This window comes from Nocardiopsis sp. NPDC058789 (assembly GCF_042745575.1).
Classification (GTDB): Bacteria; Actinomycetota; Actinomycetes; order Streptosporangiales; family Streptosporangiaceae; genus Nocardiopsis; species Nocardiopsis eucommiae.
Map to the genome: position 1 here is coordinate 1 of NZ_JBHYOW010000016.1, position 56,455 is coordinate 56,455.

Below are 56,455 nucleotides of genomic sequence, written 5' to 3' on the forward strand. Positions count from 1 at the left end.
CTCTTTTTTGTTGCCTGGGTTTGTGCGTTTGTGAATGTTGGTGTGGGCAGCCCTGTGTGGGCGCAGGCGTGGGTTCTCCCGGTATTGAGGTTAGGTGCTTGGGGTGGGGGCTGTCAGGGGCGGCCACGCAGCCTGTGGACAACCGAAGCCCCCTGGACAACCACGAGACCCCCGGGCGCGGAATGGGCCTCGGGGGTCTTCGATGGTGCGGGTGGAGGGAGTGGAGGGATGGGCCGCGCACCCCGGCGGCCTGACCGGCTCCTCGACCTCCAGGGCCTGGAGTGAATGCCGCGGGGCGAGCCGCCACCGCGCGGGAGCGGGGGCTCGGAACTTGGGTCGGGGATCAGAACACGGGGCCTGGGACAGGTGGGGACCCCCTGGGTCCGAGGGGGTCTGCACCGTGCTCCTGGAGGTCAGTCCTCGTCGGCTTCTGGTGCGTCGATGAGCTGCCGCAGCAGCGCAACGAAGTCGTCCTCGCTCATCCCAGACCAGTCCACGTGCTCGTTCATGTTCAGCGGTCTCCCCCAACTTCTCCGTCCGTAAGCCTCTGTGTGGCGTATTGGTTCGGGAAGTCTGGGTTAACGGCGAGTTGGCGCAGGTGGGAGAGGTGACCGGAAGAGGACGCCACAGGGGAAGAGGAGAGGACACCGCGAGTGGACCGCGGAACCGGAGGAGGTCCGCACGTGCGGGACCCGCACCTGATCGGTACCGCACCTCGTCAGGCCGAACGTCGGTCGGTACGGCACCCCGTCAGTCCCGCACTCGATCAGACCCGCTGCTGGAGGGCCCCACGGCACTCGGGGCAACGGCAGCGCTTGTTGTAGCCGGTGACACTGCCGTGGGGGAGGGACGGGTCCCGCTGGCTGGTGAGCGTGGCGTCGAGCTGCTCACCGAAGGGCTTGAGGACTCGCGCCGTCGAGAAGACCTGCTTGGGGCTGATGTCCAGCTCCTTGGCGGCGTCGTCGATGTGCTTACCCATGCGGAGTTTCGCGATCAGGCGTGACCGTGTGCTCGGAGGCATCTGGGCCTCCGCGTTCGCGATCAACTGCTCTGCGTCGTCAAGCGGGTAGCTCATGGGTTTCCTCTATGTGTGCGGGTACGCCCTCAAGCATCGTACGCGCTATCCAACTGTGGGTTCGTGTGTGGTGGATGTGGCTACTTATCGTAACAAACGGGAAGTTTTGGCTTTGCGGACCGCCTCGTAATGCATCGAATCGGTCGCTCTTTTCTAGAAACACATTGCTAGATGCTAGGTGTCGTGTTTCGCTGATAGACCCGACACTCTGCGTCATTGGATCAGTGCTATGACGAGCCCCACTGTTCGCCGGCGGAGGCTGTCCGCCGAACTTCGACGTCGCCGTGTCCAGGCGGGCATGACCCTCAACGACGTGGCCGAGGAGCTGGAGTGGTCTCCGGCCAAGCTGGGCCACATCGAGACCGGGATCCGCAAGTGGCCCTCGGTCATGGAGATCTCCGCGCTGCTGCGCCTGTACGGCGTCACCGGAGGCCAGCGGGAGGCCGTTCTGACGCTGGTGCGTGAGTCGCGTCTGCGTCCGTGGTGGACGGAGTACGAGGACGTGCTCTCCTCCGCGTACGTGGGCAACGAGGCCGGTGCCGTCTCGTTGCGGTCCTACGCGGGGATCCTGGTGCCGGACCTGTTGCAGAGCCCCGACTACACGGCGGCCCTGGCTCGGCGGCTGGGGCACGGGGAGCACGCTGCCGAGCGGATGGTCGCGGCCTACCTCAAACGTCAGGAGATCCTCGACTCAGGGTCCCTGGGGCACTACCACGCGGTCGTCGAGGAGGACGCCCTGCAACGTGTCTCCGGTGACCTGGGTCTGCTGCGGGGACAGACGAGGCGGATCGTCGAGCTGGCCACCGGGTCCGAGCACGTGACGGTCCAGCTGCTGCCGACGTCCGCCGGTCCCCACCCGGGGTTGGCCGGGCCGTTCTCCATCCTGGAGTTCGAGGAGGACGAGGCCGACCTCGCGTACGTCGAGGCGACCCAGGGCGGAGGGATCGTCGAGTCCGAGGACGCGCTCCGGTCGTGTCGGCGGGTGTGGGACGAACTCACCCGAATCGCCGCCTCGCCGGAGGCCACGGTGGGGATTCTGGGGCGGATGGCCCTGCTGACCTGACCGTACGGAACCCCCTCAGTGCGGATCAGAGGAAGAAGACGGTGTGAATCGGTCCACCATGGCAGGGACCGCCCGCCATGGCTTGCTAGTCTGCTAGGTGACAACCTCATAAAGTTGCCCACGGGGCCCCGCTCATGCGGGAGCCCGTGCGTACGACCGGTTTTCCAACAGAGAAAGGGTCCGGACAGTGAAGAAGATCATCGTTCTGGCGCTGGTGGCCCTCGGGGCTTTCGCCGTCTACCGCAAGATCCAGGCGGACCGCGCCGAGCTCGACCTGTGGACGGAAGCCACCGCGGCCAGCGAGAGCTGATCCGAGAGCTTTCCATGTGACACGAAGACGTGGGTGGGCCGACGACCCGTGGTGCGACCCACGGCTTTGTGCTGCGTAGCCCCAGGGTCCGGGTCCTCCCGGCGTGACCGGGGCTCCGATGCGGGTATGCTCTCCAGGTGACCTGGGTTCCCGGGTCCGATGGGGCCATAGCTCAGCTGGCAGAGCGCCGGTTTTGCATACCGGAGGTCAGGGGTTCGACTCCCCTTGGCTCCACCCTTGAAGCGGTCCTGTGCTCTGCACAGGGCCGCTTCGTCGTGTCGGGAACCCATGTGGTGCCGAAATCACGCTGCCGGGACCGCTGGCACCATTCATCGGATTGGTCGGGGAGTCCCAGAAGGGGCGCACGAAATACCCTTCCAAGTTACTAAACGGTAGTTCTGTATGCGTTCGTGTGGGAGTGAATTGGGGGTCCTGTGTGGTTGCCCGGCCCGTCTGTCCGGGGGGTCCGCATAGCCCGATCGGGTGGGGTCGGTGACAGCCTGTCCTGTTGCGGCATCCCTGTCGCAGTGGGGTGAGTCGCACGTGGGATGGTGCGAAGTCGCAGGTCATCACGGTTTTGAAGGAATGGTCTGAGAGTGACCTTTCATTGTGGTTGCACGGGGGTGCCCGTATCACATGTGGTGACTCTCCGTGTGTGTATGATGACACTTCCTGGAGAGGCAATGGTCCTAGTGGGCCATATGAGAAATAGGCCTCTTGGGGCCTGTTGGTGAACTCCGGCAATCCGTAGTTTCGACACCAACGACAACGAGAAACACAGTGCGCCGAAACGAGAGACCCCCGAAGGTGAGTGAGCCGTGCGGCCCCCCGCCCGGCCTCGTACACCGTCCTCGTACCGGCCCACTGTTCCTCGTCCACCGGCGGCCGTGCCGCCCGGTGGGTTTCGATCACCACACATGCTGATCTTGGGAGTGGGGCAACATGTGGAACGAGAAGATGGCGGCCCGAGCCAAGTGCCGTGAGATCGACCCGGACGCCCTGTTCGTTCAGGGCGCCGCGCAGAACCGCGCGAAGCTCATCTGCCGGGGTTGCCCGGTGCGTACCCAGTGCCTTGCCGAGGCGTTGGACAGTCGGATCGAGTTCGGTGTCTGGGGAGGCATGACCGAACGCGAGCGTCGTGCGCTGCTGCGTCGACGCAAGGACGTGACCAGCTGGTTCGACCTGCTCACCAGCGCCGAGCGGCGCTACGAGGAGGAGCGGACCGAGCAGGAGCCCGCGCGGACCGGGGTGCACGCCACCGCGCGACAGTGAGCTGAGACCCGTCTGGGAGGGGAGCCCGGACGGATGACGGTGTGGGGCGCGGCGTTCCGACCAAAGTCGATGCCCGCATCCTCCCCCAGGGGGAGGAGCGGATCAGGGGAGGATCAGGGACGCCCCCCATACCCGCACCGCGTGTGATGCCGCATCATGGAGGGGGCGCGGTCATCGTCGTACGGCCGTGCTCGTCGGAGCACACTGGGAGTGGGGATGGCCGTGCAGAACCCTCAGAGACGGAATCCGTGGGAGCCGGCCGTGCCGGAGCCGCAGATCCGGCTGACCCACGCCGACCGCGACGCCGTGGCCGAGGTGCTCCGTGAGGCCTACTCGCAGGGGCAGCTGGACGAGGACGAGTTCGGTGACCGGCTCGACCGGGCCATGCGGGCCAAGATCAGCGGAGACCTGGTGCCGCTCACGTCCGACCTGGGGGTCAGTGTCTCGCCGGGTGGTGCCGGGCAGGCGCCCAGGACCGAGGGCGGGCGGACGGATCGCAAGCTGACCACCGAGAACCCGATGGAGAAGGTCGGGGCGGCCGCCGGACACCTGTCCGCGTTCTTCCTTCCCTTCCTCGCCCCGCTGGTCCTGCTGCTGGTCGGCGGCGAGCTGTCGCCCTACCTGCGGCGGCAGGCCATGGAAGCACTCAACTTCCAGCTCTTCTGCCTGGTGAGCGCGATCGTGAGCGTCCTGCTCGTGTGGCTGGTGCTTCCGGCCCTGGTCCTCGTCGGCGTCTTCCTCGGCTGGTTCATCCTGCCGATCATCGCCGCCGCCGGAGTCCTGATGGGCCGGGACTGGCGGTACCCGCTGGTCTACCGCCTGATCAAGGAGAACTGAGGCCGCGTCGAAGCCTCGACGCGGCTCTCAGGACACACCGGTCGGCGGGCCCCTCTCGGAGGGGCTCCGCCCTCACCGGGAGGGGATGTCGGGTCCGGGACGTCAGTCGTCCTTGGCGGCGCGTACGGTCTCCTTCGCCTTGGCCTTGGTGGCCTTGGCGGTGTCCGTCGCCTTCTCCTCCAGGTGCTCGCGGGTCTCACGGACCTGCTCGCGGGCCTGGTCCAGGTGCTCCTGCCACTCGGCGTCCTGCGAGGCCTGGCGCATGCGGATGAGCGAGTACACGATCACGCCGCCGACCACGGCGGCGCCACCGATCAGGACCCCCCGGGGAACGCGACGGTTCCCGCGCCGGAGCAGGCGCAGCCCACGGCGGCTCGGCTTCGGGTCGATCCGCTGCGCGGCCGTGGTCAGCAGCCCGGCCACCCGGGGCGCCACGGTGTCCTCGACTCGCTGCGCGGCCGTCTCCAGCCGGGGAGCGGTCCATCCACGCGCCTGGAGGAGTCTGAGGGCTGCCTGGTCCCGCGCCTGGTCGGCGTAGGGGCCGAACCGGTCGGCCTGCTCCTTGGCCAGGTCCTGTAGGCGGGCGAGACTCGCCTCGGCCTCCTTGCGGGCCTTGCGACGCTTGGCAGTGATGGGCACGTCGTCAGCTCCTTCGATCGATCTCAGGGTTCGTTGCCACCCGGCGGTGCCGACGTGTGCGGCCCACTCGGGCTTCCCGTCGTCCTTCCCCGTTATCCGGGTGTTATCTCAACATACGTCCTCTGCGTCTGTGATCTACGTTTCGACACCGTCGAGCGTGGATCGGGTTCAGGCGAAACGCGGTGGACGGACGGGTAACGTGAGCACGTAAATCTCGCTCGATCGAAAGGCACTGAGGTGTCGGACTCCACGGGTCAGCCCACCGCGCGGCTGAACACCTCCAAGGGAACCATCGTCGTCAAGCTCTTCGAGGAGCAGGCGCCGGACACGGTCGCCAACTTCATCGGGCTGGCCGACGGTTCCAAGCAGTGGATGGACCCCACCACGGGCAAGCCCTCCAACAGCAGCCTCTACGACGGCACGATCTTCCACCGTGTCATCGACGGCTTCATGATCCAGGGCGGGGACCCGCTCGGCAACGGCCGCGGCGGCCCCGGCTACAAGTTCGGGGACGAGTTCCACCCCGACCTGACCTTCGACCGCCCCTTCCTGCTGGCCATGGCCAACGCGGGTCCGGGCACCAACGGCTCGCAGTTCTTCATCACCGTCGGTGAGCCGTACTGGCTCAACGGCCGTCACACCATCTTCGGCGAGGTCGTCGAGGGCAGTGACGTCGTCACCGCGATCACCAAGGTCGACACCGACGCGCAGGACCGTCCCCGCGAGGACGTGGTGATCAACAGCGTCGAGATCACCCGCTAGCTCGGCACCACAGTGGTGAGACCCAGAGGAGTGACGACCCACCCATGACCGCGTACCCCCCTCCGCCAGGAACCCCGTCCGAGTCCGGCTCCGAGCCGGGAACGCCCCGTACCTGCTACCGACACTCCGGTCGGGAGACCGGCGTCAGCTGCACCCGGTGCTCGCGGCCGATCTGCCCGGACTGCATGGTCGAGGCGTCGGTGGGGTTCCAGTGCCCCGAGTGCGTGGCGGAGGGAAACCGGAGGGTGCGCTCGGCGCGGACCACCTTCGGCGGCAGGATCGTCCAGAAGCCGTACGTGACCTGGACGATCCTGGCCCTGATGGCGGTGGGCTTCCTCGCCCAGCTGGGTACCTCCGACCCGGTCGGCCAGGCCGGGCGGTCGCCGCTGGTCGTCGAGTTCGGGATGCACGGCTTCGCCGCGATCCTGCAACACGAGTGGTACCGGCTGATCACCGCGGCCTTCCTGCACGGCGGTGTGATGCACCTGCTGTTCAACGGGTACGCGATGTACCTCCTGGGGCAGCAGCTGGAGCGCTGGCTCGGGCACGGCCGGTTCCTCGCGCTGTGGGTGGCGGGGGCCCTGGCCGGGTCCGTGACGAGTGCGCTCTTCGTGCCCGGCCAGCTCTCGGTGGGCGCCTCCGGCGCGATCTTCGCCCTCTTCGGGGCGGTGTTCGTGCTCGGCCGGCGCCTGCGGCTGGACATGCGGATGATCCTGGTCCTGCTGGCGCTCAACCTGGGCATCACGTTCCTGGTCCCCGGCATCTCCTGGACGGCGCACATCGGCGGTCTCGTGGCGGGCCTGGCCCTCGGGGCGGTCTTCGCCTACCTGCCGACCCGCAAGGGGAGGGAGGACCGGCGGACCCTGACGCACGGGCTTCTCGTGGCGGCCTTCGTGGCCCTGCTGTTCGTGCTGTTGTTCCTGGCGCCCCGGCTCTGGTTCGCCGTGCTGCCCGTCTGAGCCGTACGGAGGCCCCCGGAGCGTGTGCTCCGGGGGCCTTTCCGTTGCCGCGTGAAGGCCTGCTTCCGGGCATGCGAACAGAGCTACCCACAGCCTGTGGATAACCCTGTGGAAAACCTGATCAAGGCTGGTCGAACGCCCACGGGGGGACGTTGGTGCCGTTGTCGGACCCCGCTCGGGTCAGGGGGCGCCGCGCACGTGCGCGGCGGGGGCGGTCAGTGCCAGCGCGTGGACAGGATGACGGCCACGATGATCCCGCTGAAGCCGATCAGCAGGTTCCAGTTGTGCCAGTCCTGCATGTAGGGCACCTGGGAACCCGCGATGTAGTAGACCGCGATCCAGAGAATGCCCAGGATGAAGAAGCCCAGCATCGTCGGCACGAGCCAACGCGGACTGACCTTCGGCTTCTCTTTGGAAGGAGGCGGCGTGTAGACAGCCTTCTTCTTGCGGTCGCTGCGGGACTTGGGCACGGTCGTTGCTCCAAGGTTGTGCGGAGGTTCGGAACGCACTCAGTCTACGCGTCGGGTGGGGCGCGCGTCACTGGAGGAAAGGTTCCAATACCCCAACGGCCCCAGGGGTCCTGGCACGCACACGACGGCGGGCGGGGCTCCCGTGAGCACCCGCCCGCCGTCGTGATCGTCCTGGGTCGTGTCCGGCCTTCGCCGGTGTGGGCCTAGCCCCTGCGGAAGACGAAGTCGTCCGTCCCCGGCGGCGGCCAGCCCGGGAAGCTCGGTTCGCCCGGTTCCTCCGGGTCGGTCGGCTCCTCCGGGTCGGTGGGCTGCTCCGGCTCCGTGGGCTCGGCCGGGGCCACGGCGAGCGTGACGGTCACCGAGGTGCCGGTGTTCACCGACTGCCCCGCGGCGGGCGACTGGTTGATGACGGTGCCCTCCGGGGCGTCGCCGTTCTCCTGCTCCTGGAAGTCGCCGCTGAGCCCCGCCGAGCTGAGCGCGTTCTCCGCCTGCTCACGGGTCATCCTCTGGAGGTCGGGTACCCCCACCTGGTCGGGGCCGGAGGAGATGATCAACGTGATCTCGTCCGCGGGGTCGGCGTCCGTGCCGGAACCGGGCTCGGTGCCCACCGCGTAGCCCTCGGCCACGGACTCGTTCGCCCTGCGGTCCGTGGTGACGTTCTCGAAACCCACGTCGTTGAGCGTGGAGATCGCGTCGGACTCCGACTGGTTCTCCACGTTCGGGACCTCCAGCTCACCGGGGCCCGAGGAGACGTAGATGACGATGGAGGTGGTGGCCTCGATCTCCGAACCGGCCGTCGGGTCGGTCTCGATGACCGTCCCCTCCTCGACCTCGTCGTCGGACCTCTCCTCGGAGCGGTGGTTCTCGAACCCCTCCTCGGTGAGCTGGGCCTCGGCCTCGGGCAGCGTGCTCCCGGCCAGCTCGGGCACGGCCAACGTCTCGACGTCGTCACCGCCGCCCTGGTTCATCAGGAAGAAGACGAGGATGATCGAGGCGATCACGCCCAGTCCCAGCAGCGTCCACAGGATCGCCTTGCCCGCGCCGCCCTTCTTCTCGTCCCGGTAGTCGTCGTAGTCATCGTCGTAGTCGTCGTACCCGCGGTCGTCGGCGGGCGGCAGCGCCGTGGTCGCCCCGGCCGCGGCCATCGCCATGGTGCCCGCCTGGGTGGGCATCCCGGCCAGGCCCCGCTGGATGTCCGCGCGCATCTCGGCGGCGTTCTGGTACCGCTCCTCGCGGTCCTTGGTCATCGCGCGGAGGGTGACGTCCTCCAGCCACTCCGGGATCTGCCCGTCCACCTCGGACGGCGGCACCGGGTCCTCGCGGACGTGCTGGTAGGCGATCGAGACCGGGGAGTCGCCAGTGAACGGCGGACGGTTGGTCAGCAGCTCGTAGAGCACACAGCCGGTGGAGTAGATGTCGCTGCGCGGATCCACCCGCTCACCGCGAGCCTGCTCGGGGGAGAGGTACTGCGCGGTGCCGATGACCTGCGAGGTCTGGGTCATCGTCGCCTGGTTGTCGTCCATCGACCGGGCGATGCCGAAGTCCATCACCTTGACTTCGGCGTTCTTGGTCAGCATCACGTTGGCGGGCTTGATGTCCCGGTGGACGATCCCGTTGTCGTGGCTGTACTCCAGAGCCTTGAGGATGCCGTCCACCAGCTCAGCCGAACGCTCCGGCAGCAGCTTGCGGTCGTCGTCCAGGAGCTCCTTGAGCGTGCGACCGTCGACGAACTCCATGACGATGTACGGGATGGAGACCCCGTCGATCATGTCCTCGCCGGTGTCGTACACCGCGATGATCGCCGGGTGGTTCAGGGACGCCGCGGACTGCGCCTCCCTGCGGAACCGCGCCTGGAAGACGTGGTCGCGTGCCAGGTCGTGCCGGAGCGTCTTGATGGCGACGAGCCGGTCGAGCCGGAGGTCGCGTGCGCGGTGTACCTCGGCCATGCCGCCGCGCCCGACCACCGTGTCGAGTTCGTAGCGGCCACCGAGGAGCCGGGGCTGGGACATGTCGTGCACTCATCCTCGTGTCATCCGGAAGCCGCCCGCGGGCCGCCGCCTACCCTGATCGTCTCTGGCTCATTACCTGTTCACGGAGCGTTGCCGGGGTTGTCCTGGCCGGGATTGGGAGGATTGTCGCCACCCTCGGGAGGCGTCTCCGGGTCCGTGCCGCCCGGGTCCTCGGTTCCGGGCTCCTCCTCGGACCCGTCGTTCTCGTCGTCCTCGGGAACGGTCGGCTCCTCCTCGCCCTCGTCGGGTAGGGGGCTCTCCGTCTCCTCCCAGCCTCCGGGATCGGGGGTCCAGTGCGGTGTGTCCTCCACCGGCGGCGGAGCCTCGATCTCCTCGTCCGGGTCGTCGTCCTCGCTGGGGGTGGGGGACGGCGAGACCTCGGAGGTCGGGGGCTTCGTGCTGTCGTTGACGTTCTGGGTGTCGCGGTCCGGGCTGAACACGAACCCCGCCACGGCCGCGGCCACGATCAGGATGGTCGCCGCCACCGCGGCCAACACCACGGGGGTCCGGATGCGTCGCTCGTGACCCGAACCCTCGGCCAGACTAGCCGAGTCGCCTCCCTGAACAGGGGTTACGGCCGACTGTCCGGCGGTTCGCCGTACGGTTCCGGACGGTCCGGTACGCGGCCCGTCCGGGATGGAGCCGACCACCGCCGTCTGGGCCATGCCGTGGAAGCCCGTCGAGGGCGTGGGCGGTCCGGTGCCCGCGTTGGAGCGGATCACGGCGGCCAGGTGCGCGACCTCGCCCGCCGAGGAGGGACGGTCCTCCGGGTCCTTCTGCAACAACGAGAAGACCAGGTCGTCGATGTCGGCGGGGACGTACTCGGGGAGCTCGGGCGGGTCGTCGCGGGTGTGCGCGAGGGCCAGGGCCACGGGGCTGTCCCCGGTGAACGGAGGTGTTCCCGCCAGGCACTCGTAGGCCACCACGCCGAGCGCGTACAGGTCGGACGCGGCGCTCGCTGGCCGCCCCGACGCCTGCTCGGGTGAGATGTACTGCGCGGTGCCCATGACCATGCCGGTCTGCGTCAGGGTTACCGACGTGTCGCCCCGGGCGATGCCGAAGTCCGTCAGCTTGAGCTGGCCGTCCTCGGTCACCAGTAGGTTCCCGGGCTTGATGTCCCGGTGCACCACACCGCGCGCGTGCGCGGCGGCGAGCGCCTTGGCGGCCTGGCACACGAAGTCGAGGGTCTGGTCGGAGCTGAGCGGGCCCTGCTCTCGCAGGACCTGCGAGAGCGGCTCACTGACCACGAGTTCCATGATCAGGAACGCGCGGCCGTCCTCCTCGCCGTAGTCGAAGACCTGGGCGATCCCGGGGTGGGACAGGCCGGCGGTGATCCTGCCCTCCGTCCGGAAGCGCTCGCGTGCCGTCGGCTCGGCCATCTGGGCCGGGTGCAGCAGTTTCACCGCGACTGAACGGTTGAGCAGTGTGTCGGTCGCCCGCCACACGGTGCCCATACCGCCGGAGCCGATCTGCTCCTCCAGGCGGTAACGGTTGCTCAGAACGGCCCCGGCCAGTCCACCGGGGCCGTTCTGCGAAGACGGCTCGTAGGCGCTCACTACTGGACCACTGCCTCCATCATCTGGCGGGCGATCGGCGCGGCGAGCTCGCCACCGCTGCCGCCGCCGTGCTCGATCACCACGGCGACCGCGATCTGCGGGTCGTCGGCCGGCGCGAAGCCGATGAACCAGTTGTGGGTCCCGCTCTCCCCGCCGGTCTCGGCGGTACCGGTCTTTCCCGCCACGTCCATGCCGGAGATGGCTCCGTTGGTGCCGGACCCGTCCGGGCCGGTCACCAGGACCATCATGTCGGTGAGCGTGGACGCGGTGCTCGCGCTCATGGCCTGGCTGTAGACCTCGGGGCTGGTCTGGGTGACCACCGAACGGTCGGCGTCGCGCACCGAGTCGACCAGGTACGGATGCATGACCTCGCCGGAGTTGGCCACACCGGCGGCGACCATGGCCATCTGGAGCGGCGTCGCCTCGACGTTGGACTGCCCGATGCCCGCGCGGCCCAGGATGTTGCGGTCGTCCTCGACCGGCGCCAGGCTCGGCACGGCCTCCAGCGGCACCTCCAGGGGGTCGCGCTCGTCGGCCGTCCGGGAGAAGCCGAACGCGTGCGCCTGCTCCGCCAGGGCCTCGCCGCCCATCTCGATCGCCCAGTTGGCCATCGAGGTGTTGCAGGAGATCTGGATGGAGTGGGCCAGGGTGTCCGGCTGCCCGTTGTTGCAGGTGCCGCCGGGGGTCGCGTTGGGGAGCGGGTGCCCCAGCTCCAGGACGTTCGGGGCGTCCATGGTGCTGTCCGGGCCGGCGTCCAGGTGCTCGATGGCGGCGGCGGCCGTCACGATCTTGAACGTCGAACCCGGGGGGTAGCGCTCGCGCAGCGCCCGGTTGAGCAGCGGCTGGTTGGGGTCGTTCTCCAGGGCCACGTAGTTCTCGTTGGCCTCGGTGACGTCGGTGATGCTGGAGACGTCGTTGCCGTCGTAGGACGGGTAGGAGATCGAACCGAGGATGGCCCCGGTGGTCGGGTCCAGCGCGACGGCGGAGCCGTTCTTGCCCAGCGACTCGAAGCCCCGGAAACCGGCCTCCTGGACCGCGGGGTCGATGGTCAGCTCCACGCGCGCGCCCTCGGGCTCGCGGCCCGTGATGACGTCGCGGAAGTTGCGCACGGCGAGGCGGTCGTCGCTGCCGTCCAGCAGGGCGTTCTCGTAGTACTCGATCCCCGAGGCGCCGAACCGGCGGAAGGATCCCACGACCGGCGTGTACATGGTGCCGCCGGCGTACTCGCGCTGGTAGCGCGGCGGGTCGCCCTCCTCCGAGATGTTCGTGGAGGAGGCGACGTTCTCGTCACCGATGACGATCGGCCCGCGCTGCTCGCTGAGGCGCTCGGTGTACTGGCGGGCGTTCAGCGGGTCCTCGCGGATCGCCTCGGCCTGGAACCCCTGGATGTAGGTGAGCTGGAGCATCAGGGCGCCGAACAGGATCATCGAGAAGACGCTGAGGCGTCGGATGGGTGTGTTCATCGTCGGATCACCTGGGTGGCCCCCTCGTCCTGGATGGCCTGCGGCGCCGGGCGCCGCGCGTTGTCGCTCATCCGGAGCAACAGACCGATCATCAGCCAGCTGGCCATGAGGGCGGAACCGCCCGCGGCCATGAAGGGCGTGGTCATACCGGTCAGCGGAATGAGCCGGGTCAGGCCACCGAGCACCACGAACACCTGGAAGCACATGACGAAGGCCAGGCCGCTCGCGAGCATCTTGACGAAGAGCTCACGGGAGGCCAGGGCGATCCGCATGCCCCGCTCCACCAGGATGAAGATGACGGCGAGGATCGCCATGACGCCGGTCAGCCCCAGGTCCTCCGAGAGGGAGGCCAGGATGAAGTCGCTGTCCGCGGCGAAGATGTGGTGGGCCTGACCGCCGCCCATGCCGGTGCCGAACAGGCCCCCGTAGGCCATGCCGATCTGCCCCTGGACCAGCTGCATGCTGCCGCCCAGACGGTCGTAGACCTCCTGGTCGAACGCGTGGAACCAGATGTCGACGCGCTGGCGGAAGTGCCAGAAGAGCTGGAAGGCGAGCGCGGCCGCTCCCACGAACACGGTCAGGCCGATGATCACCCAGGAGGAGCGCTGCGTGGCGACGTACAGCATCGCCAGGAACGTGCCGAAGAGCAGCAGCGAGGTGCCGAGGTCCTTGGTGATGACCAGCAGGCCGATGGCGGCGACCCAGCCGACGACCATCGGCATGAAGTCGCGGGCGCGCGGCAGGTCCATGATCTTGAACCGGCCGATCTTCACCTGCTTCGCCGCCAACGACAGCACCTGCCGTTTGGTGACCAGGTAGGACGCCAGGAAGATCACCAGGGCGATCTTGGCGAACTCGGAGGGCTGGAGGGTGCGGCCCGCGATGCCGATCCACCGCCGGGCGCCGTACTCGGAGACGCCCAGACCCGGGACCATCGGCAGCGCGATGAGGATCAGGGCGGCCAGGGCGCTGATGTAGGTGTAGCGCTGGAGGACCCGCGGTTCCTTGAGGAAGAACAGCAGGAGCATGCACATGACCATGCCGACCGCGGTCCAGATCAGCTGCATGCCGACGCCGGCGTGCTCGATCTCGCCGGAGTCGGCGGCGTCCAGACGCCAGATCATCGCGACGCCGATGCCGTTGAGGAACAGCGCGCACGGAAGGATCAGGGGGTCGGCGTAGGGGGCGATGAAGCGCAGCGCCACGTGCGTGGCGAGCGCCAGGGCGCCGAAGATGAGGCCGTAGCCCCACATGGCTCCGGGGACCTGGCCGTTGAGGTTCAGACCGGACATCGCCATCGCACCCATGGTGATGACGATGGTGATGCCGATCAGGACCAGCTCCGCGTTGCGGCGCTGGACCGGGGGGAGTGCCGTGGGCGCCTCGGGCGCGGTGGTACTCACAGGGTCACCCCGATTCCCCGGTCTCGGTCCCCCTGTCGGCGCCGCCCGTCGTGGACTCGTTCGAGGCACCGCCGTCGGCGGCCTCCTCCAGGTCCCCGACGACGCGTGTGGCGTCGTCGCGGTCGTCCACCGTGATGGTGTTCCGGAGCAGCTCCTGGTCGGCGTCGGAGAGGGACGACACCTGGAGGTCGGTGGTCTCGACCTCGTCGGAGAGGCTGATGCCCGCGATGTCGGTGTCGATGCCCTGGTAGACGCTGACCGTCTCCCCGTTCGGAGACAGCCCCACGTAGAACTGGCTCTCCACGTACTGGCGGCCGAAGTAGTACCCGCCGCCCGCGACCAGGGCCACCACCACGACGAAGACCACGACGATCGGCCACCAGCTGCGGGTGCGGTACTCGGGTTCCGCGTCCCCGCCGCGCGAGGGCGGCGCGTCGTAGTCGTCGCGGGTGTCGTGGGGGCGCTCCTCGTGGGGTGCGCCGTAGGCCTGGCCGGGCTCCTGCTGCGGGAGGTCCTCGCGGACCGGGTCGAGTTCGGCGGTGTCGCCGCCGGTGCCGCGCAGTTCCTGGGCCCGTCTGGCCGGGCTGGTCTCGTTCGGCCCGGTCGACTCGTCGCGCTGGTCGGCCGCGCCCACCGTCTGGGAGGCGCCGGTCGGACCCTCGCGGTCGGTGTCCGTCTCGATGACGTCCGCGACGACCGCGGTGATGTTGTCCGGCCCGCCGCCGCGGATCGCCAGCTCGATGAGCTTCTTGGCGGCCCCGCGCGGGTCGGTCTCCGCGACGAGGGTCTCGTGGATGGTCTTCTTGCTCACCACACCGGACAGGCCGTCGGAGCAGAGCAGGTAGCGGTCGCCGACCTTCGCCTTGCTGATGGAGATGTCCGGGTCGACCGGGGTCTTGCCGTCCAGCGCGCGCAGGATCAGCGACCTCTGCGGGTGGGTGGCGACCTCCTCCTCGGTGATCTTGCCCTCGTCGACGAGGGTCTGCACCAGGGTGTGGTCGTGGGTGATCTGTTCGAAGCGCGGTCCGCGCAGCAGGTAGGCGCGCGAGTCACCGATGTGGATCAGGGCGACCTGCGAACCCGACCACAGCATGGCGGTCAGGGTCGTGCCCATGTTCTCGAGCTGCGGTTCCTGCCGGATGCGGATGGCCAGCGACTCGTTGGCGCGCTCGACCGCGCGCTGGAGGACCTCGGCCATCTCCTCGGCCCGGGGGTCGTCCTGGGTGTCGAGCTGGCGGATGGACGAGATGGCGATGGAGCTGGCCACCTCACCGCCCGCGTAACCGCCCATGCCGTCGGCTACCGCGAGGAGGTGTTGGCCGGCGTAGCCGGAGTCTTCGTTGCCTTCGCGGAGGCATCCAACGTCGGAGTACGCCGCGTATCGGAGAGCGATTGTCATTTGCGCAGTTCCAGGACGGTTTTGCCGATACGGATGGGCTGACCCACCGTGATGGGCTGGGGGCGGTTCAGCTTCTGCTGGCCGAGGTAGGTGCCGTTGGTGGAGTTCAGGTCCTCGACGAACCAGCGGCCGTTTTCGGAGTAGACGCGCGCGTGGCGGCCCGAGGCGTAGTCATCGGTGATGACCAGTGTCGAGTCAGGGGCGCGGCCGATGAGGATGGGCTGTGAGGCCAGGTCGACCGTGGTTCCCGTCAACGGGCCCTGGGTCACGGCCAGGACGGTGGGCTCGTTGCGGCGGGGACGCTGGGGTCGGGCCTGGGTCGACGACGGCGCGCGGCGCTGGGCCGGACGCGGTGCGGAGGGGCGAGGCTTCTTTCGAGCCTTCTTCTTCGACTGACCGAAGAGGTCCGTGCGGATGACGCCGACCGCCATGAGGACGAACAGCCAAAGCACCGCGAGGTACGCGATCTTGATCAATATGAGGGTCAAGTTGGACATCGAACTGCTCTTCAGCCCCTGTCGTGCTTCGGCCGGGGTGGCGGTCATCGGCGCCGCCACCGTTTCTGCCCCACCTTCGAGTCGGTGAGTCTGGGTCGCTGGTCCGCGGCCCAGCCGGCCGCGGACATTCTGTCCGATCGGTCAGGTCATCGCGGAGACTACCCTCCCGGCCGGAGTTCCGACACAGGTCCATACCAGGCCTGACTCGGACATCGCCCTTTCAGACGCCGAATCGGGGCGGTTGGTTGCGGTCCGGTTCGGCCAGATCGTCCGACTGCTCGGGGCCGGGCGGTCAGTCCCGGCGGAAGGTCATCGTGGTACGGCCCAGGCTGATCCGGGTCCCGTCCACCAGCCTGGCCTGCCTGACCTGCTGACCGTTGACGAAGGTCCCGTTCGTGGACCCCTTGTCCTCCAGGACGACCTCTTCGCCGTCGACCCGGATCTCCACGTGGTGACGAGAGACACCGTTGTCGACCAGGCGCAGGTCGCAGTCGGTGCCGCGGCCCAGCAGCGTGACCGGTGTGGTCAGTTCGAAGGACTGCTGCATGCCCTGGCTGGCGATGTTGCCCTCGGCGGTCGCGCCGCCGGGGGAGATCAGCAGTCGGGGGCGGCCGGTCTGGCGCGGTCCCCCGCCCGGACCCGGGTCGCCGACGGGCTGGCGGACCTCTCCGTCCTTGACCATCGTTCCGCGGACGACGCCCGAACGGATGCGGAAGCGCCCCGTCTTCAGACCCTCGTCCGACCTGAACTGGACCCGCACCGGACCGACGAACGAGTAGCCCTGTTCGGTCGCGTAGTCACGTGCCAGCTTGGACAGTTCCTGGCCGAGGCTGTCGGCGTAGACTTCCAGGCGCTCCTTGTCACTGGCCGAGAGCTCGACGATGAAGTCGTTCGGAACCAGTGTGCGTCCCTGGGCCACGATCGCGGCGCGCTCGTCCATCTCACGCTGGACCGCGCTCGCGACCTCGACCGGCTGGAGCTCAGACTTGAAGGCCATCGCGAAGGTGCCTTCGATCATGCCCTCAAGCCTGCGCTCGAAGCGTTGGAGCACTCCCACGAGGTACCTCCCTTGTACTCCACTCCGTATGTGTAGACGATCGTAACCGGGCCCGGGTGCCCCTGGTTTCAGGCGCACCCCCGTCAGGGCCCTCCGGGGGCCCGGATCCGGGTCCGCCACAAACGGTGTGCAACCCGCCTTCAAGCCGTGCTAGCCTTGTTCATGTCGCCAGGGGGAACAGGCAAAACGCCCGAATCACCTGGCAACACAACTTCATGCAGCACCACCAGCGCGGGTGGCGGAACGGTAGACGCGCACGGTTCAGGTCCGTGTGTCCGAAAGGATGTGAGGGTTCAAATCCCTCCTCGCGCACCCTGTGAGGGACGACCCCGGGAGCAAGCAGAGCTTGCGACCGGGGTCGTTCTCGTTCTGCCCCGCGGGAGGGGTCCCCACACCCCGGTGTTGTCCGGACGCCCCTGGTCACGGGCCGCGCTCGCGCTCGTGCGCATGCTTCCGGGATCGTCTTCGTCGCGCCTCGTGGGATCCCCGTGCCTCGGGGTGCTGCTCGGGACTGCCCTGGTCGGAGGCCGTTCTTCCTCCCGACGCCGTCGTCGTTCCGCCTCGTGAGGGCGCCCCCGCGTTCCCCGGGCGCCGCTCCGCCCCGGGGTCGTCCGGCCCCGCTCCCGCGTTCGTCGCTGTCGGCACTGCGTCGCGTCGTCCTCCGTTCCCCCGATTCCGTCGGAATCCCGGGCGTGGCGGGGCTTTCGGTTGGCGCGGGCGATGGGATTCGGATTGCCCCAAGCGGCCGTGGAGGGCCCACTAACGATCTTCGATCGTTAGGTCGGGGCCGGATACGGACACCGAAGGCGGCGACGTCCACGCGAATGGGACACTCCGGGCGTGGGAATCATCGAGAGACTTCATGAGATCGGGCGTCCGCTGGTCGCCGAGCAGCTCGCGCACCCGACGGTCGCCGGGATCGCCCGGGGCGACCTCGACGACCGGGCCTTCCGGTACTGGCTGGAGCAGGACCACCTGTACCTGCTGGACTACGCGCGGGCCTTCTCCCGGCTGGCCTGGCAGGCACCGGACGGACACCTCGCGGACCTGGTCGCGATCGCGCACAGCACCCTGACGGAGGAGCTGGAGCTGCACCGCTCCCTGTCCGGGGAGTTCGGCGCCGACCTCAGCACCAGGGAGAAGGGCGCCCCCTGCGAGGCGTACACGTCCTGGCTCCTGGACGCGGCGGCCGACTACCGGGACGGGCTGGCCGCCGTCTACCCCTGCATGTGGGGCTACAACACCCTGGGGCTCGAACTGGCTGAGGCCAGGCCCGAGGACCCCCGGTACCAGCGGTGGATCGACACCTACGCCGACCCGGCCTTCACGGACCTGACCAGGAGGTACGGGCGCATGCTGGAGGAGGCGGAGCCCGACCCCGCGAGGGCGGAGCGCTTCTTCCTGGAGGGCATGCGCCACGAGGTGGCCTTCTGGGACACCCCTCACACGTAGACGAGGAGGAGGGGCGGACCCGGGTCCGCCCCTCCTGAGCCCGGTTCCACGGTCTACGGGTTGAGGACCGAGTGGACCTCGTCGAAGCGCTCGATCTCGCAACCGTCACGCTTGTTGAACTCGGTGTCGATCTCGGTTCCGTTCACGTGCCCGGTGACACGGGCGACCTCGGGGCCGCCGATCTGCAACGTGCACATGGAGTCGCTGGTGTCGAGGGTGAAGGGTTCGGACCCGACCTCCTCGATCTCGGCGCAGGCCGCCTCGGGGTCGGGGTGGTCTCCGCCGACGGGGGCGCAGGTGAGCGTCCACTCGCCCTCCTCGAACCCCTCCTCCGGGGTCAGGGCGTCCTCGTCGGACAGGGAGCGTTCGATCACGAGTTCCACTTCGGCGGACTCGTCGGGGGTCGTCTCGGTGGGGGCGGTCTCGTCGGGGGCCGGTGCGTTCACCTCGGTGGGCTCGTTGCCGCAGGCCGTGAGGAGCAGGCCAAGAGCTGCGAGTGCGGCGAGGCGGGCCGGCAGGGCCGTTGCGAAGGTGTGCTTACGCATACTGGTTGGACGGAGGGCCCGGTTCCCGGGTTCCACCGATCTTCGATTTTCAGAACACGCCTGACACAGGGGGTCACCAACATGTTCGGTGAGCAGGTCGCCGAGGTCGTCGTCAACGATGTGCCCGAGGGCGCCTACCTTCTCGACGTCCGGGAGGACGACGAGTGGGGGGCCGGGCACGCGCCCGGCGCCGTGCACATCCCGTTGCGGACGCTGGGGGAGCGCGCGGGCGAGGTGCCCAAGGACCAGAGGGTCTACGTCGTCTGCCGGTCGGGCGGGCGCTCGGCCCAGGCGACGATGGCGCTCAACCAGGCCGGTTGGGACGCGGTCAACGTCGCCGGGGGCATGCGTGCCTGGCACCAGGCCGCGTTCGACATGGCGTCGGAGGGGGAAAGTGAGCCCACAGTGATCTAGCGGTAACGCTGTGACGTGGGAGTCGTCGAATTTGGTCGGATTGTGCGAAGCCCCGCCACGTGGGGCCCCACGAATGGCACTATGACGTCGTGAGTTCCGACCGCGCGCCCCTCAGTGCCGAAGCCGTGCTGTCGTCCTCGGCGGACGCGGTCATCGGTATCGACGACACGCTGCGGGTCACCGTCTGGAACCCCGCGGCCGAGCGGATGTTCGGCTGGCCCGCCGCCGAGGTGATCGGCGGCGAGCTGCCGATCGTCCCCAAGGAACTGCGTCCCGAGCACGGCGCGGTGCTGGAGCAGGTGCGCAACGGCACCCCGTTGACGATCTTCACCCGCCGCACGCGCAGGGACGGCACCGCCGTCGACGTGCGGGTCAGCACCGGCTGTGTGCGCGGCGGGAACGGTGAGCACGCCGGGTGGGTGCTGGTGCTCTACCCGGGCGAGAAGGAGGTCCAGGCGCAGGCCTCCGCCATGGAGCGCGCCCGCCTGGTCCGGCGGCTGACCGACGTGGTGGCGGACATCAACGCCGACCTCAGTCTGAAGTCGGTCCTGGACCGCATCATCAGCAGCCTCACCGAACTCACCGGCGCCGACGCGGGCGGCTTCGTCCTGCTCAACGAGAACCGGGTGGAGCTGGTCAGCCTCACCCACCTGTCGGAGGAGCTGCACGGGGTCAGCGCGCCCCTGGAGTCCAGCCTGTTCGGTGAGCTGCTGCGCAGCGGCAAGTCCGTGCTGCTGGCCAACAGCGCCACCCGCAGCCTGGACGACCTGGTCTGGGCCGACCTGCCCGGGCTGCACACCATCGCCCTGTGCGTGTCCAACGTGCAGGGCCGCCCCTACGGCGCCCTGTACGCGCTGTACAGCGAGCGCCGGGTGGGCCACGTGGAGCTGGAGCTCCTCGAACTCCTGGCCGAGCACGCCGGGGTGGCGATAGGGAACGCGATGGCCTACGAGGAGCTCAAGCTCCAGCGGGCCAGGGAACAGGCGGTGTCGGACTCCAGCGCCGACGGCATCGCGGTGCTGGACTCCACCGGCAAGGTCCGCAAGTGGAACCGGTCGGCGGCCGAGCTGACCGGCTACTCGTTCGAGGAGATGGAGGGACGGCATCCGCCGTTCCCGATACCGGCCGCGCACGGTGAGCCCGTCAAGCACAAGAACGAGGGCGGCCGCTGGCTGGAGATCCTCATGGCGCGTATCCCCGACACCCACGAGTGGGTGGTGGACTTCCGCGACATCACCGCGCAGAAGGCCCTGGAGGAGGAGCGGGAGTTCTTCCTGGCCAGCACGGGGCACGAGCTGCGCACCCCGGTCACGGTGATCCAGGGGTACGCGGCGCTGCTGTCCCGCAAGGGTGAGCGGCTGGGCCCGGAGGGCCGCCAGGAGGCGAGCGAGATCATCCTGGACCGTGCCCGCTCGCTGGCCAAGCTGGTGGAGCGGCTGCGGTTGGGGTCGGACGTGGCCAGCGGCGAGATGACCGTGGACCGGGTGCCGTTCGACCTCGTGGAGCTGCTGGGCCAGTCCGTGGCGGCCTTCCGCCCGCTGGCCGAGCGCCAGGAGCTGATCCTGGACTCCGGAGGGACCCTGTGGACCGTGGGGGACCCGCTGGTCACGGGGATGGTCATCGACCAGCTGTTGGAGAACTCGCTGAAGTTCTCCCCGAGCGGCGGAACCGTGCGGGTCACGGTGCAGGAGGACGAGGACGTCGTCACCATCCACGTGGACGACGAGGGCATCGGGATCGACCCCGGCGACGAGGAGCGCATCTTCGAGCGGTTCTTCCAGAGCGGCGAGCGGGGCGACCGCCGGGGGTACAGCGGGCTCGGGATCGGTCTGTACATCGTGCGCCAACTGGTGCGGGAGCAGGGCGGCGAGGTGACCGCGCACCGGATGGGGACCGGCACCCGCATGCGGGTCACGCTGCCCCGGCACCGGGGCGAGGACGCCGAGATCGGCGCCCTGGTGTCCGAAACACCGCAGGGCGGGGAGGAGCCTGAGGTGCTCCCCGCGCAGGCGTAGAACGGACACGCCGACACACGGAAAACCACAAAAACCTCAACGGACCCTCAAGCCCTGTCACATCGGAGGTGTACGCGGTCGCGGAGGGGTCCGTCCCCGTGGATTCGCCCACATGCTGGTTTCCCCTGCCGGGGATCGGGGCATTTCCACCCCTGGTGGAATTCGCTGGCACACTTCGGGCGAGTTCCGGGCCGACCGAGAAGTACGAACTCGCGGGGACGAAAGCTGTGTCAGGAGACAACGCCGCACACGACGACGGGGGCCACGGCGCGCCCCGGAAGGTCGAGCGAAGCGTCGTCCTTCCCTACGTTCCCGAGAGCGTCACCGGCGCGAGACGGGCACTCTGCGCCGACCTGCGCGCCCTGGGCGTCAGGGTGGACCGGATCGACGACGCGGCCCTGATCCTCAGCGAACTGGTCAGCAACGCCCTCAGGCACGCCAGCCCCCTGCCGGACGACACCGTGGGCGTGTGCTGGCGCGCGGACGCCGATCCGGAGGCCCCGGCCGCGCACTGGCTGGAGATCTCGGTGCGCGACGGCGGCTCCACCACCATGCCGCGGGTGTCCCGGCCCTCACTGTCCGGTCTGGGCGGACGCGGCCTGGGCATCGTGCAGTCCCTGGCGGGCCGCTGGGGCACCGAGATGGACGCCACCACGACCACGGTCTGGGCGGTGTTGGAGATCGACGTCGAACGGGCCGAGACCGCCGACGACCTTCCCGCCTCCTCGGAGGCGGGGCCCGTCCGCGCGTACGCGGCCGACGTCGTGGAACTCGACCTGGGAACGGTGGAGGGCCAGCCCGCCTGGAGTGTCCTGCCCTGAGTCGGTGTGTGCCGGTCTGATCCGCTTTGAGCTGGGCTTTTCGTGGTTCCGGGCGGAGGAACGTGACCGATGTAGCGAAACGCCGCCAACGAGGTGGCCTGGCCCTGGCGTGGACGCTACAGTCACGACTGTGGAGTTGAAGATATCAAGCCGATCTCAAGATGACGTCGCAGTGGTAACCGTGGGCGGTGAGATCGATCTGTACACGGCACCCCAGTTGCGCTCCGAGCTCGTCGAGTCCCTGGAGCTGGGGGCACGGCGCCTGGTCATCGACATGTCGAGGGCGGAGTTCTGCGACTCCACCGGGATCAGCGTCCTGCTCTCCGCGATGAAGCGCTCCCGTGACCGGGGCGGGGACCTGGAGCTCGTGGCGCCCAAGCCGGCGGTCATGAAGGTCCTCCAGGTCACCGGTCTGGACGAGGTCTTCGTGATCCACCCGGACATCGACGCGTCGCCGGTGGCCGCGGGAACCGGCACGGCGCAGTAGCCGGGTGAGCGTGGCACGAGGAGGGCCCCAGGGGCCCACGGACGCGGCGGTCGCCGTGGTGATCGCCGCCAAGAACGAGGACGACCGCATCGGCGCCACCGTCGAGGCGGCCCACACGCTGCCCGGGGTCGACCTGGTCGTGGTGGTCGACGACGGTTCCACCGACCGCACCGCGGACTTCGCCCTGCGAGCGGGGGCCCGGGTGCTCAGGCACGGCCGCAACCGCGGCAAGGGCGCGGCCATGCAGACCGGTGCCGAGGGTGTGCGTCGCGCGGAGGTCCGCGAGGCGGACGGAGGCACGACCCGTGTCCCGCGCCATCTGCTCTTCCTCGACGCCGACCTCGGGGAGACCGCCAAGGACGCGGCGCCCCTGGTCGAGCCGGTACTCGCGGGCACGGCGGACATGACGATCGCGCTGTTCCCCGCCACCCGGCTGCGCCTGGGCGGGCACGGTTTCGTGGTCCGCCTGGCACGGGAGGGCGTGCGCAGGTCGACCGGCTGGGAGCCCGAGCAGCCGCTGAACGGTCAGCGCTGCCTGAGCCGCGCCGCCTTCGAGGCGGCCCGGCCCCTGGCGCCGGGGTTCGGAGTGGAGACCGGGCTGACCATCGACGTCCTGCACGGGGGTTTCCGGGTCATGGAGGTCGAGGTCCCGCTGGAGCACCGCGCCACCGGCACGGACCTGCGGGCCCAGCTGCACCGGGCGCACCAGTTCGTCGACGTCGCCCGAGCCCTGACCGCCCGTGAGCTGCGGCCCGCGCTGCGCCGGACGTGGCGGGGCGTGACGGCGGGCAAGGGTGGCGGCGGGCGTGAACAGCCCCGAAAAACCGGGCACATTACTCGCAAAAATCGCCAAGAGTGACCCCACGGCTGCGATGCGTGGGGATACGCTCGCGCTGTGTTCACTACCACCATCGCTTCCATCGCACTGTTCGCCGGGCTGGCCGGGCTCGCCCTCGGTGTGTACGCGCTGTTCAGGACCGCTCAGGTCCGCGGTGAGTACCAGGTCCTGGCCCAACGAGCCCTCGCGGTCAACACCTCGGGGGCGGACCCACGCGCCGTCCGCGACGTGGCCGTCCTGCACTACGACGCCCTGGAGGAGATGTCGGGTGCCCGCTCCTTCTCTCTGGCCATGCTCAACAGCCACGGCGACGGCGTGGTCGTCACGTCCATCAACGGCCGCACCGAGACCCGCACCTACGCCAAGGCCATCACCCGGGGCGAGGCCGACCACCTGCTCAGCCCGGAGGAGTACCGGGTGATCCGGTCGGCACGCCTGGGCAACGGGATCGGGGCCACGCTGCCCGACCCCGCGTCGCCCTCGGGAGGTCCGGCGGCCGACGCGCCCGACGAGGGCACGGAGGCCCTGGTCACGGTGGTCCAGGGGCCCGAGGCGTCGGAGGACGAGGCCGAGGAGGACGCCGACCAGCCTCGGTCACCCGAGGGGACCCAGGTGCCCCCGGCGCCCCGACCGGAGAAGTGACCACCCCGGCCCACCGGCTGCGTATAGCCTGAACAGCATGCCCAACCGCTACGCCTACCTCGGCCCCGAGGGCACCTTCACCGAAGCCGCCCTGCGCGATCTGCGCCCCGAAGCCACCGACGAAGCCCGCGTCCCGTGTGACGGTGTGGCGGCGGTCTTCGACGCGGTCCGCGCCGGGGACGTCGACGGCGGGGTCGTCCCGCTGGAGAACTCCGTGGAGGGCGGGGTCACCGCGACCATCGCGGAGCTCATCAACGGCGAACCGCTGCTCATCACCGGCGAGACCGCCGTGCCCGTCGAGTTCGCCCTCTTCGTCCGGCCCGGGACCGCGCTGGAGGACGTCAAGCGGGTCGCCACGCATCCGCACGCCCTCGCGCAGTGCCGGGGCTGGCTCTCCCGTCACCTTCCCGACGCCGACACCCACACCGTCTCCTCCACGGCAGCCGCCGCGCGTGCCGTCGCGGAGCCGGGAGCCCCCTACGACGCAGCGATCTGCGCGGTCATCGCGGGGGAGCGGTACGGGCTGCACGCCCTGGCCACCGGGGTGGGCGACCGCTCCGACGCGGCCACGCGCTTCATCTACCTCTCCCGGGCCGGGGACCTCCCGGCGCCCACCGGCGCGGACCGGACCTCCCTGGTCGCCTTCATCTCCGACGACCAGCCCGGCGCGCTGATCGAGGTGCTCAACCAGTTCGCGGTGCGCGGCGTGAACCTCACCCGGCTGGAGTCGCGCCCCACCGGCGACGGCCTCGGCAACTACTGCTTCTGCATCGACGCCGAGGGCCACGTCTCCGAGGCCCGCGTGGGCGAGGCGCTCATGGGCATCCGCCGGGTCTGCCGCGACGTGCGCTTCCTGGGCAGCTATCCGCGCGGCGGCCGGGACACCGGGACGACCCCCGCGATGCGTCCCCGCCCGACCACCGACGCGGACTTCGCGGAGGCCGAACTCTGGCTCGCCCGGGTCCGCGCGGGCGAGACGGCCTAGGGCGTGTTTTTGTGGATGCTTTCGCCGGTGGCGGCGGAGCCGCCATCGATGCGAGCGGCCGCCAGGCCATCTCTCGCAAGACGAGGAGCGAAGGCCAGCCCGGGGTTGGCTGTCCGAGCTTCATCGGCGCAGCGAGAGGCAGCCTGGCCACGCGAGCGCGGAATGATCCAAAGAACACGGCCTAGCCAGGCGCGGTCAGGTGGCCTCCACGGGGGAGCCGGACCCCTCCTCGAAGAGCCACTCCTCGGCGGCGGCCCGGCGCAGCTCCAGATACAGGGCCAGCCTGAGCGCGGTGTCCTCCGGGCGCGCGTCGTCCAGGGCCTCCAGGGCATCGGAGAGTTCCTCGGTAGTCATCTCACCCAGCGGTTTCACGACTTCTCCCCCACGGTCGGCGTGCCGCTCGGGGGGCTCGCGCTCCCCGTTCGGTCCTTCGATGGAGAGACGGGGCCGGTGCCGCTTCATGACGTGACTGTCGGCAAAAGATGTGGGGCCGGGGTGGGGCGGGCGGTAACCTGCAAGACGTGATCGACCTTCGCGCACTTCGAGAAGACCCCGAACGACTTCGTGCATCGCAGCGGGCCCGCGGTGAGGACCCCGCCGTGGCCGACCGGCTGCTCGAACTGGACTCCAGTCGGCGCTCGGCGCTGACCCGGTTCGAGACCCTGCGCGCCGAGCAGAAGAGCGTGGGCAAGTCCGTCTCGAAGGCCTCTCCGGAGGAGCGCGAGGAACTCCTGGCCCGGGCCAAGGGCCTCTCGGTGGAGGTCAAGGAGGCCGAGGCCGAGGCCGGACGGCTCGGAGACGAGCTCGACGCCGTGCTGGCGCGCGTGCCCAACCTCGTCGAGGAGGGCGCCCCCGAGGGCGGCGTGGACGACTTCGTGGTACTGGAGACCGTGGGCGAGCCCCGCGCGTTCGACTTCACCCCGCGCGACCACCTGGAGCTGGGCGAGATGCTCGGCGCCATCGACATGGAGCGCGGCGCCAAGGTCTCCGGCTCCCGCTTCTACTTCCTCACCGGTGTGGGAGCCCAGCTGGAGCTGGCCCTGCTCAACATGGCGATGAACCAGGCCATCGGTGCCGGGTTCACCGCCATGATCCCGCCGGTGCTGGTCAAGCCCGAGACCATGGAGGGCACCGGGTTCCTCGGTGAGCACTCCGACGAGGTCTACCACCTGCCCGCGGACGACCAGTACCTGGTGGGCACCTCCGAGGTGGCGCTGGCCGGGTACCACGGCAGCGAGATCCTGCCCGCCGACGCACTCCCCAACCGGTACGTGGGCTGGTCGTCCTGCTTCCGCCGCGAGGCCGGTTCCTACGGCAAGGACACCCGGGGCATCATCCGGGTCCACCAGTTCAACAAGGTGGAGATGTTCGTCTACACCCGCCCGGAGCAGGCGCACGAGGAGCACGTGCGGCTCCTCGCCTGGGAGCGGGAGATGCTGGACAAGCTCGAACTGCCCTACCGCGTGGTCGACATCGCCGGCGGGGACCTGGGCACCAGCGCCGCCCGCAAGTACGACTGCGAGGCGTGGGTCCCCACCCAGGAGACCTACCGAGAGCTGACCTCCACCTCGAACTGCACCGAGTTCCAGGCCCGCCGCCTCAACGTGCGCTACCGGGACGAGGACGGCAAGCCGCGCTTCGCCGCCACCCTGAACGGCACGCTGGCCACCACCCGGTGGATCGTCGCGATCCTGGAGAACCACCAGCGCGCGGACGGTTCCGTGGTGGTGCCGGAGGCCCTGCGGCCGTTCCTGGGCAAGGACGTCCTCGAACCCGTCCAGGCTCCCAGGAGCAGGAAGTAGGCACTGACGACGGAGCCCGCCCCTCGCCTGAGGGGCGGGCTCCGTCGTGCGTGGTCCCACAGGGGAGCGGTCCGACTCGTGCCCGCCCTACAGGTAGGGGCCCGACCCCATGTGGGGGTGGTCCTCCTGCGGCTCGGCGCCGGGGCCGCCCTGGGCCTGGAGCCCGGACACACCCGGGGGAAGCGCCTTGCGCATATTCTCCAGCTGCGCCCGGGCCGCCATCTGCTGGGCGAACAGGGTGGTCTGGATGCCGTGGAACAGGCCCTCCAGCCATCCCACCAGCTGGGCCTGGGCGATCCTCAGCTCCGCGTCGCTGGGCGCGGCACCCTCCGCGAAGGGCAGGGTCAGCCGCTCCAGCTCCTCGATGAGCTCCGGGGCGAGCCCGTCCTCCAGCTCCTTGATCGAGGAGGTGTGGATCTCCTTCAGCCGGGCGCGGCTCGCCTCGTCGAGCGGGGCCGCCTTCACCTCGTCCAGGAGCTGACGGATCATGCTGCCGATCCGCATCACCTTGGCGGGCTGCTCCACCATGTCCGCGAGGGTGCGCGGCTCGTCGGAGCCGTCGTCGTCGCCGTTTCCGTGGCGGTCGTCGGTACCGACCACCAGGACCTGCGGTTCCTTCTGGTCGTCTGCGTTGCTCATCGATCCCCTAGTTCGGCTGTGTCCGGCACGCTGTCAACGGGTGAGAAGGATCTTGCCTGTGTGCGCGCTCGATTCCATCACGCGGTGCGCCTCCGCCGCGTCCTCGATGGACAGTGCGCGGTCCACGACGGGGCGGATGGTTCCCTCCTCTACCAACGGCCAGACCTGCTCCAGTACTCCCGAGACGATGGTCGCCTTCTCCTGGGCCGGACGGGAGCGCAGCGTGGTCGCCTGGACCGAGAGGCGTTTGACCAGCATGCGGCCGAGGTCGATCTCGGCGGCGCCCCCTCCCATCAGACCGATGATCACCAGGCGCCCGTTGGTGGCCAGCGAGCGCAGGTTCCCCTCCAGGTAGGAGCCGCCCATGATGTCCAGGATCAGGTCCGCGCCGCCCTCGGCCCGCAGGACCTCGGTGAAGTCCTGGGTCCGGTAGTTCACGGTGATCTCGGCGCCCAGGTCACGGCAGCGCGCGAGCTTCTCCTCGCTGCCCGCGGTGACCGCGACGCGGGCGCCCAGCGCCTTCGCGAACTGGACGGCGAACGTGCCGACCCCGCTGCCGCCGCCGTGGACGAGGACGGTCTGCCCGGCACGCAGGCCGCCGACCATCACGAGGTTGGACCACACGGTGCAGGCCACCTCGGGCAGCGCAGCCGCGTCGGTCAGGCTGACCCCGCGCGGTACCGGCAGGAGCTGGCCGACCGGGACCGCCACCCGTTCCGCGTATCCGCCGCCGGTCAGCAGGGCGCACACCCGGTCCCCGACGGACCAGCCGGTGCCGTCGGTGCCGGGTCCCAGCTCGGCGATGGTGCCCGAGCACTCCAGACCCGGGTACTCGGAGCCGCCCGGGGGAGGGGGGTAGAAGCCCTGGCGTTGGGACACGTCCGCGCGGTTGACCGCGGTGGCCGCCACGTCCACCAGGACCTCGCCCTCCCGGACGACGGGATCGGGGACCTCGGACCAGGCCAGGACCTCGGGGCCGCCCGGTTCGGTGATTCTGATCGCGTGCATGGGGCCGACAGTACCCAGACTCGGGACCGAAGGGGAGGAGGGTTCGGGGGATCACTCTGTTCACGGTGCCGGTGAGGATGCTTTTCTGGTGCAGCACGGGTATGAGAACCCCGAGGGCCCCACCCCCGCAACCCGGCGGGACCCTTCCTCCACAGACACACCCCTCGACGCAGGAGAGCCCCGGTGGCACAGCAGGAACAGAACGGGTCGGCAGCCGAGTCGGAGCCGCACGAGCGGTCGGGCTGGCACGGAACCGACGACTCGGCGGAGGTCGAGGAAGCACCGGGCTCGCCCGCGCCCACTCCCAGGGAGCAGTGGTTCGGCGGGTTCGAGGGGGCGGCCCCGCCCCCGCCGCCGTACGCGCGCCTGCCCGAGGACACGCCGCCGCCGACGCCTGGCACGGCCTTCCGGGCACCGGCGCCGGAGGACGACGTGCCGGACGAACCCGAGGAGGAGGCGGACGGCACGGTCCGGCTGTTCCCGGGTGCCCGCGACCGGAGGCCCCGGCCCTCCGGTCCGTGGCAGGAGGAACGCCGCCCCCAGCGACCCCAGCGCCTCGGGGGTCAGGCGGAGGAACGGGACCCGTTGGCGCCGCGCGGCACCCCCGGCGACTCCGACGTGCCCGAACCCGAGCAGCTGCCACCGCTGGAGGCCGAGCGCGCCGAACCGGTGGAGGCCGATCGGGCGGCACCGCTGGAGCAGGGGCCCTCGGGGTCCTGGGCCGGTCCCGCCCCGGCGGGGAACACGCGGCCCCCGCTGGGCCCTCCGGGGCTCTGGACGACCCCGGAACCCCCGTCCCCTCCGCCCTCCCTGACCGGTCCCCGCGACACCGGCCTTGGAAGCCAGCCCTGCAGTGGCAGCCAGGCCCCGGCACGCCCTCCGTCGCCCCCCACCGACCACGGGGAGACCTCCGACTCCCTCAGCGCGGCCACGCTCGTCCGCAACCGCCGCTACGGGCCCACGGGCGGCTGGCGCCGCGCCGTGCACAGCGCCAGCCTCGGCCTGATCAACCCGGGCGAGTCCCCCAGGGTGCTGCGCGAACGCGAGCTGGTGGCCCGCGCGAGCACACCGGTCGCCGCCGGGCACCACAGGGTGGCGGTCCTCAGCCTCAAGGGCGGGGTCGGCAAGACCACCACCACGGTCGCCCTGGGCGCCACCCTGGCCTCGCTGCGCGGGGACCGGGTCCTCGCCGTCGACGCCAACCCCGACCGGGGCACGCTCTCGGACAAGGTGCGCCTGGAGACCGCCGCCACCATCCGTGACCTGCTCAACGAACGCCACCTGGTGTCGCGGTACGCGGACATCCGGGGCTTCACCTCCCAGTCGCCCAGCCGCCTGGAGATCCTCGCCTCCGACCGCGACCCGGCGGTCTCGGAGGCGTTCAGCGACGCCGACTACCGCGAGGTGGCCCGGATCGTCGAGCACTTCTACTCCATCTGCATCACCGACTGCGGCACGGGGCTCCTGCACGCGGCCATGCGCGGGGTGCTCGGGCTGGCCGACCAGGTGGTGCTGGTGAGCTCGGCCTCCGTGGACGGGGCGCGCAGCGCCAGCGCCACCCTCGACTGGCTGGACGCCCACGGGCACGGGGGGCTGGTGCGCGGCGCCGCCGTGGTGCTGTCCATGGTGCGCTCGAACAGCAAGAGCAGCGTGGACCTCAACCGGCTGGAGGAGCACTTCGCGGGGCGCTGCCGGTCCGTGGTGCGGGTGCCCTGGGACGGGCACCTGGAGGAGGGCGCGGAGGTCGACCTGGAACAGCTCGCCCCCGCGACCAGGGACGCCTACCTGCAGCTGGCCGCGAACGTGGGGGAGGCCTTCGCGCGCTGAGAGGACGCGCGGGCCCGCCCTCGCCGGTTTCCCGGCACCCGGTCCCGACAATGGAGGTGAGGGGAAGAGGTGGACATGAACGCACAGGAACGCCCGCCAGCGGTCATCGCGGGGGTGGACGGCTCACCCATCGCCGGAGCGGCGCTGGCCTGGGCGGCGGACACCGCCGCCCGGTACGGGCGGCAGCTCAGGATCGTGCACGGCCTCGGCCTGCCCGCGGTGATGGGGACCCTCCCCTCGTCGGAGCGGTACCAGCCCGGCGACGAGGTCCGGGAGGCCGGGAACGCGCTGCTCTCCGAGAGCGCCGAGCACGTCCGTGCCTCCCACCCCGAGCTGGACGTGGCCACCGTGCTGGCCTCGGAGGACGCCCCGGAGGTCCTGCTCGACGAGGCCCGCCACGGTGACGTCATCGTCGTCGGCTCCCGAGGGCTGGGCGCGGTGCGGGCGATCATGCTCGGCTCCGTCAGCCTGCGCACCTCCTCCCACGCCCCCTGCCCGGTGGTGGTCGTCCCCGAGGCGGCCCCGGAGCCGAGGGGCAGACTCGTGGTGGGGGTGGACGGCTCGGAGTCCTCACGCAGGGCACTGCGCTTCGCCCTGGAGCACGCTCTGGCCACGGACGCGGAGGTGGTGGTGGTCAACAGCTGGGAGGTGCCGCTCCCGGAGGACCCCACCGACGGGCCGTCCCCGCACGAGGAGATGTTCGACCGCCAGTCCGAGGAGGTGGTCGCCGGGGTGCTCGCGGAGGTGATCGACGACCGGACCCAGGCCCTGGAGATCAGCGCGGTCCGGATGCAGGCCGACCCGGTGGACGCCCTGCTCGAGGCGGGGGAGGGCGCGGACCTGATCGTGGTGGGCTCCCGGGGGCGCGGCGGGGTCCGGGGGCTGGTCATGGGCTCCACCAGCCAGGGCGTCCTGAGCCGGGCGCACGGCCCGGTCGCGGTGCTGCCGCCGCACTCCGACGACTGACGGATTCCCTGTGCCGTTCACGTGTGTTCGTGCCCCACTCGGTGATGATGGTGAACAGAGGGAACTCTTCTCAAGGGGGAACCATGTCAAGCGAACGACAACGTCCCAGCAGGGTGGTCGTGGGCGCGGACGGATCGGACCACTCGCGGGCGGCCCTCGTATGGGCGGCCGCCGAGGCCGCGCGCCGTGACGTCGAACTGCACGTCGTGTACGCGCTGGGGATGCCGCTGATCGTGTCCGCCTACGGGGGACCGACCCGCTTCGAGCCCTCCGACGAGATCTCGGGGCAGGCCACCACGATCCTCTCCGAGGCGATCGAACTGGTCCGGAAGGACCACCCGTCCGTCCGGGTGGAGACGTTCACCGCCCTGGAGGAGCCGCCGCTGGCGTTGATCCGGGACAGTCACCCGCACGACCTCATCGTGCTGGGCACCCGTGGACTGGGAGCCTTCGCCTCGATGTTCGTCGGGTCCGTGAGCGTCCGGGTGTCCGCGCAGGCCCCGTGCCCCGTGGTCGTGGTCCCCACCGGCCCCAAGGGCAGGCCGGCCACCACGAAGCTGGACCGGATCGTCGTGGGTGTCGACGGGTCGAACCCCTCCCGGCGCGCCCTGGGACTGGCGGTGGACCTGGCCGCCGAGACCGACGGCGAGCTGGTCGTGGTCAACAGCTGGGAGGTCCCCTACCCGTACGACCCGATCGCGATGACGGCGGCCGGGCACCAGCCGCAGGAGAACATCTTCGAGCGGCAGTCCGAGGAGCTCGTGGCCGAACTCCTGGCCGAGGCCATGGACGAGCAGCGCGACGACGTGAACATCGAGGTCACCGTGGTGCGGACCCAGTCCGGCCCGGTCGACGCGATCCTGGAGGCCGCCGAGGGCGCCGACGCCATCGTGGTGGGTTCCCGTGGTCGGGGCACCATCCGGGGGCTGCTGCTGGGCTCGGTGAGCCAGGGCGTGCTGCACCACGCGAAGATCCCCGTCGTGGTGCTCCCCAAGCACGCCGACGAGGACTAGGGAGGGGCGGCCCAGGGGCCGCCCCCCTTTCTAGGTCGTGCTTTTTGGATCATTCCGCGCTCGCGTGGCCAGGCTGCCTCTCGCTGCGCCGATGAAGCTCGGACAGCCAACCCCGGGCTGGCCTTCGCTCATCGTCTTGCGAGAGATGGCCTGGCGGCCGCTCGCATCGATGGCGGCTCCGCCGCCACCGGCGAAAGCATCCACAAAACACTCCCTAGCTCTCCAGCTCCGACCTGCCGCGGGAGGCGCCGCTGGCCAGGACCCAGACACCGCTGACCACGAACGGCGCCAGCATGAAGAAGTAGGTGGTCCAGGACCCGCCCAGGCTGGGTACCAGCACGGCCAGGGCACCGGCCGTGAAGACCACCCCGAGGGTGACCCACAGGACCTTCTGTCTGCCTCTTCCGATCGTCCTCACCCCGTACTTCCGTGTGCGTCGCCGGTGTCGAACCGGTCACCCTCCGGCATACCGAACCAAAGGCCCGCCAAACCCTCCCGTGGCGATTCGTCGACAAAGCGACAGGTCCACGCGCGACCACCGAGCGGACAGGACCCCGCTCTGTGCCGACGGCGTCTCAGGTCCCGGTCGCGGAGGCAACTCGGTACCTCAGGTGGGCGTGGGTTTCTGGGATGAGGTTGAACTAGTGGATCAGCGACTGCAGACCCACGATCCACATCACTCCCCAGCCCTCGGACCACACGAAGAAGACACTGCACACGGCGGTGAAGACCAGAGCGGTAGTCGAGAACCTGATCAGCCACCAGTTCGCGGGCCCGAGCACGCGGGCCGCACGCTCACGTCGCTTCGCATTGCGCTGGGGTTTCATGGCCTCGCGTTGGAGCCTGTTGGCGTCGAGGTCGTGAGGGGCCCGATGGCGACCGGCCAAGCGGGGGTTCCTCTCCGGTCAGTGTGTGGATGCTCCTCAGGGGTGGAGCTCTGGGTTGACGCCAGCGTCCACCGCCGAACAACGCTGCGATGAGAGTCGGCCAAGACATCTCTCCAGTAGTCATGAAATACATACCCGCCCGTCTACAGAGAAAGCCGCCCCAGCCTCTGATCCCGGCGACGGCGAAGGGTATGGGGTTTGACCATGAAGCCCCGTTGATCAGAGAGAGTCTGACGACCTGTCGAAAAAGCAATCAAACGCTATTGACCTGCACTTACGTACCGAGGTGCCCCCAGTGCTTCCGGCCTCTTCTCGAAGTCATGTGCGATGGAACCGAGGGCGTTCCGGGGGTCTGACACCCGGAGAGAGGCCGCTTTGGCAACTCTGTGAGAGGGCAACCCACGGTGCCGGTCCCGCGTGGTTCTGGTGCAGTCGGCCGGTGGTCTCGCGCGTCCTGAGTCGCGCCAGGTTCCGTGTGGGCTCGCGGGGCCCATGGGGGCGCGAGCTCCTCGGTACTACCGGTGCGTGCCACGGGGTCGCTCACTGATGTTGCCATCGATCTTTGGGACGAAACCTTCTGACAGGGCCGAGTGGCCTGGGTCACTATAGTGTCCACGGGCATTTCTGGTCCCCGCTCGGTCTTGGACCTGTCCGAAAGGTGGCTTTGGTGTGTGGCCGTGCGCCCGGGGCCGGGCGTCAGCCCCGCAGCCCGAGCGGAGGTCGCTGGCCGCCGCGCCGTCGCCTTGATCCACTACAGCGCAATTCGGCAGACTGCAGCGGCGTAGTTAAATATTTTTCCACTTCATTAATCAATACACTAAAAAAATGAGACGCAAATGAGACCCGATGATTCGACTCTACTGAGAGTGGCATTACTTCGCTTTAATAGTTTGCGAATGTCTCCTGCGCCGGACGACCGTGAAGATTTAAGCGTGAGTGAGGTGATCGAGGAATGTCTAGAGAACGCAGAGATCTATTTCCCTAAGCACTTGAACTGGTCGAAAAAAAACTCTATTTCAAGGCTCAAATGGAGGCGGCGCGATCGAAAGCGTGTCAGCCGGGGCGTAATGAAGAGGTATGGAGAAGCATTCAGAGACTTTGAATCATCCTTGGCTGGCTGTGACTTCGTAAATAATTCACTTATAAACGCATACTGTGATAGGAGAGATCAAGACTCTGATCAACGTGTGCCCCCACTTCTTGGCACAGATTCCGTGGGAGGCTACCATCTAAGGGTTCTTCTTCTCTTGGGAATGCACGCGCGAAGCATACGGCTTGGCACAGAAATTCTTTTACTTATGAAAGAAGGCCACCCTGAGGCTGCAGCATCCCGAGCTCGAACGTTGTATGAGCTTACGGTAAAGATGATGATCATTTGCTCTGACAACCCTGACAGTGACTGGGAATTGGCAGAGCGATATTACGTATCCGCCCAGCTGGAGGAATACTCTAAGGGTGAGCTCTTCTCAGATAATATTAGTGGAGTAGAGGCAGAGTTGCGAGATGCAGCTTTAGCCCGTTGGGGAAAATACTTCTTTTCTGGTCAAAATAATTGGGCTGCTCCAGCGGTAGCAGGTGGCATTAGCGGCAAGATAACGTTTCGACAGATGGAGGAGGCAGTAGGGGCAGAAGAGATCAGGCATATATACCGAGAGTTTAACCATGCAGTTCACGCAGGTGCGAAGAGCGTTATTGAATCGACTGACTTCCGAAAAACTTATCTCAATAATTGCCGAGGTGAAGTAAATATTAAAATGACAGGCCGAGTTGGCCACTCAGTTGCTTTTTTTCTGAAAATAGGAACCATGGAAGTCTCTAGAAGGCTCACTTCAGATTTAGAGGAGTGGGACTGGGGGTTGTCGGTCATTCACTTTCTCCGAGAAATTAACAAGGCAAATAAAGGATTTTCTCAAGTGTACAAGTCCAAAGTCTGAATTTTCAACGTTGAAGTTCACTGCTGTTTGAGTGGACATCACATGAATGAGTCATCCCACTCCTGAGTCGACTCCACCAAAATTTCGATATCGGACGCTGGTTCCGCCGCACACACCACCGCATAGAGCGTCATTTTTTAGCCAAGCCGCAACTCTTACCCGAGCGCGCCCAGTCGCCGCCCGTTGTGGATACGTACCTATGGGCTTGGTGTCTAGAGAAACCGGAAGGCCAACGGCGCAGGCCTCGGCCATTCGGTCGGACACCTCATCGGGGGTTAGCCATTTAACGGCGGTGGTTTCGGGCGTCGGGTGCTCTTTGCCTCTAGGTGGTTTGCGGCGGAAAACCAAAGCGACGATTCCACGGTCCAGATTCTTGTTGACGCCGGTGATTCGCTCCACCCTAGCGTGGGCGCCAGATTCTTCCAGAACCTCGCGGACAATTCCCTCCTGCGGAGCCTCGTTCATTCCAGCTTCCCGCCCGGCAGATCCCAGTTGCCGTTGTCCCTGCGTTTGGTCACCAACATCCGTCCATCTTCGCGCATGACGGCTCCCGCGACGGACACGGAATGCGGCGGTGTTGACGCGGACTGCTTTTTATCGTTGTTCATCCGTCGCGGGCCCACATTCCGGTCTTGCTGGGTAAGAGGCTCTTCTCAGCTTGGCTGAGAGCAAGTTGCCAAGGGAAGGTATCGAACGCGCTGGTTTCGCTACCGGCTTCGTGAGGGACGAACGCCCTAGCCCGATCAACACTGATATTTCTTCGGCCCGGAGCTTCCTGGCGCTCTCTCGGAACGGCGCTCTGTTGGCGTAGGCCGAGTTCACGAACGGGAGGATCACAGTGGGCACGTCAATGTCAATCGCCTCGTTCACGACATCCAGGACGTAATTGTCGGCGATTCCGCTGGCCAACTTGTTGATGGTATTGAATGTGGCTAGGGCAATGATGATGGCATCAGCCTTCGGAGATCGGGGCTCGCCTGGCTCGCGGTGCGTGCTCCGTACAGGGCGGCCAATCTGCTTCTCCGGCCTCTCGACGTCGATGAAGGCTATTGCCGAGGGTGTAGCCGTCACCTGTACAGTCCATCCCTGATCCTAAGCCATCCCCGCCAACGTGCCGACTTCCGCAGCGGGTCCGGCCGTGCACACTACCACGTAAAGCGTCTTACCTTCCGCCACGGAATCAGGGACCGACCCTCTCCGCGAGTTCGCTCACATGGCCATACAGGTTCCCGATCGCTCGGCCGCGAATGTTGTTGATGAGCTGGCGGAAAACAGGACGGGCACTCAGCTCCTCGCTCGCCATGTCCTCCGCTGTGAGCAGCGCTTGGAAGGCGTTCTCTGTCTTGCCCACTGCTGATAAGCGCGGACTGCGTCGATGAACAGGATCACCTTGCGTTCCATGACCTCGATATTGCCCAGCTCAACATGGCGGGCGTAGTCGATGGCGCTGCCTGCATCCCCGATTTCAACCGCCGCGTTCACTCGGTGGAGCAACACGACGGTCCGAAGGCGGTCCACTAGTAGTTGAAATCACCGCCGAGACGTCCCCCTACTGCTCCAGCTTCGTTAAGCAGACTGAGCGCATGGCCACGGTTCTCGCGCTTGGCTGCCGAGACCGCACCGCTCAACAGAAGGGCCCCGTACACCGATAGGGATTCCGGGGTGGGCTCGTCCATGGCACGGTCCACCCGCTCGGCAGCGCTCGTTGCCAGTTCTCCGTCGCCGCTTTGTAGTGGCGCTCCCACATCAGCGCGCGGGTGAATGCCCTGGCGCTCGCACCCACCACCGCGGGGCTCTCGCTGTCTTCTACCGCGCGCATGCTGCGGTCCGCCGCTACGGTCAACCCACGCTCTTCACACTTGAGCAGCAGACTCGCCGCTACGTGGAACGCCTCCGCCCTGAGCGCATGCACCTGGGTGGGGCCATCGCCCTCCACACTAGTCACCGCGTCGTCCAGGCTGAGCAGCAGTTCGGGTGTCGCTTGGCGACCGGAGTGTAGTGGAACGCCTGGTATCCGGCCTTGGCCGTGTGCCCGCTTGGCGGGCTCACTGAGGCTCGTCGCCGGGGCGTGGTTCCCCTGCCGCGTCCTGCGTTCCGGGTCAGTGCTGCGGCGATCTCGTCCATGTCGAGTACGGACGTTGCTACGGCCTGGAACAGGGCGCTTCCGGGCAGTTCGGCGAATTCGCGACGGCGCACCTCCGAGTCCTTCCCGGAGTCTGAGCTCGTGTGCACGGTCCTCCCTAAGGAAAGCGGGGCTGCCGTGCTGCCGGTTCCGGTGAACTTGCTCGTGTTTTGCTGGACAAGACTGAACAGCATGCGCGACTGGTCCGGCATCGCAAAGTCACGGGCAATTCGTTCGAAGACCTCAAACGAAGTTACGGTCTTCTGCCCTCGGATGCCTCGCCCACCCAGCCCCGAGACACTCCGGTAGCGGCGGAGATCGCCATCTGGCTCACCCCGGCGTACTGCTGCGCGAACTGGAAAAGCGCCCGGACATCGCTCCTTCTGAGAAATTCTGCGGTGCTGTCGCGCTCCCATGCCCACGAGGGGATAGTGATCTGGCTCGTCGCGTCTCCCGGCATCGTGGCTCCTCGACACTCCGATGGAGGAGTGACGGCCAGTATCCACCTTTGTCATCCCTCTGGGGAATGGGTTTCGGGAAACCGAATCGGGCTTGTTGGTCCATGGACAGCCGCAGCGCGAACCCGTGCAGGTCCGTGCGCCCTCGTCGCCTGGTCCTCGTTCAAACCGCAGCCGATCGACGGCAGGTAGTCCGGACAGTTTGTGCGCGGACCGCTCAGGGGCAGGGCGTTCGGTGCGCTCCGAAGTATCCGGCACGGTAATGGCTTTGGCCTGCTGACCCGCCGTGCGCGTACCGGAGCCCACGCGGGTGGAGCTCTGGCCCGCTCCGGAGCCCATCGTGATACATGATGCCGGCCCCCGCGCCTACAACCTCCTCCTGCGCGGCGCCTGTGCGCACTCCGAGCGAGTCTGCCGCGCACGTCGAGTCGTGTGGGGCCCGCATGTGCTGGCACGGATCCCTCGACATCCCAGGCTTGTCGATGACTTGTCCGAACCGCGCGACCTGGTGCGCGCGGCCATCGCAGTCGGGGCGGTGCGGCGATGATCGTGGACGTACTCGGTACGGTGCTCGACTGAGAGTCGCTCATGGAGTGGGCGCGTGCCCAGGGACTGCGGGTGCGCGTGGCGTGCGAGGACTGGCAGTCCATGACCTACGAGCCCCTGTCCCGGCAGGCTGGCGGCACGTCGTTGGTACGACGGCACTGGTGGATGCTGTTCGCTGAGGTCTCGCGGCGACGCCTGCGCAAGTCCTACATGGTCGGTATGAGGTCGACTGAGCCCAGTGCGTCCACGCGCGATGCGTCGTGCCTCCGGTTCTCTCCGTTCGGACGATGTCGCCCGGCATGACGTGACCCTCGTGGCCGCCGTACTGGTGGAGGTCCAGCGGGGGAGAGCTGCCATGAGTGTTCCCGACGGTTGGGGGAGAACGCCGACCGGGGGTCTACCCACCCCTCGAACCCGGTCAAACCGGCCGTGGTCGCGGGACGAGGCTGCTGCTGGAACGACGAAGGCCGGTGGCCTGGTCCCTGGGGACCAGGCCACCGGCCTTCCGTTCTGCGGAGGGTATGGGATTTGAACCCATGAAGCCCCGTCAAGGACTTGGTGCTTTTCAAGAGCACTGCACTCGGCCGCTATGCGAACCCTCCCGGGGAGAGGAGCCCTCTCCGCCAGACATGGTAGCCCACGGCGGAGGCGGGTTCGCGGGAGTGCTCGGTGTCGTCCGGGGGTGGCGCTTCCGGGTTACTCGTGAGTAACCTTGGGGGTATGCAGAAAATGGACGCCGAGACGGCGGAGATGGTCAAGTCCGGGTTCCTGGCCGCGGTTCCCTTCGCGCGCACACTGGGTGTGACCTTCAGCGAACTGGACCACGGTCGCGCCGTCATGCGGTTGCCCGACGACGCCGACCACCACAACCACGTGGGCGGCCCGCACGCGGGCGCCATGTTCACCCTGGCCGAGTCGGCCTCGGGTGCCATCGTGATCGGCACCTTCGGCGACCAGCTGGAGCGCGCCGTTCCCCTGGCCGTCAGCGCCGAGATCACGTACCTCAAGCTCGCCATGGGCGACGTGACCGCCGAGGCCACGCTGGGCCGGTCGAGGGACGAGGTCGTCGCGGAGCTGGACGAGGGCAGGCGCCCGGAGTTCCCCGTGGAGATCGAACTGCGCACCGACGACGGCACCGTCACGGGCCGGATGACCGTGCTGTGGACGCTGCGTCCCAACCGCGAGTAGCCGCAGACTGTCGGTACCGCTGGGTACGTTGACCGGAGGCAACGACCGGGAGGCGCAGTGAGACTACGTGTGGACCGTGACGCGTTCGCGGAGGCGGTCGCGTGGACCGCCAGGGCCCTGCCGACGCGGCACGCGGTCCCCGTACTCGCCGGGATGCGCCTGGAGGTCTCCCCGGACGGGAGCTCCCTGCACCTGTCCGGCTTCGACTACGAGGTCTCCACCCGGGCCTCGGTGGAGGTCCTCGCGGAGGAGTCCGGGGCCGCGCTGGTGCCCGGGAGGCTGCTGGCGGAGATCGTCAACAACCTGCCCTCGGGCACGGTGCGGATCGAGACCGACGGTTCCCGGGTGCGCGTCAGCGCCGGTGCGGCCAGGTTCACCCTGATCACCATGCCGCTGGAGGACTACCCCAGCCTGCCCGGGATGCCCGGGCGGATCGGCTCCGTGCCGGCGGACGCGCTCACGGCGGCGGTCCGCCAGGTGACCCCGGCGGCCAGCAGGGACGACACCCTGCCGATGCTCACGGGTGCCTACCTGGACTTCACCGGCGACCGGTTGAGTGTGGTGGCCACGGACCGCTACCGCATCGCGGTCCGCGAACTCTGGTGGAAGCCGGAGGATCCGGGGATCGACGCCGATGCCCTGGTGCCCGCGCGCACCCTGGCCAACACGGTGCGGGGCCTGATCAACCAGAGCAACGTGGACGTCGCCCTCGGGGGCGAGGGCATGATCGGATTCGAGAACGGCGAGCGCGCGACCACCACCCGGCTGATCGACAGCGACTTCGTCAAGTACGCCTCCTGGTTCCCGACGGAGTTCTCGGCGCGGGCCGAGGTCCCCGTGGGGCCGCTGCTGGAAGCGGTCAAGCGGGTCGCCTTGGTGGCGGACCGAAACACGCCGCTCCGGCTCGCCTTCACGGAGGGTGAGGTTGTGCTGGAGGCCGGATCCGGGGACGACGCCCAGGCCGTGGAGGCCCTGGAGGTCGGCTACGAGGGTGCCCCGATCCGACTGGCGTTCCGGCCCGACTACCTGGCGGACGGGCTGACCGGGGTGGAGACCGACACCGCCCACCTGAACTTCACCGAGCCGACCAAACCCGCCGTGTTCACCGACGCGGCAGAGGAACCCTCGTTCCGCTACCTCGTTCAACCCCTCCGGGTTAGTTGACCAGGTGTTTTGCTGTTCTTGGGAAAGTTCTCCACAGGTTATCCACAGGCTGCTTCCTCAGCCTGTGGATAACCCCGGGTGATCGGCCCTCTCGGGGCTCGAACGGCCTCTCGAATCGGCCCGTATTTCCTGTGTGACATGGGAAAACGGGGCGCCTGTGGATTTCCTGCACAGCCTGTGGATAACTCGGGGTGAGGGGCTATTCGCCCTCGGCCAGAGTGGACGTCCGTCCGCTGGTCACCGGGGTGTCCAGCCCCAGCTCCGCCTGGCGCCCACGGCGGTATCCGGCGCGGTACCCGGCCGCGCTGTGGGTCCGCTCGGGGCGGTGTTTGCGCAACTGTGGGAATTGCTTGTGGAACTCTTCGTTCACCCGGTTCGGATCGTCCCGCAGAACCAACTCCGCGCCGCGAGCCGAACCGTTCTCACCGTTACCCTCAGTGACGCCGGACTCCGCGTCCTGAGCGGCCATTTCCTGGAGTCGCGTCCTGAACTCCCGAATGCGTTCGGCCACGGCCTGACCGTAGGCGCGCACGAACGACCGGTAGTAGCGCTTGCGTTCGGTCTCCAGTTCGGAGCGGGTGTAGTTGCGCAGTTCCCGGATGTCGGCCACGTGCGAGGAACTCATGAACCTGGCCGAGGCCTCCATCTGCATGGAGATCGACGGCATCAGCATCCGCAGCGCGTCCAGGGCACTGACCGTCCCCACCAGGATGATGGTCCGGTCGGTGTTCTCGGAGTTGTTCCCGCGCACCGCGGACTGGCATCCGTACGCGGCGGCGATGTCGGCCAGGGCTCTGACCCTGGCCTTGCCGTGGCCACCCACTCCGGGGACGGTGTAGTCCATACGGCTGATCGCGTCCGGTTCCTCGCCCCTCTCGGCGCGGGCCTCGGCCTCGGCGATCGCGTGGCGGGTCATCAGCTCGGCGGCCTTGGCGGTGAACGCCTGGCTCTCGGCATCAGTGACCGCGGGGTCCTCCGCCATGCGAAGGAGCCCGCGGACCCGCTCGACCATCTTCTGACGAGCAGCTTCAGTCATCGGCGCCGGTTGTCTCCCGTAGGTGAGGTGTGGTGCATCCGCTCCTTGGCGGAAAACATCGAGCCTAGGCCCTTCTGTTCCCCGCCACCATCACGGCGGCGCCCGACCACCCCTACTTCTTGTCGCCGGCGACCATGGCCACCACGCCGATGATGAGCCACAGGGCGAGGCCCACACCGAGACCGGCCCAGAGGCCGCCGAACAGGCCGCCGATGATGGCGAAGTCGGTGATCACGGACACGACGTAGCTCACCACGGCGGTGGCGCCACCGCCGAGGATGGCCGGGGCGCTCGCGTAGCGGAACGGGTAGGTGGCGGCCCAGCGGCGACCACGGCGGTCGCCCTTCTTGCTCAGCACGCCGCCGACCCCGCCGATCAGGGCGAAGAAGAAGATGCCGGTGGTCACGGCGGCCGGGATACCGGCCAGACCGAAGTTGGCAATGAAGGAGAGGGCACCGGCCACGGTGCCGCCGACGACGGACGCCCCCCAAGGCCAGATCATCGTCGCCGAGGCGACGGGAGTGAATGCGTTACCGCGCTCCAGCGTCATGTTCACAGCTCCAGTCGAATCGCGTGGCGCCCACTCTTCGCAGGGCCGTCCCCCTCAGGATGCGGGGCCAGGGGCGGACCGCACATCAGGGCCCGTCCCTGACTTACCCCCGAGGCGGTGCCTTGGCACCTGGCCGCGGAGGAAAGCAGACACGAATCATCCCAGAACGGTGGGGTCGCCGCCTCTCGCGAGTCCAACGATCGGCGGGGCGCGAAAGTGCCCGCCCCGAGGGGTTCGTGGCCGACACCGCCGCGACCGGGCGCGGATCCGTGGACTACGCCGTGGCCGAGCGCAGGTCGGCGCTCAGGTGCGGCCAGGCGGTACGGAAGGCGGGGAGCAGGGGCAGCTCCTCGGCGGCGTCCACCGAGACCCACCGGATCTCCTTGCTCTCCGAGTTCCCGGGGCGGAACGGGGTGAGGGTCGGCACACGGAGCAGGAACGTGTCGTAGCGCCACACGGACAGGTCCTGCTCGTGGCGGCCCAGGACCGTGTAGTCCTCGAGGTCGCCCGCGACCTCCTCCCGGAACTCCCGCACGGCCGCCTCCAACGGGGTCTCGTCCCGGTTCCGGGCTCCGCCGGGGATGCCCCAGGTGCCGCCCATGTGCGTCCAGCCCGCGCGGTGCTGGAGCAGGACGTGACCGGAACCGGCCACGTCGGTGGCGTACAACAGCAGCCCGGCGGCGCCGTACCGGCCCCACCTGCGGGATCCGTCGGCCAGGTCGACCCAGCCGTTTCCGTCGCCCTCCTGCATCAAAGCCCTCCAACCAGAGCCGTTCCTCGTGTCCCGCGATCGGGGGTTCCCCGGTCCGTGAGCAGTGGACCAGGGGAATCCACGGAGACCGTTCCCGCTAACCTCTTGAACCTATGGCCCGCCTGACCTCTTCCGCAGCCGCTCTGCCCGTGTACGCCCTCGGCCTCGTCCGAAGCCACGGGGTCCCCCTGCTGTGTGCCTACACCGCGGGGATGCTGACCCACACGCTGCTCATGCGGGGGCTGGTGGCGCTGAACGACGTCAACCCCACCCTTTCCCTCGCGGGGCTCGGTCTCACCCTCCTCGTCACCCTGATCACCTTCGTCGTCATGTTCCAGCTGCTCAGGCCGGGCCTGCCGATGATCGACTCCGAACTGGGCGCCCAGGTCGTCCGGGGCCGCCGGAACGGGTTCGCCGAGAGCGAGCGGAGGGTGGTCGACGGGGTGGCGCTCGCCATCTTCCCCTTCCTGCTCTTCTACGGGGCCTGGGGACTGATCGGGGAACAGTACGACACCTACAGCGTCAGTCTGCTCAACACGGGTGGCCTGGAGGCCTTCGCGGCGCCCACCGAGCTCTCCTGGTTCGGCCTGCCCCTGGTCGTCGCCGTGACCGCCTGGGTGCTGCGCCGGGTGTGCGGCCGCTTCTACGAGGCCAACCGCAACCCGGTGCTGGGCGTGCTCACGGCCCTCTTCGAGGGCGTGTGGATGTTCCTCGCGGTCTTCTCCGTCGGGGTGTTCCTCAGCCTCTGCCAGGAGTGGATGTCGAACCGTGTGGTCTGGGTGGGCCTGGAGACCGGTGTGACCGGCCTGCTCGACGGGATCGGTCAGCGGATCGACGTCCCCGCGCTCTCCGCGGGGGTGGCCTCCGCCGTCGCGAGCACGTGGTCCGTGCTCAAGGAGGGATTCCTGGGCCCGATGCTCTGGCTGACCATCACGGCGGTGGTCTACCGGGCCCAGATCGACGATCACGACGCGCTCTTCGAGGAGCGCCGGGGTGGCGGTGAGTTCGGCGCCGTGGTCAACCGGGCCGCGCGGATGGGCCGTGTGTTCGGCCGGGCCGCCTCCTCGGACTTCCGGGAGAAGTTCAGTCCCTGCCTGAACGCCGTCCGCTTCGTGCTGGGCGCCGGTCCGGTCTTCTACCTGACCTTCTGTCTGTACTTCGTGCTCCTGGACGTGGCCTTCAGCCAGCTGAACCGGGGCCTGTTCGTCCTGTTGGGGCCGGGTGACTTCCGGGGCGAGCTGTGGCCGTGGCTCCAGCCGGTCGACTTCGCCGTCGACGCGCTGCACATGCTGTTCCGCCTGTGCCTGCTGGCCGCAGCCTTCGAGATCGCCCTGCGCAGGGCCGAGGAGACCAGCGTGGGCCGCCGCGTGCGCCGGGTCGCCGGGCACGCCGTCCGCTGAGCCGTCGTCGGAGTCAGTCGAGGAGCTCCGGCTCGAACAGCAGCGCCTCGGGGCGCGGAGCGGCCTTGTCGGCGGAGGTGGCCACGGTGACCTCGAACCGCAGGTCGTCCGCGACCTCGGCCGGGACCAGGTACGTGACGACCAGGGACTGCGTGGTGCCCGCCGGGATCGGTTCCCAGTCGCCGCCGGTGCACCCGCCCATGACCCGGCCGGGGTCCTCCGCGAGGTTGCGCAGGCTGAACTCGTTGGTCGGCTGCCAGGCGCGGCCCTCCCCGTCGAGTGCGCGGAACCGGCAGTAGTCCGCCAGCCGTGTGCTGGCCTCCCCGTCTCCGGGGGTGACTTTGAAACCGACGTCGACGATCTCGGTCCCCTCGGGAGGGGCGGGCAGGGTGTCGAGGAAGCCGGTGACGTAGCCGACGGACTCCCACTCGCTCCCTGCGAGGTCGGCGGTCCGCCCGGAGACGGGTGCGGCGTCGGGGCGGACCAGGCCCTGTTCGCGTGCGGCGTCGAGTTCGGTCAGGTAGGGCCAGACCAGGACACAGGGCAGGAGCACGACCAGGGCGCCAAGGTACGGCAGGTGCAGGCGTTTCCACAGGGGGCGGGCGTGCCGGACGGGACCGGTCGACGCGCGTCCTCCCACGTGGCGGGCGGGGTGGGTGGGACGGGTGGGGCGGTCACCGTTCCAGGGGTGCTCCCGGGGAGGGTGCTGCCACGGCTGGTCGGGCCGTTGGTACCGATGCCCCTGGGGCCCCTGAGGGCTCTGGGGCGGCTGAGGCGGTCCGGGGCGCGAGGCGGGCGGCGCCGGTGCCCGTGGGGGTCCCTGGGGTGGTCCTGGGGGCGCGGGAGGCTGGCCCGGGTGTCCTGGGCCGGGCTGGGGCGGGAACCGTCTCTGGGGTCCCTGCGGGGCCTGAGGGCCCGGAGGTGGAGGAGGCCCCTGGGGTTGGGGAGGCCCTTGGGGGCCCGGAGGTGGACCGGTGGGTCCGGTCGGGGGCTGCCCGGGTCGTCCCGGGTGGCCGTAGGGGGTGTTGTCCGGGCGCGGCCAGCCGGGCCCGGAGCGCCAGTGCGGGTTATGTGGACGCATGGTCGTCCTCCCCGGTCTCCGCGCCGTCGGCCCGGAGCTCCGCCGGGAGGAGGGTCGCGGGTCGGTCGGTGGGTTCGGGGTTCTCCAGGCCGAGGTCGACCTTCGCCTGGGCGCCCAGGCGGCTGTCGTAGCCGAAGGCGTGGGTCACGACCAGCGCGGGCTTCTCGATCCGGTCCGTCGGGACCTCGAACACGAACGCGCCGTGCACCGGCAGGCCGGGGGAGAACGTCTGGTGGTCGAGACTGTCGCGGAACCAGCCGCGCTCGACGTAGACGGAGCCGTCCCTCATCCGCAGCTCGGACGGGAGGTTCTCGATGGTCTCTCGGGTGGCGGTCACGTCGGCCCAGACCAGGACCCAGGCGCCGTTGGCCTCGACGGTGTGCGTACCGCCGTCCGCGTCGTCGGGGACCTCCAGCGACGTGGCGAGGTCCACCTCGGTCACCCGGACGGCGAAGTCGTCGGTGGTCACGGCCGCGTCGGTGTCACCGGCCGTGGTGATCGGGTCGACCATGTCCTCCTTGCCCACCACGAAGCGTTGGAGGACCGCGATGAGGACCACCAGGCAGGCGCAGGTCAGGATGGAGAGCGCGCGGTTCACCGGCCGCTCCCCTCCAGGGGGACGGTGACCGCGCCCGCGAGCTTCTTGTCGGACGGCCACAGGACGCCTCCGCCGCCACGGGCCTCCAGCCTCTCGACCTCGTGCACCGTGACGACCAGGTCCTCGATCGTGTCGGGGTCGACGCCGTCGGGAAGGTCCCAGGAGATGATCGCGTCCTTCTCCGGCATGTGCGGTTGCAGGTGGGAGACGATGCCGTCCGGCATGCGCTGGAAGAGGACGGTCGGGTGCTCGGTCCGCTTCCCCGCTGGCTCGATGTTCACGACCACGGCCTTGACCGCGTCGAAGACGGAGACCGGCCTCTCGGAGCCGTGCATCTCGATGTCCGCCCGCAGTTGGAGCTGGTCTCCGAGCTCGCCGGTGACGACCCTGGCCTCGTGCGGGGAGATCCGGATCAGGGAGTTCTCCACCTCGGTCCCGGCCGCCGAGGGCTCGGACACGGCGTCGGCCCGCTCCAGCCCGCCGAACACGGCAACGCCGAGCAGGCCGACGGATCCGACCGCCCCGGCCAGCGAGACGAGGGCGAGGCGGGCGAGCGGGTTCCGGGGGAGGGGGGACCGACGGGGGGCGTCGGTCGCGAGGACATGGTGCACCACGAGGCGCAAGTGTAGGGCCAAAGGGTGCCGAACCCCCTGGACGCCCCCGTGCCCGCCCGAACCTGGCCGGAAGAGGACACCTCGGATCCGCCCAGCGCAGGACGGGTTCCGTTACCCGGTTCGGCGGAGGAACCGGGGGCGCGGGCGGGCCTGGAGCGCGGGAGACGTTCGCCTGCGCGTCCACGGGGTAGGAGGGGTAACCGTGCTCCCAGGTGTCCGGCGTTCGCCCGCGGTCGTACGCTCTTCCGGTGACACGGGGCGTCCGCTTCCGTGGTCCTCTCCGCGAGAACGTGGGAACGCGGTCATTCGTGTTCGATCTTTCCGACCGGGGAAACGGTGGGGAACGCCGGAATCCCCCTCGGCGCGGGAAGTGAACAACGCGTAGCGCCTTTGTGACCTTGGGTTTTTCCGCTCGGACTGAAAGCCGGTTGAAAGCGGAGCGGAAGAGGACCTCTCTAGCGTCAAGGGTGTCGTCGGATCGGTAGCTGCGTGAGGACGGCTCGCAGCTCCCTGTGGTCCGACGGCTGTCGGACACATGCCATCCGTGGCGTAACTGAGGCGGAAGCGCCACGGATGGCGGATCCGCCGGAAGACGGTGGCCGCATGATGCTTCGTAGACGTAGGGCGACGTTACGGCTCTACACGAGTGCTGTACGCAAAGGAGTACGAGTGCCGAAGATGCTGACAGTGGACGAGCGGTTCGACGCGATCGTCTCCGGCGTGACGCCGGAAGCCAGGATTGATCCCTTCCAGGAGCCCACTCCGAAGGAGAGCGTCCCCGCCGAGCGCGAGGACAAGCCGGAGGAGAAGAAGACGGAAGACAAGTAGACGGGCGTCTTTGAGGAGCCGCCGCTCCGAGTGCTGGTGAAGAGGGGGGCACTCGGCGGGGACGGACTCGGACGCATTCCGAATTCCACAAGGTGGCCTTGCTAGGGTTGCTCCTTGTGGAATTCGGCGTGCTTGGTCCCATTGCCGCGTGGTCCGAGGGACGACCCCTTCCGGTCGGTGGACCACGCCAGCGGTGTGTTCTGGGCGCGCTCCTGGTGTACGCCGGTCGAGAGGTCACCTTCGACCAGCTGATCCACTTCCTGTGGAGCGACGACCCCCCGCGCACGGCGCGCTCGGTCATCCAGGTCCAGGTCTCCCACCTGCGCCGGGCGTTCCCGGGAATCATCAGCACCACCTCCGGCGGGTACCTGGCCGACGTCGACCCCGGCCGCGTCGACCTGCACCGGTTCCGGGATCTGCGCGACGGAGCCGACCCCGCCGATCCGGAGACCGCCCTCGCGCGGCTCTCCGAGGCGCTGGAGTGCTGGCGCGGGGTCCCGTTCTCCGGGGTCGGGTCCGAACGCCTCTACTACTCTTTGGTGTCCCCGCTCCTGGAGGAGCGCTGGGCCGCCGTGGCCGACTGGGCCTCCTACGCGCTCTCGTTGGGCCGTGCCAACGAGGTGGTCTCCTACCTCACGCCGATCATCCGGCAGGAACCGCTCCGGGAACGGTTGCACCACCACTTCATCACCGCCCTCTGGCACACCGGTGAACGGGCCGCGGCGCTCTCCGCCTACGAGGAGATCCGCTCCCGCCTGGCGGACGAGCTGGGCGTCGACCCCGACCCCGACCTCACCGCGCTGCACACCCAGATACTGCGGGCGGACACCTCCGAGCAGACCCCGGCCAAGGGGCTGTCCTCGCCCTTCCCCGTGGTGAAGGACCACTTCGTCGTCCGGAACGACCTCCCTCGGGACATCCCGGACTTCGCCGGGCGGCGGGAGACCCTGGAGCACCTGGTCGGTGTGGGGACGTCCGAGGACGACCGGGCCCGGGTCTGCGTGATCTCGGGCAGCGGCGGCTCCGGGAAGACCACGCTCGCCGTGCGCGCCGGGCACGAACTGGTGCACCACTTCCCCGACGGGCAGCTGTTCATCGACCTGTACGGGTACACGGCCGAGAAGAAGCCCCTGGACGAGGGGGCGGCACTGGGCGCCCTCCTGCGCGCGGTCGGCGTGCCCTTCGAGGAACTGCCCGACTCGGTGGACGAACGCTCCGCGCTCTGGCGGGCGACCCTCCGGGGCAGGCGCCTGCTCGTGGTCCTGGACAACGCGGTGAGCTACGCGCAGGTCAACCCGATCCTTCCCTCCGCCGAGGGCACGCTCACCCTGATCACCACCAGGAACGACCTGGCCGGGCTCAGCGGTACCGACTACGTCTCCCTCAGCATGCTGGGGGAGGAGTCGGCGCTGGAGCTCCTCGGCAAGGTCCTGGGGGAGGACAGGGTCGTCCGGGAACGGGACCAGGCCCTGAGGGTGGTGCGGATCTGCGGCGGCCTCCCCCTGGCACTGCGGGTGGTCGCCGGACGCATGGTCAGCAGACCGAAGTGGACCTTCGGCCACGTCGAGCGCCGGTTGAGCGAGCAGAGTCGCCGCTTCCGCGAGCTCCAGATGGACGGGCAGAACGTCGAGGCGGCGATCGACCTCTCCTACCAGAGCCTCAACGGCGAACAGCGGCGCGCCTTCCTCCTGCTCGGCGTGCTGGTCGGTACCACCGTGGACCTCCACGGGGCGTCGGCGCTGCTGGACATGGACCCCATGGACGCGGACGATCTCCTCCAGGGGCTCGTGGGCGTCTGCCTGCTGGAGGAGCCGGACGGCGACGTCTACCGCCTGCACGACCTCATCGGTGACTTCTCGCGCTACCGGGGTTCGTCCGACCTGGAGCCAGCGGAGGCCGAGGAGGCCAGGGGGCGGCTGGCCCGGCAGTACATGCACGTCTCCCAGCGCGCGGCGGACCTGTTGGGTCCGCGTGCGCACGGCGGCTCGGACGAGGCGGGGGGCTCGCGGTACCGGGCCGAACTCGCCGACCGGTCCGAGGCGGAGGCCTGGTTCGACCGCCACCAGGACAACGTCGCCGACGTCATCGACTTCTACAGTGACGGGGAGAGTGTCGATGAGGCGTGGCGGATGGCCGACGCGGTGTGGAGGTTCTACGCCCAGCGCGGCAAGATGGGCCTCCTGCTCACCTCGCAGGAGAAGGCCCTGCGCGCCAGCGAGCGGCGCGGCAGCCAACGGGGTCGCGCGGTCACCCTCATCGGCATGGGGATCGCGCACTGCCTCTCCGGACGGTTCGACAGCTCGCTCTCCCACCTCCAGGAGGCCCTCCGTCTCTTGGAGGAACTGGGCGACGAACGCGGGATCATCCGCGCGCTGGCCAACCTCAGCATGGTCCACGAGCGCACGGGGCGGTTCCGGGAGTGCTCCGAGTGCGTGGAGAGGGTCATCTCCTACGCGGTGTCCCAGGGGGACAAGCAGTTGGAGGTGATGCAGCGGGCCAACCTGGCGGTGGTGTACATGAACCTGGGTCGGTACCAGGAGGCCCTGGCACTCAGCGAGGGGGTCCTGGCCCTGGGCGCCGACGAGAGCCTGGACAACAGCCGGGTCCAGGCGGCGCTCATCGTCGGTGAGGCCCGGACGGCCCTCGGGGACCTGGAGGGCGCCTACGAGGCCCTGCGGATCGCCGTCGCGCTGTGCGAGGGCAAGAGCACGAAGGAGATGTACGCCCACAACTCCCTGGGCGTCGCCTACAGGGCGGGCGGAAGGTTCGACGAGGCGGTCGAGGAACACCGGACGGCGCTCGAACTGGCGGACCGGAGCGGCAACCGCAGTGCGGACGCGGAGGTCCTGACGGACCTGGGGGCGACCTACTCCGCCGCCGGCCGGCACGCGGAGGCCGCGCGGACCCTGGAGAAGGCACTGGCCATGGCGCACGAGCGGGGCGAGCGGTACGTCGCGGCCAGGGCCTCGCTGGCGCTCGCCGGGCTGCCAGCGCCGGTGGTGGACGCCGAGCGCGCTCGGGGTCTGCTCACCGACGCGCTCCGGACCTTCGAGGAACAGGGCCTGCCCGACGCCGACCGGGCCCGGGAAGCACTCAAGGACCTCTGAACTCCCCGGCGGTCACCCCTCAGCGATTCGAGGATCTCGACGCCTTCGACGGCTTCCAGCCGCCGTTCTTCCGCATCGACCTCAGGTACAGCGCCGAGGGCAGTCTCCGGACACCCCTCGGAAGACGCGGGTACACCGTCCGGGTCACGCGCATCAGGCGGTCGAAGCGGCGCTGGCGCGCCTCCGACCAGGGGATTCCGTACTGCCTCCGCAGCTCCGGGCCCAACAGGCCACCGCTCAGGAACCGTTGCGTGAGGGTCAGCGGCCACAGCAGCCGGTTGTCCGGACGGAACAGTGACTGGGACAGGCCGACGGCATGCGGGCCGACTTCCAGACGGGCACAGGCGTGTTCCCAGTAGTCTGAGAACTCCTCGGTGCTTTGGGGCCACCGCTCCCGGGGTAGGCCGAGGGCAGTGGCGTACACCGAGGTCTCACGAAGGAACTCGGCTCGTTCCTCCTCGGTCAGGTCGGCCACGGTCAGCTCGTACAGACGCACCGCGCTGTGGTACAGCGTCGCGCCGACCCACAGCAGCAGCTCGGGGTCGAGGGCGTCGTAGCCCGGACCCCGGACCCTGCGGTGCATGGCGCGCACGATGGCCTGTACGCGTTCGCTCTCCTCCGGGGTGCCCAGGGCGGTTCCGTAGACGTAGTACATCGTGCCGCGCAGCCGGTCGAGGGGGCGTGCGGCGAACTCGCTGTGCTCGGCGACCCCCCGGGCGACGCTCGGGTGGGCGATCTGGAGCAGGATCGCGTAGCCGGCCCCGGCCAGGATGCTGGCCTCGGTGTTGAGCCGCCGGAGAACCGGCGGGGCGTGGGATAGGTCCATGTCTGGATCGTAGGGCAGCGCCCAGCTTCGTCGCAGGTGACGCGCCCACCCTGGTTTATGGGGCTTCCTCCGCGTTCGTCTGGCGCGGCTCCCCGCCCGGTCTCCGGTCCTTCGGAGACACGTGCGGCACCTGTTCCGAGCCCGGTCCGACCACGGCTCGGGCCACGTTCCGAACCAACCCGACTCCGCGAGGGGCAGTGGGGGTTCTGGGGGTCGTGGGAGTCCTGGGCTTCCCGAGGGATAGGTCGATGATGTGCGGCCTGGGGTTCCTGAGGTCCAGGTGGTTGTGGTGCGGACTTGGGTTCCCGTGGGCCTCGCGAGAGCGGTGGCTGTGACATGTCCTGAGGCTCCGGAGGCCGTGGTGTCGCCTGGGAGTCCTGGGTTTTCCGAGGTGGGTCTGGTGGACGTGCCTGATGGGACATCCGTGATCACTCCGTCCTGGTGGCCGTGCGGGGGCGCCCCCCGCCCCTTGACGCGCGGTCGCCTCGACACCGCGGGGCCTCCGCCTTGGGTCCGTTCTGTCACCCGTCGCGAGCTCTGTCCACGGCTTTTCCAACGGCCATCCCCCCGTGTTCACACGGAGGAGGGGAAGGTGATTGTCACCTTTTGGTGAGGTCTGGTGGAACGTCGGCGGGGTCGACCTCTTGGTCCACTCCCGGAACGGCAGACCGGTTCCGGCAACCGATCGGCATCGGTCCTGTTCGGGGTGCCCGCCCCGCCGCCCGCCCACCAGTACCAGTGGCTGAGGAACCGGCACTGGGCCGTTCCACTGGTACGGGTGTCACTCCACACCCATGGGTAACAGGGATCTTGACGGGGGGTGACAAGCTCTTTACCGTCCTCGGTACTGGGTGGACGGAGGTTCCCGAAACCCACGGGAACTCCCGGGCGACCCCTTCCCGGGCTCGCGGAAATAACCGGCCGTGAGCGCGTTCCACCCGCCCTGGTCCGGAGACGGTCCGGGTCACCCCGCTACGGCCCCCCAGGGTCGTGACCCAGAAGAAGGGCTCCCTCATGAGTATCAGCACCAAGCTCCGCTCGACCGCGGCCGTCGGCGCCGCCACCGCGCTCGCCTTCACGTTGATGCCCGCGGGCACTGCCAGCGCCCACGGCTACATCAACAACCCGCCCAGCCGCCAGGCCCAGTGCGCCGCCGGGACGGTCTCCTGCGGACCGATCCAGTACGAGCCGCAGAGCGTCGAGGGCCCCAAGGGCCTGATGAGCTGTTCCGGAGGCAACGCCGCCTTCTCCGAGCTGGACGACGACAACTACGGCTGGGACGTCACCCCGGTCGGCAACTCCGTCACCTTCGACTGGACGATCACCGCCCGGCACTCGACCAGCACGTGGGAATACTTCATCGACGGTCAGCAGATCGAGAGCATCGACGACGGTGGCGCCCAGCCGCCGGCGAACTTCTCCCACACCGTCGACCTCTCCGGCTACAGCGGTGAGCAGACGGTGCTGGCCCGCTGGAACGTGGCCGACACCCCGATGGCCTTCTACGTCTGCGTCGACCTCAACGTCGGCGCCGCGTAGACACCCGGAGGCTCCCCCCTTCGTACGCCGTGACGCCCCACCCCCCGGGCGTCACGGCCCACGCCCCGGACCGGCCCAGCGCCGGCCCGGGGCGTCCCCGTTCACGGGACCGGGTTCCGGTTGGCCGGAGGTGGCCGTTTTCCCCCCGGACGGTGCTCGTGCCCGGATTCGTCGGGGTGGCCATGGGAACATGCGACGGGTCAGGACACACGTACTCGTGGATGGACCCTCGCATGGGACACCCCCTCCAGCCGACCCCACCAGGCCACTCCGGCCACCAGGGGCAGCCCCCGTTCGGCCACCAGGGCCCACCGGGTCAGCCGCCGCTCCAGCCGCCCTACCCCCACCCGCCCGGTCACCCCGGGGCGCCTGGACCGAACCCGCCCCCGCCCGGCGGCCCGCCCGGACCTCCCGGCCAGCCCGGCTCCCAGGGCGTTCCTGACCAGCCCCCGGCGCCCCGGCGCCGACCCCGGACCGCGCTCACGGTGACACTCACCGCCGCCGTCACCCTGGCGGTCGCCGGTTCCCTCACCTGGGTGGTCTCCTCCGCCACCGCCTCCTCCGCACGGATCAGCCCCGCGAGCGGCCTGCCGACCGACGACCCCTGCGCGGTCCTGAGTGACCGAACCCTCGCGTCGATGAACGCTGAGGCCAGATACGGGGGAGCCAGTAGCTACTCCAGCGGCTGCGACTGGAGCGTCACGCTGTTGGGAGAGGAGAGCATCTCCCTCTACTTCCGTCGTGCCGTGCCGTTCTCCGCGGCGGACGCGGCCCTGCTCCAAGAACATGACACGCAGGGGGAGGATCTGCCCACTGACGCCCAGGAGCTCTACGAGGCGACCGTCGAAGCGGCCTCCGAGCGCCCGCGGAGCGAGGCCGCGCAGTCGCGGGACCGACCGCTGAGGTTCGGTGACGAGAGCACGTTGGTCCTCGCCGACTTCCCCACCGGTTCCGGCGACCCCCACGAGCAGGTGGTGACGCTGGTCGTCCTGGAGGGACGCCTCGTCAGCGAGGTCACCCTCAACCTGGGCTCCACCATCGACGACATCGATCTGAACGAGGCCGAGGAGCTTCTCGCCGACGTCGCGGCCGACGTCTTCGGCTGATCCCTTCCCCCAGAGGCGCTCGGGCGTCGCACACCAACAGGAGGTCCGCCGTGTACAACGGCCCCCCACAGCAGTTCCCCCCACAGCACGGCGGGCCCGGAACCCCCGGCCAGGCCCCCCGAGCGCAGGGACCCGGAGGGCCACCCCCCGGCACGCGCCCCCCGGCTTCGGGACCAGTCCCGGGACGGCGCGGCACCGGGCGCGTCATCGCGATCACCGCGGCGGTGACACTCGCGGTCTACGGCCTGGTCGTCGGAGGCGTGTGGGCGGTGACGTCCTCGTCGGGCTCCCACCACGCGGGTCCTTCGCTCGAAGGTCTGGACCTGGACCCGTGCGCGGCGCCCGGCAGCTCGGACCTGCGTTCTCTCAACGCCGTCCTGGCCTCCGCCTCGTACTCCGAGGCGGGCACGGCGTGTTGGTGGGTCACGGAGTTCGCGAACGGGTCCCCGGGGTCGCTCCGGGTCACCTACAGCGTCCCCGCGAACGAGGAGGGCGAGAGGACCCACGACGCGTCCGACACCGCCAGCCGATTCGCGGAGGAGCGGGGCAAGCTGATCGACGGCACGGACGGCCCCCGGGGCATCGAGATCCTGGAAGGGCGTGACCTCGACCTGGGAGACGAGTCCTTCGTCTCCCACTACCTCGCGGGAACTGACGGGCAGGACAGCAACGCGACGGTGCTCGTCCGGAAGGCGGAGTACCTGGTCGAGATCAGGGTCCTGGAGACCGGGGAGGACAGGAGCGGCCGGGTCGACTTCACCGTCGGCGAGGAGGTGATCATCTCGATCGCCGAACGCGCCCTGAGCCGCCTGGGGTGACGCCGGCTCGCGGCGGCCGTCTACCGCGCGGCCACCGTCGTCACCGGACGCACGCGCTGCCCCGTTCCCGCTCGGATCTCCGGACGGCGGTCGACGCAGCGCGTGCGGTCCTCGAACGCCTTCCCCAGACGCAGCAGATCCGCGTCCCGGTAGTGGTCCACGGAGAGCTGGAAGCCCACGGGCAGCCCCGAGCCGGTGAACCCGGCCGGGAGCGCCAGGACGGGGAGCCCCGTCGCGGAGAGCGCGCAGGCCGAGCGCATCCAGTCCAGGTAGCCCGTGCCCTCGACGCCGTCGACCGCCGCCGGGTAGCGCAGCCGGGCGTCGAAGGGCAGCACCTGCGCGGCGGGGCTGACCAGGAGGTCGTAACGCGCGTGGAAGGCGCGGAGCGCGGCGGCCAGCCGGGTCCGCGCGCCGGTCGCGGCGACGATCTCCCGGGCGCTCAGCGCCCACCCGGCCTCCACGTTCCCGACCACCTCGGGTTTGACCAGGTCCCGGTGTTCGCGCACCAACGGCCCCAGCGCGGCGGCGAAGTCGAGGGCGCGGGTGGTCCGGAACACCTCCTCCGCGTCGGTGAGGTCCGGGGTCGCCTCCTCCACGATCGCCCCGGCCTCCTCGAAGACACGCAGACGCCCCTCCAGGACCGCCAGCACCTCCGGCTCCACGGGGAGGCCGAGCCCGAGGTCCGGGCTCCAGGCCACCCGAACCCCGCGCAGGTCACCGAGGAGCGGGCCGGTGAAGTCGGACCCGGTGACCGGTGCCGGGGGCCGCACCCTTGGTGAGGGCCCGGCGACGGCGAACATGAACAGGGCGACGTCGGAGACCTCGCGGGCCATCGGTCCGGTACGGGTCAGCCACGCCCAGTCGTCGCCCGGCGGCGGCGTGGGGATCACCCCGTGGGACGGCCGGAACCCCACCACGCCGCAGAACGACGCCGGGATGCGCAGCGATCCGCCCATGTCCGACCCCTCGCCCAGCGGCTGGATCCCGCTGGCGACCGCCGCCGCCAGGCCGCCGGACGAGCCGCCAGCGCTCAGCCGGGGCGCGTACGGGTTGGTGGTGGTGCCGAAGACGTCGTTGAAGGTGTGCGACCCGGCGCCGAACTCCGGGACGTTGCTCTTCCCCGTGGAGACCACCCCCGCGCGCCGCAGCCGGGCGATGATCGCGTCGTCCTGGACGGGCACGTGGTCAGCGAAGATCCGGGAGCCGCTGGTGGAGCGCGTCCCGGCCACCGCGTGGGTGTCCTTGTGGGTCATGGGCAGCCCGTGCAGCGGCGGCAGGGCGGCCCCGGACACGGTGCGCCGGTCGGCGGCCTCGGCGTCGGCCAGCGCCCGCTCCGGGTCGAGGGTGACCACGGCGTTGATCTCCGGGTTCACCTGCTCGATCCGTTCCAGGTGCGCGTCCAGGGCCTCTCGCGCGGAGACCTCACGGCGTCGGATCGCCGCCACCAGGGCGGTCGCGGACATCTGCTGGATCTCGTTCATGGTGGCCCCAGTCTCCGCCGGGACCGCGCGTTCCGGAACCTCCCCTCGGTGGGTTCGCCCCGGTTTTTCGGGAAACGACCCACAGGGGTCCCTCCCGCCCCCGACCGCGAAGGAAGGCCGTATGACCAGCCCGACCGACACCGTCCTGTCCGACCTCGACACCGACCGCGCGCACCGGATCTACCGGCACCTGCAC

53 protein-coding genes, 3 tRNA genes and 1 pseudogene (1 of these 57 cut by a window edge) are annotated in these 56,455 nt (G+C 69.2%); 30 read left to right on the forward strand and 27 right to left on the reverse strand.

All coding sequences use genetic code 11. The features are described 5' to 3' along the window. Nucleotides 1–766: 766 nt before the first annotated feature. A complete protein-coding gene (locus ACFW3L_RS21780; RefSeq protein ID WP_017546622.1) occupies nt 767–1,075 on the reverse strand; it encodes a hypothetical protein in 309 nt (102 codons plus the stop codon). 229 nt (nt 1,076–1,304) lie between these two features. On the opposite strand from ACFW3L_RS21780, the gene ACFW3L_RS21785 reads away from it, so the two are divergent. The 5 genes from ACFW3L_RS21785 (at nt 1,305) to ACFW3L_RS21805 (ending at nt 4,557) form a co-directional block, all read left to right on the forward strand. Then, the gene (locus ACFW3L_RS21785) at nt 1,305–2,138 is read left to right on the forward strand and encodes a helix-turn-helix domain-containing protein (protein WP_378743302.1); all 834 of its coding nucleotides are present in this window, start codon (nt 1,305–1,307) and stop codon (nt 2,136–2,138) included. Nucleotides 2,139–2,325: 187 nt separating this feature from the next. Continuing rightward, a complete protein-coding gene (locus ACFW3L_RS21790) occupies nt 2,326–2,448 on the forward strand; it encodes a DLW-39 family protein (protein WP_014912962.1) in 123 nt (40 codons plus the stop codon). A gap of 161 nt (nt 2,449–2,609) precedes the next feature. After that, nucleotides 2,610–2,682 (forward strand) — tRNA-Ala (locus ACFW3L_RS21795). A gap of 708 nt (nt 2,683–3,390) precedes the next feature. Next, entirely contained in the window at nt 3,391–3,720 is a 330-nt protein-coding gene (locus ACFW3L_RS21800; RefSeq protein ID WP_378743304.1) for a WhiB family transcriptional regulator, read from the forward strand. Between the two features lie 216 nt (nt 3,721–3,936). Next, nucleotides 3,937–4,557, forward strand: coding sequence for a DUF4870 domain-containing protein (locus ACFW3L_RS21805; protein ID WP_378743306.1), 621 nt, complete (start codon nt 3,937–3,939; stop codon nt 4,555–4,557). A gap of 102 nt (nt 4,558–4,659) precedes the next feature. On the opposite strand, the gene ACFW3L_RS21810 is transcribed toward ACFW3L_RS21805, so the two are convergent. Then, nucleotides 4,660–5,196: a hypothetical protein gene (locus ACFW3L_RS21810; RefSeq protein ID WP_378743308.1), complete on the reverse strand. Its 537-nt coding sequence runs from the start codon at nt 5,194–5,196 to the stop codon at nt 4,660–4,662. Nucleotides 5,197–5,433: 237 nt separating this feature from the next. Between ACFW3L_RS21810 and ACFW3L_RS21815 the strand changes: the two genes are divergently transcribed. Both ACFW3L_RS21815 and ACFW3L_RS21820 read left to right on the forward strand, forming a co-directional pair. Continuing rightward, a complete protein-coding gene (locus tag ACFW3L_RS21815) occupies nt 5,434–5,958 on the forward strand; it encodes a peptidylprolyl isomerase (protein WP_378743309.1) in 525 nt (174 codons plus the stop codon). Between the two features lie 44 nt (nt 5,959–6,002). Next, nucleotides 6,003–6,917 carry a rhomboid family intramembrane serine protease gene (locus tag ACFW3L_RS21820; RefSeq protein WP_378743311.1) on the forward strand — a complete coding sequence of 305 codons (915 nt, stop codon included), beginning with the start codon at nt 6,003–6,005 and terminating at the stop codon, nt 6,915–6,917. Nucleotides 6,918–7,132: 215 nt separating this feature from the next. Here ACFW3L_RS21820 and ACFW3L_RS21825 read toward each other — a convergent pair whose 3' ends face one another. The 8 genes from ACFW3L_RS21825 to ACFW3L_RS21860 form a co-directional block, all read right to left on the reverse strand. Next, complete coding sequence (locus ACFW3L_RS21825) at nt 7,133–7,387, reverse strand: cell division protein CrgA (protein WP_378743313.1); 255 nt, start codon at nt 7,385–7,387, stop codon at nt 7,133–7,135. A gap of 203 nt (nt 7,388–7,590) precedes the next feature. Next, entirely contained in the window at nt 7,591–9,396 is a 1,806-nt protein-coding gene (pknB, locus tag ACFW3L_RS21830; RefSeq protein ID WP_378743315.1) for a Stk1 family PASTA domain-containing Ser/Thr kinase, read from the reverse strand. Between the two features lie 80 nt (nt 9,397–9,476). Then, on the reverse strand, nt 9,477–10,952 hold the full coding sequence (locus tag ACFW3L_RS21835; protein ID WP_378743317.1) for a protein kinase: 1,476 nt from the start codon (nt 10,950–10,952) through the stop codon (nt 9,477–9,479). Continuing rightward, nucleotides 10,952–12,415: a peptidoglycan D,D-transpeptidase FtsI family protein gene (locus tag ACFW3L_RS21840; protein WP_378743319.1), complete on the reverse strand. Its 1,464-nt coding sequence runs from the start codon at nt 12,413–12,415 to the stop codon at nt 10,952–10,954. Before ACFW3L_RS21840 ends, ACFW3L_RS21835 begins: the two co-directional genes overlap by 1 nt. Then, nucleotides 12,412–13,818, reverse strand: coding sequence for an FtsW/RodA/SpoVE family cell cycle protein (locus ACFW3L_RS21845; RefSeq protein WP_378743321.1), 1,407 nt, complete (start codon nt 13,816–13,818; stop codon nt 12,412–12,414). The genes ACFW3L_RS21840 and ACFW3L_RS21845 overlap by 4 nt, the downstream gene beginning before the upstream one ends. A 4-nt stretch (nt 13,819–13,822) precedes the next feature. Further along, nucleotides 13,823–15,217 carry a Stp1/IreP family PP2C-type Ser/Thr phosphatase gene (locus ACFW3L_RS21850; RefSeq protein WP_378743323.1) on the reverse strand — a complete coding sequence of 465 codons (1,395 nt, stop codon included), beginning with the start codon at nt 15,215–15,217 and terminating at the stop codon, nt 13,823–13,825. Next, nucleotides 15,214–15,762: an FHA domain-containing protein gene (locus ACFW3L_RS21855; protein WP_378743325.1), complete on the reverse strand. Its 549-nt coding sequence runs from the start codon at nt 15,760–15,762 to the stop codon at nt 15,214–15,216. The genes ACFW3L_RS21850 and ACFW3L_RS21855 overlap by 4 nt, the downstream gene beginning before the upstream one ends. Nucleotides 15,763–16,006: 244 nt before the next feature. Continuing rightward, nucleotides 16,007–16,765, reverse strand: coding sequence for an FhaA domain-containing protein (locus ACFW3L_RS21860; RefSeq protein ID WP_378743436.1), 759 nt, complete (start codon nt 16,763–16,765; stop codon nt 16,007–16,009). 235 nt (nt 16,766–17,000) lie between these two features. Here ACFW3L_RS21860 and ACFW3L_RS21865 point away from each other — a divergent pair. Continuing rightward, nucleotides 17,001–17,083, forward strand: a tRNA-Leu gene (locus ACFW3L_RS21865). Between the two features lie 528 nt (nt 17,084–17,611). Next, nucleotides 17,612–18,223: a TenA family protein gene (locus ACFW3L_RS21870; protein ID WP_378743327.1), complete on the forward strand. Its 612-nt coding sequence runs from the start codon at nt 17,612–17,614 to the stop codon at nt 18,221–18,223. Nucleotides 18,224–18,276: 53 nt separating this feature from the next. On the opposite strand, the gene ACFW3L_RS21875 is transcribed toward ACFW3L_RS21870, so the two are convergent. Then, the gene (locus tag ACFW3L_RS21875) at nt 18,277–18,768 is read right to left on the reverse strand and encodes an SSI family serine proteinase inhibitor (protein WP_352388537.1); all 492 of its coding nucleotides are present in this window, start codon (nt 18,766–18,768) and stop codon (nt 18,277–18,279) included. Between the two features lie 81 nt (nt 18,769–18,849). On the opposite strand from ACFW3L_RS21875, the gene ACFW3L_RS21880 reads away from it, so the two are divergent. From ACFW3L_RS21880 to pheA, 7 genes are all read left to right on the forward strand, one after another. Continuing rightward, complete coding sequence (locus tag ACFW3L_RS21880; protein ID WP_378743330.1) at nt 18,850–19,182, forward strand: rhodanese-like domain-containing protein; 333 nt, start codon at nt 18,850–18,852, stop codon at nt 19,180–19,182. A gap of 89 nt (nt 19,183–19,271) precedes the next feature. Continuing rightward, nucleotides 19,272–21,197, forward strand: coding sequence for a PAS domain S-box protein (locus ACFW3L_RS21885; RefSeq protein WP_378743332.1), 1,926 nt, complete (start codon nt 19,272–19,274; stop codon nt 21,195–21,197). A 227-nt stretch (nt 21,198–21,424) separates the two neighbouring features. Next, the gene (locus ACFW3L_RS21890) at nt 21,425–22,018 is read left to right on the forward strand and encodes an ATP-binding protein (RefSeq protein WP_378743334.1); all 594 of its coding nucleotides are present in this window, start codon (nt 21,425–21,427) and stop codon (nt 22,016–22,018) included. Between the two features lie 130 nt (nt 22,019–22,148). Beyond that, complete coding sequence (locus ACFW3L_RS21895) at nt 22,149–22,505, forward strand: STAS domain-containing protein (protein ID WP_378743335.1); 357 nt, start codon at nt 22,149–22,151, stop codon at nt 22,503–22,505. Nucleotides 22,506–22,515: 10 nt separating this feature from the next. Then, the gene (locus tag ACFW3L_RS21900) at nt 22,516–23,364 is read left to right on the forward strand and encodes a glycosyltransferase (RefSeq protein WP_378743437.1); all 849 of its coding nucleotides are present in this window, start codon (nt 22,516–22,518) and stop codon (nt 23,362–23,364) included. Between the two features lie 36 nt (nt 23,365–23,400). After that, nucleotides 23,401–23,985 carry a DUF4446 family protein gene (locus tag ACFW3L_RS21905; protein ID WP_378743337.1) on the forward strand — a complete coding sequence of 195 codons (585 nt, stop codon included), beginning with the start codon at nt 23,401–23,403 and terminating at the stop codon, nt 23,983–23,985. Nucleotides 23,986–24,022: 37 nt separating this feature from the next. Then, complete coding sequence (gene pheA, locus ACFW3L_RS21910; RefSeq protein ID WP_378743339.1) at nt 24,023–24,970, forward strand: prephenate dehydratase; 948 nt, start codon at nt 24,023–24,025, stop codon at nt 24,968–24,970. Nucleotides 24,971–25,165: 195 nt separating this feature from the next. Here pheA and ACFW3L_RS21915 read toward each other — a convergent pair whose 3' ends face one another. Next, nucleotides 25,166–25,324, reverse strand: a complete 159-nt coding sequence (locus ACFW3L_RS21915) for a hypothetical protein (protein ID WP_378743341.1) — start codon at nt 25,322–25,324, stop codon at nt 25,166–25,168. A gap of 167 nt (nt 25,325–25,491) precedes the next feature. Here ACFW3L_RS21915 and serS point away from each other — a divergent pair, with 167 nt between their 5' ends. After that, nucleotides 25,492–26,772, forward strand: coding sequence for a serine--tRNA ligase (serS, locus tag ACFW3L_RS21920; protein ID WP_378743343.1), 1,281 nt, complete (start codon nt 25,492–25,494; stop codon nt 26,770–26,772). An 87-nt stretch (nt 26,773–26,859) separates the two neighbouring features. Here the strand turns inward: serS and ACFW3L_RS21925 are convergent, their stop codons facing one another. Further along, nucleotides 26,860–27,411, reverse strand: coding sequence for a bacterial proteasome activator family protein (locus ACFW3L_RS21925; RefSeq protein ID WP_378743345.1), 552 nt, complete (start codon nt 27,409–27,411; stop codon nt 26,860–26,862). 33 nt (nt 27,412–27,444) lie between these two features. Further along, entirely contained in the window at nt 27,445–28,419 is a 975-nt protein-coding gene (locus tag ACFW3L_RS21930) for an NAD(P)H-quinone oxidoreductase (RefSeq protein WP_378743347.1), read from the reverse strand. Between the two features lie 183 nt (nt 28,420–28,602). Here ACFW3L_RS21930 and ACFW3L_RS21935 point away from each other — a divergent pair, with 183 nt between their 5' ends. The 3 genes from ACFW3L_RS21935 to ACFW3L_RS21945 all read left to right on the forward strand — a co-directional run bounded on the left by ACFW3L_RS21935 (nt 28,603) and on the right by ACFW3L_RS21945 (nt 32,225). Next, the gene (locus ACFW3L_RS21935; protein ID WP_378743349.1) at nt 28,603–30,246 is read left to right on the forward strand and encodes an AAA family ATPase; all 1,644 of its coding nucleotides are present in this window, start codon (nt 28,603–28,605) and stop codon (nt 30,244–30,246) included. Nucleotides 30,247–30,321: 75 nt separating this feature from the next. After that, nucleotides 30,322–31,212, forward strand: a complete 891-nt coding sequence (locus tag ACFW3L_RS21940) for a universal stress protein (RefSeq protein ID WP_378743351.1) — start codon at nt 30,322–30,324, stop codon at nt 31,210–31,212. An 83-nt stretch (nt 31,213–31,295) separates the two neighbouring features. After that, entirely contained in the window at nt 31,296–32,225 is a 930-nt protein-coding gene (locus tag ACFW3L_RS21945) for a universal stress protein (RefSeq protein ID WP_378743353.1), read from the forward strand. Between the two features lie 214 nt (nt 32,226–32,439). Here the strand turns inward: ACFW3L_RS21945 and ACFW3L_RS21950 are convergent, their stop codons facing one another. Continuing rightward, complete coding sequence (locus tag ACFW3L_RS21950; protein WP_378743355.1) at nt 32,440–32,643, reverse strand: hypothetical protein; 204 nt, start codon at nt 32,641–32,643, stop codon at nt 32,440–32,442. Between the two features lie 223 nt (nt 32,644–32,866). After that, a complete protein-coding gene (locus ACFW3L_RS21955; RefSeq protein ID WP_378743357.1) occupies nt 32,867–33,112 on the reverse strand; it encodes a hypothetical protein in 246 nt (81 codons plus the stop codon). 932 nt (nt 33,113–34,044) lie between these two features. Here ACFW3L_RS21955 and ACFW3L_RS21960 point away from each other — a divergent pair. Next, nucleotides 34,045–35,046 carry a DUF5677 domain-containing protein gene (locus ACFW3L_RS21960; RefSeq protein ID WP_378743359.1) on the forward strand — a complete coding sequence of 334 codons (1,002 nt, stop codon included), beginning with the start codon at nt 34,045–34,047 and terminating at the stop codon, nt 35,044–35,046. Nucleotides 35,047–35,097: 51 nt separating this feature from the next. Here ACFW3L_RS21960 and ACFW3L_RS21965 read toward each other — a convergent pair. The 3 genes and pseudogenes from ACFW3L_RS21965 to ACFW3L_RS21975 all read right to left on the reverse strand — a co-directional run bounded on the left by ACFW3L_RS21965 (nt 35,098) and on the right by ACFW3L_RS21975 (nt 38,774). Then, nucleotides 35,098–35,654, reverse strand: a pseudogene (locus ACFW3L_RS21965) (NUDIX hydrolase). Then, entirely contained in the window at nt 35,641–36,117 is a 477-nt protein-coding gene (locus tag ACFW3L_RS21970) for a flavoprotein (protein WP_378743361.1), read from the reverse strand. The pseudogene ACFW3L_RS21965 and the gene ACFW3L_RS21970 overlap by 14 nt, the downstream one beginning before the upstream one ends. 2,568 nt (nt 36,118–38,685) lie before the next feature. Continuing rightward, nucleotides 38,686–38,774 (reverse strand) — tRNA-Ser (locus ACFW3L_RS21975). A gap of 127 nt (nt 38,775–38,901) precedes the next feature. On the opposite strand from ACFW3L_RS21975, the gene ACFW3L_RS21980 reads away from it, so the two are divergent. Both ACFW3L_RS21980 and dnaN read left to right on the forward strand, forming a co-directional pair. Beyond that, entirely contained in the window at nt 38,902–39,360 is a 459-nt protein-coding gene (locus ACFW3L_RS21980; protein ID WP_378743438.1) for a DUF4442 domain-containing protein, read from the forward strand. 69 nt (nt 39,361–39,429) lie between these two features. Beyond that, the gene (gene dnaN, locus ACFW3L_RS21985) at nt 39,430–40,524 is read left to right on the forward strand and encodes a DNA polymerase III subunit beta (RefSeq protein WP_378743363.1); all 1,095 of its coding nucleotides are present in this window, start codon (nt 39,430–39,432) and stop codon (nt 40,522–40,524) included. A 199-nt stretch (nt 40,525–40,723) separates the two neighbouring features. Here dnaN and ACFW3L_RS21990 read toward each other — a convergent pair whose 3' ends face one another. The 3 genes from ACFW3L_RS21990 to ACFW3L_RS22000 form a co-directional block, all read right to left on the reverse strand. After that, nucleotides 40,724–41,536, reverse strand: coding sequence for a DUF2786 domain-containing protein (locus ACFW3L_RS21990; RefSeq protein ID WP_378743439.1), 813 nt, complete (start codon nt 41,534–41,536; stop codon nt 40,724–40,726). 136 nt (nt 41,537–41,672) lie between these two features. Then, nucleotides 41,673–42,110 (reverse strand): hypothetical protein, encoded by a 438-nt coding sequence (locus tag ACFW3L_RS21995; RefSeq protein ID WP_378743440.1) that lies wholly within the window; start codon nt 42,108–42,110, stop codon nt 41,673–41,675. A 274-nt stretch (nt 42,111–42,384) separates the two neighbouring features. Then, entirely contained in the window at nt 42,385–42,861 is a 477-nt protein-coding gene (locus ACFW3L_RS22000) for an NUDIX domain-containing protein (protein WP_378743365.1), read from the reverse strand. A 212-nt stretch (nt 42,862–43,073) separates the two neighbouring features. On the opposite strand from ACFW3L_RS22000, the gene ACFW3L_RS22005 reads away from it, so the two are divergent. Beyond that, a complete protein-coding gene (locus ACFW3L_RS22005) occupies nt 43,074–44,261 on the forward strand; it encodes a hypothetical protein (RefSeq protein ID WP_378743367.1) in 1,188 nt (395 codons plus the stop codon). A 13-nt stretch (nt 44,262–44,274) separates the two neighbouring features. Here ACFW3L_RS22005 and ACFW3L_RS22010 read toward each other — a convergent pair whose 3' ends face one another. The 3 genes from ACFW3L_RS22010 to ACFW3L_RS22020 form a co-directional block, all read right to left on the reverse strand. Beyond that, complete coding sequence (locus tag ACFW3L_RS22010) at nt 44,275–44,901, reverse strand: hypothetical protein (RefSeq protein WP_378743369.1); 627 nt, start codon at nt 44,899–44,901, stop codon at nt 44,275–44,277. Nucleotides 44,902–45,328: 427 nt separating this feature from the next. Further along, nucleotides 45,329–45,940 (reverse strand): hypothetical protein, encoded by a 612-nt coding sequence (locus ACFW3L_RS22015; RefSeq protein WP_378743371.1) that lies wholly within the window; start codon nt 45,938–45,940, stop codon nt 45,329–45,331. Then, nucleotides 45,937–46,554 carry a hypothetical protein gene (locus tag ACFW3L_RS22020; protein WP_378743373.1) on the reverse strand — a complete coding sequence of 206 codons (618 nt, stop codon included), beginning with the start codon at nt 46,552–46,554 and terminating at the stop codon, nt 45,937–45,939. The genes ACFW3L_RS22015 and ACFW3L_RS22020 overlap by 4 nt, the downstream gene beginning before the upstream one ends. Nucleotides 46,555–47,223: 669 nt before the next feature. Here ACFW3L_RS22020 and ACFW3L_RS22025 point away from each other — a divergent pair. Then, entirely contained in the window at nt 47,224–47,382 is a 159-nt protein-coding gene (locus ACFW3L_RS22025) for a hypothetical protein (protein ID WP_378743442.1), read from the forward strand. A gap of 128 nt (nt 47,383–47,510) precedes the next feature. Beyond that, the gene (locus ACFW3L_RS22030; protein WP_378743375.1) at nt 47,511–50,489 is read left to right on the forward strand and encodes a BTAD domain-containing putative transcriptional regulator; all 2,979 of its coding nucleotides are present in this window, start codon (nt 47,511–47,513) and stop codon (nt 50,487–50,489) included. 19 nt (nt 50,490–50,508) lie between these two features. On the opposite strand, the gene ACFW3L_RS22035 is transcribed toward ACFW3L_RS22030, so the two are convergent. Beyond that, nucleotides 50,509–51,315 (reverse strand): oxygenase MpaB family protein, encoded by an 807-nt coding sequence (locus ACFW3L_RS22035; RefSeq protein WP_378743377.1) that lies wholly within the window; start codon nt 51,313–51,315, stop codon nt 50,509–50,511. Between the two features lie 1,014 nt (nt 51,316–52,329). Between ACFW3L_RS22035 and ACFW3L_RS22040 the strand changes: the two genes are divergently transcribed. From ACFW3L_RS22040 to ACFW3L_RS22050, 3 genes are all read left to right on the forward strand, one after another. After that, entirely contained in the window at nt 52,330–52,854 is a 525-nt protein-coding gene (locus ACFW3L_RS22040; protein WP_378743379.1) for a lytic polysaccharide monooxygenase auxiliary activity family 9 protein, read from the forward strand. A gap of 485 nt (nt 52,855–53,339) precedes the next feature. Continuing rightward, on the forward strand, nt 53,340–53,960 hold the full coding sequence (locus tag ACFW3L_RS22045; protein ID WP_378743381.1) for a hypothetical protein: 621 nt from the start codon (nt 53,340–53,342) through the stop codon (nt 53,958–53,960). 224 nt (nt 53,961–54,184) lie between these two features. After that, nucleotides 54,185–54,778 carry a hypothetical protein gene (locus ACFW3L_RS22050; protein ID WP_378743383.1) on the forward strand — a complete coding sequence of 198 codons (594 nt, stop codon included), beginning with the start codon at nt 54,185–54,187 and terminating at the stop codon, nt 54,776–54,778. 20 nt (nt 54,779–54,798) lie between these two features. Here ACFW3L_RS22050 and ACFW3L_RS22055 read toward each other — a convergent pair whose 3' ends face one another. Beyond that, complete coding sequence (locus ACFW3L_RS22055; RefSeq protein WP_378743385.1) at nt 54,799–56,259, reverse strand: amidase; 1,461 nt, start codon at nt 56,257–56,259, stop codon at nt 54,799–54,801. 121 nt (nt 56,260–56,380) lie between these two features. On the opposite strand from ACFW3L_RS22055, the gene ACFW3L_RS22060 reads away from it, so the two are divergent. Further along, nucleotides 56,381–56,455, forward strand: the beginning of a protein-coding gene (locus ACFW3L_RS22060; RefSeq protein WP_378743386.1) for an amidohydrolase. It continues 1,155 nt past the right edge of the window; 75 of the gene's 1,230 nt are visible here — the first part of the coding sequence; it begins with the start codon at nt 56,381–56,383; the stop codon falls past the right edge of the window.

Excerpts from the sequence above, each read along its gene's own strand:
- ACFW3L_RS21780 (WP_017546622.1), bottom strand. The coding sequence starts at position 1,075 with ATGAGCTACCCGCTTGACGACGCAGAGCAGTTGATCGCGAACGCGGAG.
- ACFW3L_RS21785 (WP_378743302.1), top strand. The coding sequence starts at position 1,305 with ATGACGAGCCCCACTGTTCGCCGGCGGAGGCTGTCCGCCGAACTTCGA.
- ACFW3L_RS21800 (WP_378743304.1), top strand. The coding sequence starts at position 3,391 with ATGTGGAACGAGAAGATGGCGGCCCGAGCCAAGTGCCGTGAGATCGAC.
- ACFW3L_RS21805 (WP_378743306.1), top strand. The coding sequence starts at position 3,937 with ATGGCCGTGCAGAACCCTCAGAGACGGAATCCGTGGGAGCCGGCCGTG.
- ACFW3L_RS21820 (WP_378743311.1), top strand. The coding sequence starts at position 6,003 with ATGACCGCGTACCCCCCTCCGCCAGGAACCCCGTCCGAGTCCGGCTCC.
- pknB (WP_378743315.1), bottom strand. The coding sequence starts at position 9,396 with ATGTCCCAGCCCCGGCTCCTCGGTGGCCGCTACGAACTCGACACGGTG.
- ACFW3L_RS21840 (WP_378743319.1), bottom strand. The coding sequence starts at position 12,415 with ATGAACACACCCATCCGACGCCTCAGCGTCTTCTCGATGATCCTGTTC.
- ACFW3L_RS21850 (WP_378743323.1), bottom strand. The coding sequence starts at position 15,217 with ATGACAATCGCTCTCCGATACGCGGCGTACTCCGACGTTGGATGCCTC.
- ACFW3L_RS21855 (WP_378743325.1), bottom strand. The coding sequence starts at position 15,762 with ATGACCGCCACCCCGGCCGAAGCACGACAGGGGCTGAAGAGCAGTTCG.
- ACFW3L_RS21875 (WP_352388537.1), bottom strand. The coding sequence starts at position 18,768 with ATGCGTAAGCACACCTTCGCAACGGCCCTGCCGGCCCGCCTCGCCGCA.
- ACFW3L_RS21880 (WP_378743330.1), top strand. The coding sequence starts at position 18,850 with ATGTTCGGTGAGCAGGTCGCCGAGGTCGTCGTCAACGATGTGCCCGAG.
- pheA (WP_378743339.1), top strand. The coding sequence starts at position 24,023 with ATGCCCAACCGCTACGCCTACCTCGGCCCCGAGGGCACCTTCACCGAA.
- ACFW3L_RS21915 (WP_378743341.1), bottom strand. The coding sequence starts at position 25,324 with ATGACTACCGAGGAACTCTCCGATGCCCTGGAGGCCCTGGACGACGCG.
- ACFW3L_RS21925 (WP_378743345.1), bottom strand. The coding sequence starts at position 27,411 with ATGAGCAACGCAGACGACCAGAAGGAACCGCAGGTCCTGGTGGTCGGT.
- ACFW3L_RS21930 (WP_378743347.1), bottom strand. The coding sequence starts at position 28,419 with ATGCACGCGATCAGAATCACCGAACCGGGCGGCCCCGAGGTCCTGGCC.
- ACFW3L_RS21940 (WP_378743351.1), top strand. The coding sequence starts at position 30,322 with ATGAACGCACAGGAACGCCCGCCAGCGGTCATCGCGGGGGTGGACGGC.
- ACFW3L_RS21945 (WP_378743353.1), top strand. The coding sequence starts at position 31,296 with ATGTCAAGCGAACGACAACGTCCCAGCAGGGTGGTCGTGGGCGCGGAC.
- ACFW3L_RS21980 (WP_378743438.1), top strand. The coding sequence starts at position 38,902 with ATGGACGCCGAGACGGCGGAGATGGTCAAGTCCGGGTTCCTGGCCGCG.
- ACFW3L_RS21990 (WP_378743439.1), bottom strand. The coding sequence starts at position 41,536 with ATGGTCGAGCGGGTCCGCGGGCTCCTTCGCATGGCGGAGGACCCCGCG.
- ACFW3L_RS21995 (WP_378743440.1), bottom strand. The coding sequence starts at position 42,110 with ATGACGCTGGAGCGCGGTAACGCATTCACTCCCGTCGCCTCGGCGACG.
- ACFW3L_RS22000 (WP_378743365.1), bottom strand. The coding sequence starts at position 42,861 with ATGCAGGAGGGCGACGGAAACGGCTGGGTCGACCTGGCCGACGGATCC.
- ACFW3L_RS22005 (WP_378743367.1), top strand. The coding sequence starts at position 43,074 with ATGCTGACCCACACGCTGCTCATGCGGGGGCTGGTGGCGCTGAACGAC.
- ACFW3L_RS22035 (WP_378743377.1), bottom strand. The coding sequence starts at position 51,315 with ATGGACCTATCCCACGCCCCGCCGGTTCTCCGGCGGCTCAACACCGAG.
- ACFW3L_RS22040 (WP_378743379.1), top strand. The coding sequence starts at position 52,330 with ATGAGTATCAGCACCAAGCTCCGCTCGACCGCGGCCGTCGGCGCCGCC.
- ACFW3L_RS22055 (WP_378743385.1), bottom strand. The coding sequence starts at position 56,259 with ATGAACGAGATCCAGCAGATGTCCGCGACCGCCCTGGTGGCGGCGATC.